We start from the raw sequence: 57,671 nt of genomic DNA, 5'->3' as shown, positions 1-57,671 counted from the left end.
AACACGACCCGGAAATCTGCATCCCTGACGGCATGCCCGCCCGGCTTGCCGAGCACTTTCATCTTCTCGTCCGTCAGGATGGTCAGCCCGTGCCGGGCCGCAATGCGCTTCATGCGGCGCATGCGCGATGCATCGAATTCCTTGCGGCTCATGGGCAACCCTCGGCAGTTTCGGCCAGGGACGCACTACCATCACCCCTCGGGCAGCACAACGGTCGGGATGTGTACGTCAGTCGTTCGTGCGTGGCGCCCGGTAGACCACGAGGCTGCTCACGAGATGGAGGAGCAGGCGGCCCCTGTCGTCCCGGATCCAGATTTGCGCGATCCGAGGCTGTCCATGGGCGAAATCGTCGGCGGTCATCTCGCCCAGTGCCTTTTCCGCCTCCCGCTGGGCCGTGGCCTCGTCCGCCATCTCGGACCCCACGTCATCCGTGAATGCCTCGTCGCCGACCATGGAGTCGAAATAAAAGTGTGGCATCTGGGCCAACCTTCGTTGTGGTGACGGCTAGCGCGGGCTCCGCGTCAAATCGAGGAAAGTGGGATCGAACTGCCCCACCTGCTGCAGCCGCTCCCAGTCATGAATGGTGACTGTTCGGCCGTCCCAGGAGATCAGCCCAAGCCGCCGCAGCTCCTGAATGGTGCGGTTGACGTGCACCGTCGACAGGCCAAGGGCATCGGCTAGCTGCTCCTGGGTGATGTTGAACGGAAACGACATGCCTGCCGCCAGCGCGACCGTGTCCGCCCGCAAATAGTGCTCGCAGAACAGATGCGCCATGTGGGACAGCGCCGACAAGCGCCCCATCGCCACCAGCCATTGACGATGGATGGCGCCATCGAGCAGCGTCGACAGCCACAGGAGCCGCGTCAGGTGAGGAAAGCGTTCAGTAACGGCGGTAAGGTTCACATGCGGAAATTCGACCACCGTCACATCCGTCACCGCCGAGACGCCATGGTCCAGCCTGGCGAGCAGGAAACCGTGAAGATCGACGAAGTCCCCGGCAATATGAAACGCGGTGATTTGCCGGTCGCCGCTTTCCACCCGGTTATAGCGTGCGGCCATGCCGCCGATCAGCAGTTGCGACCGGTCGGGGCTGTCCCCTTCGGAGGACATGTCGCTCCCGGCAGAGTACTGCACGGTGTTCCCGGCGGCCTCGGCCAGAGCCTGCTTTTCATCGGCGCTGAGTGTATCCCGGATGTCCAATCGGCGAAACAGATGGAACAGGCGGTGATCGTCCATGGCGGTTTTTCTGCCTTTGATTTTGCTGCCTAACGATCCCGGTTTGGTTTGGTTTCCGGGCCTTGACGCCCGCCAGACAGCCTCCCCTGGGGGATCATGTCCCCCTGCGGGCACGAGCGTTTCGAGGCCGGCGCACAAGTCGAATCTATCTACATGCAAGGCAGATTTGCGCCCTTAACAAATGTTAAGGCGTTGAAAGGACTAGCATTACCATTCGCAACAGCTCGATGAGCCGGGCGTTGCACCCTTCGTTCAAGTAGAAGGAGTGTTTGATGAGTGCCCACGTGAAGCCTGCTAAGGGCAGACAAGTTATAGACGCTTTGGCGGACGTTACCGCTACAGGTGCCGCTTGATAAACATGGCTAAAGTTTTCATCTACGGCACGCTCAAGCGCGGCTTCCCGCTGTTTGACAAAGGCATGGCGGGCACGAGCTACCTAGGTGACTACCAAACCGTGGCTCGCTACCCGCTCTACATCGCGCAGGACTTCTTCGGGCCAGTGATGCTCAATCAACCCGACACCGGCCTGCAGGTTCGTGGTGAACTATTCGACGTTCCCGAGGATCAGCTTCCAACTCTGGACGAACTTGAGAGCGTCGGCACGCCAGGAAGCTTCCGTACCACGCTGGAGGTCGAACCCGTGGGCGGCGGAGAGCGCCATTCGGCGATCTGCTACTTTAAGGACGAGTCTTGGCTCCACCCCCTTCATAGCGACCACCTGTCCGACTACCAGGACAGTCGTTTTATTCCTCCGTGGCAGCGATGATACGGTCACATTCAGCCAGCATTCATCTGATCTGGTCGAAGGTGACGGAAAGGGAGACTCTCATGCGCCAATTCAAGGTTCTGATTCTCGCCTGTTTTGCCGCTCTGTCGAGCGTGGCAGGCGTGAGCACTGTAGCAGCCCAGGTCGTGCAGGGCGAAGAGCACTGCGTCGTTAATATCAAGACCACCGACACGCTGAACCTGCGCTCAGCTGGCAAAGCCTCGGCGAAGGTCGTCACGACCCTGCCCTACGCCCGTTGCGGCGTGGTTGTTACAGGTGCCTGCCAAGGTTCGTGGTGCCCGGTCGACGCAGGCCACCATGCCGGCTGGGTCAACAGCCGGTTCATTTCCATGGTCTCGCCGGCTCGGTATTGCGTTGCCGGTGTTGCCAAGAACGACGTGCTGAACCTTCGCGCCTTCCCGGCGGGCACCTCGCGCATCCTGGCGACTCTGAAGCCAAACCAGTGCGAGATCTCGTTCCTCCCCTATGCGACCGGTGCTTGGCAGAAAGTGCGGGTGGAGGGCTATGAGGGCTGGGTCAATAAGCAGTTCGTCTCGGGCCAGTAGCTAGGGAGAACCAGCGTAGATCATGCTCGGCCCTGCATGCTGGTGTCCGAGCACGGCTTCAATCGCTGAAGCAATCGCCTGACTGCCAAGCTCCGACGGTTCGATGGCGTTGGCGAACAGAGCTTCGCTTTCGAACATCACCCGAAGGTCAATAAGCGGAAGCCGGCGCCTGGCCGCCTCGCGCGTGATGACGTCGTTGAGCACGCCAAGCGCCAGGTTCGCCAGCCGGCGCTGCTGCAGGTCGGGCAGGAGCACGTCGTAGATCGTGCAGATCGCTGTGGGCGGATCGAAGCTCTGCGCCCCGTCCAGCAACATTCGGTAATCCTCCGCAAAGCGCTTGCGTACCGCCAGGACCTTTTCCAGCGCCTCGGCGACGGAGCGTGCCGGCTCCAGCAGCAGGCTCGCTGCCCGCAAGGCGTCATTGCCACCGGCGCTGATCACCAGGAGAGTGGCGTCTGACGGCACCCCGCGCAGCTGTTCGCGCGCGCCCGCAATGACTGCCCCGTCCCGCGCGAGGAGAGTAACGCTGCCACCAGGCAGCAGATCCCGGAGCACTGAGGCGACATCGCCGCCTCGGTGGACATAGGCGCCATTATCCAGGATCGAGTCGCCAACCAGAACAACATGCGCTGCCATCTCGTGCCTCCTTTAGAGAGCTAGTGCGCAGCGCCCTTTGTTGTTCCCGCGCTAATGCAAGCTAACAGCTGGTGTGATCGGCGTTGATGCACGATTGGTTTTCATCGCCGGGACGTCTCAGCCGCCTCATCACCTGATGCTAAACGGGAAGTACTTGGCATTGATCAGGTTGTAGGTGCCATCCGCCGTGATGGTCTCAAGTGCCGTGTTGAGCGCACCGAGCAATTCCCGGTCTTCCTTCCGGACGGCAATACCGGCTCCGTCACCAAAGAAGGTAGGGTTCTTGATGTCTTCACCGCGAAACTCGCAGCACTGACCGGCCTTGGTATTGGTCAGCCAGTCATAGGCGGCAAGCTTGTCTTCGAGGATCACCTCGACCCGACCTTCGGCGAGCCCCTGGTACAGCTCTGGCGATGAATTGAAAACCGTTATATCGGAGCCTGAATAAAGCTCGTCGGCATAGGCAAGCTGAGATGTCGCAAGGGTCACACCAACCTTGCGGCCAGCCAGATCTTCGGGCGAGAAAGCGGCGAGGTTCGATCCCTTGTCAGTGATGAAGATCGATGGGCTATCGTAGTAGCGCGCGGTGAAGGCCGCCTTTTCGCGCCGCTCATCGCTCATCGACATGGAGGAGACAATGGCATCGTATTCCTTGGCAAGCAGGCCCGGGATCATGGCGTCCCACTCCTGCACCACGAGTTCGCACTCGGCCGACATCGCCGAGCAAAGGGCGTTCGCGATTTCAACGTCGAACCCCTGCAGAGCGCCATTGGAGTCGAGATAGTTGAAAGGCGGAAAATTCCCCTCCACGGCGATGCGGATCGGAGTTTCCTGCCCCATCACTGCAGCAGGAATGGTGGCTAATCCCGCCACGGCTGCAATCACTGCCAATCGCGCCAAGCCATTGCGCCAATTCGTCATTCCGCTGTTACCCTTCGCGTTTTACTGCCGTAAGCGGCACTTCTAAAGCGGGATGAAAGCACAAAATTCCGAACCAGAACTTACGCACATGCTAGATTTGTTGGGTTTGGCGACAACAGAATTGTAATGCTTTCAGCGGATCGTGGGTGGATTGAAACAGCGAGCTCCAAACCTTGCGTCGCCCCAAGTCTATCTGGACATCTTCTGGCACCCTGCTCTTTCTCATTGCTGTGGGTGGTTTGGCGACACTTGCACTCGTGCTCGGCTCAGCCATCTGGGCCAGCCGCGAAAGCGACATGGCCGCGCTCGACCGGCAACGCGAGCTGGTTGAAAGCCGCCTCTCCAGCCAGATCGACAGCGTGGCCACCGAACTCAGCCTCATGGCAGAAGGTTATGCCAGCTCGATCCTTAACCTCGCCGATCAGCAGAACCTGAGCAGTTTCGACGCGCAGAGCTTCACCGATATCATCACCTCCGTCTTCGGCTACGATCAGGCTTTCGTAGTCTGGCCGGGCGGAGAGCGGGCGCTGCGCCGCGACAGCGAGACGGCTGCACGCTACGACTGGATCAAGCCGCTGCTCATGCCTATGCTGGGGCGTGCTGTTTCAAGCACCTCCGGCTCCAATTCATCACAGGCCCTCGTAGAGCTGATGCGGCTCGAGGGTCGTCCATCGATTGCCGGCGTCGTGCCGGTCGCTCTACCCAGCCGGGACGGTTCCGAAACTGGGCCGCTATTTCTCATCGCCTATCGCTATATCGACGGTCCGGCACTTGATGCCTTCAGTCGCGAGCAGGGTCTGAATGGCGCGCGCTTTGCCCGCGCGTCCGATCCCGAAAGCAATGAAGTGTCATTCCAGATCGAGGCCACCGCCACACGTGAGCCGATCGGCTTCATCATCTGGACGCCCGACCTGCCCGGCTCGCGCGTGGTGGTTCGCCTGGTTCCTGCCCTGGCCACCTCGGCACTGATCATTGCAGCGCTGCTTGCGGTCCTCATGCTGTTGCTGCGAAAGTCGCTGTTCGACCTCAAGGAGAGCGAGCAGAAGGCACGCCACCAGTCGCTGCATGATTTTCTGACCGACCTGCCCAACCGCGCCCTGTTTGCGCAGCGGCTCGCCGCATGCCTCGCTGATCAGCGGCTGACCAGCAAACGGTCCATGGTTGCTCTGGTCGATCTCGATAAGTTCAAGGCGGTAAACGATACCCTGGGCCACGGCGCGGGCGATGAGCTCATCCAGGCGGTAGCTGGCCGCATCTCCAGACTGCTTTCGTCCGAGGACATGCTTGCCCGGCTTGGAGGCGACGAGTTCGCCCTGCTGCTGCCGAACCGGTCCAAGGACGACCGCTCGCATATCGAGCTCTGCAATCGCATCATCGCCGAACTCAGCCGGCCCTTCCCACTCCTCGATGGGAAGGCAAATGCCACGATCAGCTGCTCGATCGGCGTTACCACGATCAGTGGCATCGACCAAAGCGTCAGCGAAGTGCTCCATCTGGCGGATGTGGCCCTTTACGAGGCCAAGTCGGCTGGCCGAGGCCGTTGCGTCGAATACACGCTCAGCATGGACACCACTGCCAAGCTCCGAGACGAGCTAAAGGCCGACCTGCGTCTCTCGCTTGCAGGCGATGACACCAACAGCGCTGATGCAGGCAAGGGCTTGGAAGTTTTCTTCCAGACCATCCACAAGGCCGAAGGCGGCAACCCGGTTTCCGGCGCCGAAGCCCTTGTGCGCTGGCGGCACAGGAAGCACGGTCTACTGACGCCCGACCGCTTCATCTCGCTGGCCGAAGACGCCGGTGTGATCCACGACCTGGGCCACTTCGTGCTGCAGCGCGCCTGCACCGCGGCGATGGAGTGGGAGAACGATGGCTTTGTCTCGGTAAACGTCTCCCCCACCCAGCTAAGCCGCCGCGAGTTTGCCGACGAGGTGCTTCACGTTCTGGACCAGACTGGCCTGCCCGCTGCTCGCCTCGAGCTGGAAGTCACTGAAACCGCGCTCATGAACGGAGACGAAGCCGTGGTCGAGGCAACGCTGGCCCGCTTGCGCCAGCACGGGGTCAAGATCGCCCTCGACGATTTTGGCACGGGCTATTCCTCGCTCAGCCACCTCATCAAGTTCGGCATCGACCGCATCAAGATCGACCGGTCCTTTGTTCGCTTGCTCGGCACCAGAGCCGACGGGGCGGCGGTGGTTTCGGCGGTCGTGGCGCTAAGCCAGAGCCTGGGCCTCGCCACTACGGCGGAGGGCGTCGAGACAGAAGGGCAGCGCGACTTCCTCGTCGCGGCTGGTTGCAACGACCTCCAGGGCTACCTCTTCTCGCGTCCCGTTCCCGACCCGGACATGCGCCAACCTCCGCAACACCTTCGCGCTGCCCAAGCTTGATCTACACGTCCCCTATGGCATCAGCTGCCCGCCATTGACCTCGATTTCTTGGCCAATGATGTAGCCCGAGAGGGCTTCAGATGCGAGGAACAGGTAGGCGCCTACCACATCCTCTACGGTGCCGTGGCGGCCCTGCGGGATCGTCGCCAGCATCGCCTTCATCTGCTCTTCCGTCGAATACCGTTCGTGAAAGGGTGTGGTGATCACGCCCGGCGCCACGGCATTCACCCGGATGTTGAAGGCGATGAGCTCCTTGGCCATGCCGCGCGTTACATTGGCGACGAACGCCTTGGACGAACCATAGATGCCAGCCCCATTGCTGGCGCCGTTCCGCGCCGCAATCGACGTAGTGTTGATGATGAAGCCGCCGCCAGCAGCTTTGAGGTGCGGTATCGCTGCCGTGCTTGCAGCCAGCACCGAGCGCCCATTCAGGTCCATCACTGCATCGTAATGCGCGTCGGTCATCTCGGCATAGGGCACGCGTGCGACCATGCCACCGGCATTGTTGATCAGCCCGTCCAGCTGGCCAAATGCAGCAGCCGTCTCCTCGACAGCTCGCTTCATCTCGGCCGAGCTGTTGGCATCAGCCTTGACCAGCCTTGTCTGTGCACCTGCGGCCTCGATCTCTCGCGCAACTTGCCCCGCAGCATCCGCGCTCGAGTTGTAGTGCAGACCAATGTGCGCCCCCTGCCCCGCGAACGCGATGGCCAAAGCGGCCCCGATGCCGGTGGAGGCGCCGGTAATGAGAACTGCCTTGCCGGCGAGATCGGGGATGACGAGCTGGGACTTGGCCATGGACTACTACCTTGATTGAGCGAGGTTGCATAACGGCAGCGAAGCGCCGCGGATGCAAGCGAGACACCGTTAACCCCTGCAATATTGCCGAACCGGTCTCCTTCCGAGGCATTGGGCCCGCAAGAGGAGATATCGAATGGCTTTGCTGGACGAAGAAGAAATCAAGCGCCGCGCTCATGCGATCTGGGAAAAGGAAGGTCGTCCTGAGGGTCGTGACTTCCAGAACTACATGGACGCCGTCGCCGAGATGATGGCGGAAGCCGAAGGCGACGATCAGCGCCCAACCTCTGGACCAGGTGGCATCAGCACCAATCTTCATCCGGGCGGAATGGCACCAGCGGGCGGCGCTGCGACTGTTGGCAGCATCGGCACGGGTGGCGGCACAACGGCTGGTGCGCCCACGGGCAGTGCCGGTGGCGAGCAGTCCGAATAGTCTCTCATGACCGCCGCATTGTCTTCAGACGCTGACCTCGTCCGCCTGCTGCACGGCAAAGCCGTTCCGCTTGCAGACCTTAAAGATCCGGCCGCCTTCAGTCTGCCATTTGCCCGCTTCGGTGGGACCCGTGTAGTGCTGCTGGGCGAGGCCACCCACGGGAGTTCCGAGTTCTACCGTGCCCGTGCGGCAATAACCCGGCGGCTCATCGAAGATCACGGCTTCAACATCGTCGCCGTGGAGGCGGATTGGCCCGATGCCAGCCGAGTCGACCGCTACGTGCGCAACCGCCCCGGCGGCCAATACGACGAGCACGTCTTCGCCCGCTTCCCTACCTGGATGTGGCGCAATCGCGAATTCGCGGAATTCGTCGAATGGCTGCGCAGCCACAACAAGACTCAAGCCTCTGGGCATGAGGCGGAGTTCCGTGGACTCGACGTTTACTCGCTCCGCAGCTCGATTTCAGAAGTGCTCCGGTACCTTGACCAGGCAGATCCAGAAGCCGCTCGTCTGGCGCGCCGCCGCTATGGGTGCCTGTCGCCATTTCAGGGAGAACCTGCCTGGTACGGACGGGCGGTGCTCACCGGTGAGCACGACGCCTGCGAAGACGCCGTCACCGCACAGCTTCAGGAACTCTTGCAGCGGCAGTTCGCCAGCCGGCGTGCTGAGGATCTGTTTGACGCTACGCAAAATGCTAGGGTCGTACAGGCTGCTGAGCGCTACTACCGGCTGATGTTTCGCGGCTCCACCCAATCGTGGAACATGCGCGACACCCACATGTTCGACATGCTGCAGACGCTCCTGCAAGCCCGCGGCCCGGACAGCAAGGCTGTAGTCTGGGCGCACAACTCCCACATTGGTAACGCCGCAGCTACCGAAATGGGGTGGGATGGACAGCTCAACATCGGCCAGCTCTGCAAGGAGGAGTTCGGCGCCGCTGCTGTCTCTATCGGCTTTGGCACCCACGACGGCACCGTTGCCGCGGCAGATGACTGGGACGAACCTATGGAAGTCATGTCGATCGTGCCCTCGCGGCGCGGTTCCATCGAGAGCCTGTTCAACCAGGCGGGCCACGCTGCATCGTTGACAGACCTACGAAACGACCCCGACCTCTCTGCAGCTTTGGCAGAACCACGGCTGGAGCGCGCAATTGGCGTCGTCTATCGTTCGGACACCGAACTGCAGAGCCACTATTTCAAGGCCGTCCTGCATCAGCAGTTCGATGGGTTCGTGTGGTTCGACCACACGGAAGCGGTAACGCCGCTCCCTTCCGATCCGCCTAAGGGTACGCCGGAAACCTACCCGTTCGGCCTCTAATTGGCGTTAGAACCAAGTGGGTTAATCCCGGAAACAAAAGCGCTGCCGAAGCCTTTCAGCCTTCGGAAGCGGTCTCCGCCGCTTTCCTCCTTCCGATAGGCCCATGCACAGCGTCAGGCACAGGCTGCAACCACCCGGGAAACGATGTCTCACGGTGTCTTCCTTGCCCTGCTTGCCTATGGGCTATTCTCCTGCGCTGATGCCTTGATCAAGTCCACAGGCGGTGCGCTCAGCGTCTTTGAAGTCGGCTTCTTCATCTCTTTGTTCGGCGTCCTGCCGGCTGTGGTCACCAAGCAGCGCGAGGAACGGTGGAGCGACGCGCTCTGCTTCCAAAACCCGCTGCTCCTCAACCTGCGCGGCCTTTCAGGTGTTCTGGGTTCAGCTTGTGTCATCTACGCCTTCACCCATGTGCCGCTTGCTGACGTCTACTCGCTCGCTTTTCTGGCGCCGATCTTCGTTGTCCTCCTTTCGGCAGCCCTCCTGAAGGAGGCTATTCCGCGCCGCCGATGGCCGCTGCTGCTGCTGAGCTTCGTGGGTGTCCTGATCGTTGTGCGGCCTGGCTTTCGCGACCTGCAATTGGGCCATCTTGCGGCCCTTGCCTGTGCCTTCTTCACGGCCTCCAACACCATCCTCCTGCGGTCGCTCGCGCCGCGGGAGCATCGCCTCAGCATCTTTACCGTCGTCACCAGCTATTCATTGTTGATCAACGGCATAGGCATGGTCGTCTCGGGCTTCGAGTTGCCAACGCTTGCCGAATTAGGCGTGCTCATGGCTATCGGCGTTCTTGGTGGGCTGGGGCACCTGACTTTCATCAATGCAACGCGGATCGTACCAGCAAATCACGTCGCGCCGGCGCAATACACCCAGATGGTTTGGGCGATCTCGCTCGGAGCCATCTTCTACGGTGAATATGTCGACCTACCCTCGATCTTTGGTATCCTCATTCTGGCCCTAGCTGGCCTGCTCAACGTCTTGTCGGATGAGCGGATTTCCAAGCTCATGCTGGCGCGGCAGACTATGAGCCGGGCACGCCGCTCAAGACGCTTGAAGATGCGGCGGCTCCACGAGCTTAGCGAAACAGGCATTCGCATGCCGGAAGAGCGGGGCGGCGCGGGCGTAGTTGTTGCCGTTGCGCGTGAAGCACCGAAGGCCTGATTCATACCCACGTTCTATGTGACGCAGCAGCAGGAAAAGATAAGAGTACCACCCGAACCAAGCTCCGACTATGAGTGGCACGGTTCAGGTGGAGCATGTCATGACTGAAGACGAAGATCGTATCGAGTTTGAACTGCACAACCGTGCGGCTTCGACCGATCCCTTCGCCGCAGCGGTGCGCGCCACGCGCATGCCGATGCTGATCACTGATCCCAGCCAGCCGGACAACCCAATTGTCTTCCTCAACGACGCCTTCACTAGGCTGACCGGCTATTCACGTGGCGAAGTGCTGGGGAAAAACTGCCGCTTCCTCCAGGGGCCGGCGACCAATGGCGATGACGTCACCCGCATCCGCAATGCCATTGCGCGGCGCGAAGCCATCGAGATCGACCTTCTCAACTACCGCAAGGACGGCACGACCTTCTGGAATCGCCTGCTGATTTCCCCGGTCTTCGATGAAACGGGGACCCTGACCTACTTCTTCGCCTCACAATTCGACGTCAGCCCGGACCGTAATCGCGTCACGGAACTCCAGAGTTCTCATGGCGAGCTCGAGAGCGAAATCGAGCAACGCATGCTTGATGTCTCTGCCGCAGAAAACCGGCTGCGCTTCATCCTACAGGCCGCCGGCATGGGCGTCTGGACGCTGGACCTGGGGACCGAGCGGCTTGTTCTGTCCGCCAAGAGCAAGGACATCTTCGGCCACGCGCCAGGCGAGGCGATCAGCTACCAGGACATGCTGGCGGCGCTGGACGAGGCTCATCGCCTCCGCTGGACGGAAGAAGTGCAGCAGGCGGTCGAAAGCGGCAACGAAATCATCGTTGAATGCCTGATCCGCACGCCGCAGCACGAGCGGCGTTGGGTCGAGTTGCGCGGGCAAGTGACTCCCGGACTACTTGACACCGCGCCAATTATGACCGGCGTCGCCATCGACATCACCGAGCGCAAGGAAGCCGAGGAGCACCGCAAGCTCCTGGCCCGTGAACTCAGCCACCGCGTCAAGAACAGCCTCGCCACCGCGCAAGCGGTGTTCCTCCAGTCCATCCGCTCAGCCGACTCGCTTGAGGATGCGCAGCGGCGCGCCGTCGGCCGGGTACAGGCGCTTGCCGGTGCCCAGGATCTCCTGACCCAGGAGGGCTGGAGCAGCGCCACGCTGCGGGACGTCGTCGACAAGAGCCTGCTACCCTTCGGTTCGGAAACTATCCGCGTCGCCGGTCCACGCGTGATGCTCGGCGCCAAGGCCGTCTCGACTCTCTCGTTGGCTCTGCATGAACTCGCCACCAACTCCACCAAATATGGTGCCCTGTCCGTCGCTGGGGGCTCGGTCACGGTCACCTGGACGCTGGAAAGCGGCGACCCCGGGACGTTGCGGTTCTACTGGAGCGAAATGGACGGTCCGGCCGTCGCTCCACCCAAGCGTCGCGGCTTTGGCACTCGGATTGTAGAGACAACCGTCCAGGCGGAACTGAAAGGCGAGGCGAAGCTCGACTTCCGTCCGGATGGGGTGAAATACGAGATCATCGCGCCGCTGACCGCCCTCACCGACAACTACGACGCCTATTCGGGCGACGCGTCGGGGCAACAATAGCAGACGGTCCAGCCGTCTTGACACCGCACGCCTGATCGCGCAAAGAGCGCCCGGCTGCTGACGCCTGCCGCTCGCCGGATGATCCGATGGTGAAGTTCAGCTCCAAGACCTGATCGCTCCTCTTGCGAGGCGGTTCATGGCAAGGCGAGCCCCATGAGATGTTCCGCCCCAATGAGGCTGCACTCATGTCTTTCCCACCCAACGCCTTCATCAGGGACCCCATCCCCCGGGTTCTCCTGCGGACCGCTCTTCCCATCATCCTCCTCACCAGCGTCAATGGTCTCCTCACCGTTGTCGACGCCATGCTGCTCGGCGCCTTCGTCGGTCCAGAAGCCCTGGCCGCCGTAACCCTGGTGTTCCCGGTGTCGATGGCGCTGATTGCCCTTGCCACCATGGTGTCGTCAGGCATGGCCAGCATTCTCGCGCGGCAGCTTGGCGGCGGTCAGATCGACAAGGCGCAGGCAAGCTTTGCCGGCGCGCATGGCCTTGCCGCCCTGCTCTGCCTGCTGCTGGCGATCATCTTTGCCCTGGGTGGCCGCCCGCTTGTCGCGGCGCTCACCACCGACGCCGATCTCGCCGGCATGAGTTTCCAATTCTTGGCCATCTCGATTCTGGCAGCGCCGCTTGCCCTCGTCGGCTCCATCCACTCCGATGCACTTCGCGTCGAAGGCAGGATCGGCTTCATGGCCCTTGCCGGCCTTGCCGTGACGCTGGGCAACATCGCCTTCAACCTCCTGCTGATCGCTGGCCTGGGCCTGGGAGTTGCCGGATCGGCCTTGGGCACCGCCCTGGCGCAAGCTTTGGCCCTTGCCCTGATGATCGCATTTCGCCTCAAGGGACAGGCCATCCTGTCTCTTCGCCTCCGCCTCCAGAACATCGCTACGAGTTGGCGGGAGATGCTGGCGCTTGGTGCGCCGCGAAGCCTCAGCTTTCTCGGTATTGCCCTGGGCGCCGCAGCGACAATCGCCGCCGTTCGCCTCCATGTTGGCGGCAGGCAGGACGTGGTGATCGCCGCCTATGGCGCCATCACCCGCATGATGACCTTCACCTACCTGCCGTTACTGGGCCTCAGCCTCGGCATGCAGGCGGTGGTTGGCAACAACCATGGTGCCGGCCTGACCGACCGGTCACGTCTGGCCTTCCGCCTGGCGGCCGGCACAGCCTTGGTTTATTGCGCTGTAGTGCAGGTGCTGCTGTTCCTGCTGCGCGGCAATCTCGGCTATCTCTTTGTCGCCGATCCGCGCGTGGTTGCCGAAGTGGCCCGCATCCTGCCCTTCTACGCTGCCCTCTATCTAACACTGGGCCCTATGATGATGGTCGCCAGTTATCTCCAAAGCATCGGCGACGCCAGGCGCTCGGCCTTCCTGTCGCTGGCCCGTACATATCTGTTTGCCGTGCCACTAACCTTCACGCTGCCGCTTGCCGTGGGTGAATACGGCATCTGGATCGCCTTGCCATTGGCCGACCTCCTGCTCCTTCTGACCACCCTCATCACCCTTCGAAACATCGCGCCGTCCCCTGCGACTGCTTAGGCCTCCATACCCGAGAACACACCATGACCACTCCCCTCGTTGTACCACCCGAACGTCAGGGCAGCGTCGAGCTTGCCGATCGTCGCAACCTCGCGGTTTCCGAGTGGGGCCCGGCAGACGGGGACCCGATCCTCTTCTGCACCGGTGCCGGCATGAGCGGCAGCCTTGGCTTCGGTGCCGAAGCCCTTCGCGCCCAAACCCTCCGCCTCATCGGCATCGACCGTCCCGGCCTTGGCCGTTCTAGCCTTGCTCCCGAAAAAAGCTTCAGCAGCTGGACCGCGGATGTCCGCGGACTGATTGAAGCGCTCGACCTCACCCAACCTGCGGCCGTCGGCTTCTCCCAGGGCGCACCCTTTGCCCTCGCCCTGGCCCATGCCGGCCTTGTCCATTCGGTCGCGATCGTTTCCGGACAGGATGAACTCAGTCATCCCAGCCTGAGGGGCATGCTCGATAGCGGCGTAGACGGCCTGCGGCAGCAGATTGTCGCGGACCCGGCGGGCGTCGAGCGCCACGTCAGCGAGACTGCCACAGCGGATTGGCTCTGGAGCATGATCAGCCAGATGAGCGCCCCTGCAGACGTTGCCATCTACACCAGCGAGCCGTTTGCCACGCTCTACCAGCAATCGCTCGCCGAAGGCTTCATGCAGGGCGCCAGCGGCTACGCGCGCGACCTCACCCTGGCGATGAGCCCCTGGCCCTTCGCCCTGGAAGAGATCGCCGTCCCGGTTCACCTCTGGTATGGCGCACTGGACACAAGCCCGGTGCACTCGCCCGATCACGGCGCGGGTATGGCCAGCCGCCTGCCACACTCGACCCGCCAAGTGCTGCCGGACCATGGCAGCGCCATTCTGTGGCTCCAAGCCGAGCGTATCTTGTCTGCGCTGGCCGAAAGGTAACGGCACCCGCACCTTTTGCGTGTTCGGGCGTTGACGCTTCTGATCCAACACAGGAGCGGCCAATGCCCGACTATCAACTTACCCTCAGCAACGGCACCAGCATCGGCTTCAGCGATGAACGGGAACTCGACGAGATGATCGAGCAAGTGATCGAGCAGGGCTTTCTGCGCATCAGCGGCGAGCGGACCCTGGTGGAGCAAGGCACCCCCATCGAAGGCGATTTCGTCGCCTTTGAAAGCCACATCCTGAGCATCTCCACCTGAGCGTGCGATTACCCGATAAGTGATTGAGCCAAGCGCGCCGCTCAGCCGTTGAGCCGGCATGAGCGACTATCCAGACCCTCAGGCGGCCGCGGAACTCTACGAACTCTATGCCGAGCTCCACCTCGCCTGCGGCCGCGCCGCCGCCGCCTTGCGGCTGAACGGCAACTGGGACGCACCCCACGAAGAACTGCTCGAGCGCTTCCGCAAGGAAGAGGCGCGAGCAAAGGCCATCTGGGAGCAGATCAAGGTCGTTCAGGAAAGATCACGATAATAGGTCCGCCTTGATTGGCGGACCTGTCAGACCTGATCACACGTGACCTAGAAGGTCAGAGCAAAGGTCGCTTTCACCGTGTGGCTATGCTGGGTGCCCGCGATCGTCCCGTTGTAGCGAGCCCCGATGGTGGTGCCATTTAGCAGGTCCCAGTCCAGCCCGGCCTCGAGCAGCAGGCTATCGCGTGTCGCGGGAACACCGGCAATGGTGAACGGTCCCGTGCCACTGGCGAAGCGCATGTCGCGCAGTGGCGCCCCGCCATCGAACGCGTGCTGCCACGCCACGCCCGCCGACGCGGTCAAGGTGGCCTCGTCGCTGACATGAAGTTCGCGCTCGCCTCGCAAGCCCACCGTTATATTGGTTGACCCATAGCTGCTTGCCGCGCCGGTGAGTGCCGCAACACCGCCTGCCTCGGTGAAGCCATCGGCGCCAACAGCGAGGTGCGAGAGACCGACGAATGGTTCAATTGTGGTGCCGCCCACATCCAGCCGATATCCGACTTCACCGAACACCTGCACCGAGCGGGTGGCGTAGGCCGCCGTCAAGCTATCGGTGAAGCCGCCGATGGTGACCTGCCGGCTCGTGTTGATTGTTCCCGCGGCAAGGGACGCACCACCACGCAGCGCCAGCGCCTCGATCTCGGTGGCGCCATAAACACCTAGGTGAAAGGCGCCAAGATCGGCACTGCCGGGTCCCACGAGCGTGTCGAAATGAGTCCCCGTAAATCCGCCGGCGATGCCCAGCTTGGCCCCGCCTGCATGATCCGCCTCGAAGCCGAACAAGGCGCCGCCTGTGCCGGAAACGACGCGGCTGGCATTGCCATCGCCTTCGATCTGGCGGAAGCTTCCTAGGCCCGCGCTCCAGATCCCCGTGGTCCACTCATCAGCTGGCACGGTATCGTCGGCCGCACTTTGCGTATCGAGGTCGCTCAGCACACCTTGGGAGGGTGACCGCATGCGCTGCAGCAGCGTATCGCGGACCAGATGGCCATCCTGAACCAGGATTGTGCCCTGGCTGGCGTGGACTTCGCCTGAAAGACTGTCGAACCCGGCGCGGGCGCCCTCTTCGGTCTGGGCGATCAAGGCGTCGTAGATGGCGTTGCCTAACCCCAGCTTTTCGGCAACAGGGGCAACTGCACGTTGGTTGAACGTCAAACCTTCCAAATCGATGAAGGAGCGCTCGTTGCGCGCCAGATGCAGCCAAACGTCGTTGGCGTCATAGGTCAGGTCAGGGCGGAGAAAAGCCAGGTCGGTCGTGACGCTGGCAAACGTCCCGTCTATTCCCTCGGCAGCCGTGACGATGCGGTAGCGCGTCGAAGGCGCGTAGTCTCCGCCGGCAGCCCGCACATCGACCGTGCCCGCCAGGAAGGCACTGGTGCCGGCGGCCAGCAGGTCGCTCTCGCCTTGCGCGTTGACGTCCACGCTCAACACCGATGTTGCATCCATGTCGATGCGGCCGGTCGTGGATAGCGTACCGATCTCACCCGGCATGCTGCCAGGCGCTATGGTTCCGCTGCTGGCAATGCTGTGCAGTGTGCCCCGACCACCCAAGGTTGCGCCTTCCAGGACGAAGCCGTCCGCATTGCTCCAGTCGCCGTTGATGATCAGCGACCCCACCTCGGCATAGGCCTGCCCGGCGAAATACTGGCTGTCGCCATCAAAAATCTGCGTGCCGCTGCCTCGCTTGGCGACGACACCCGAACCGAGCACCTCGCCATCGAAGGCCGCGTTCCCGTTGTCGTAGCCGAGCGTTGCGAGATGACTCATCGTGTCCAGCGTACCCTCGCCAAACAGGCCGGCGAGATTGGAAGCATGCTGCAGCTCGAGCTGCGCACCCTCATCGATCTGCATGTCGGAAAGCTGCGACAAGGCGCCGGCGGAAACCGCGATCAGCGTGCCTTCCGAAACACGGGTGAGGCCGGTATGTGAGTTGTTGCCATAGAGCTCCAGCACGCCTCCTCCCAGCTTGTTGTATCCCAGCCCGGCGGAGCGTTCGCTGATATTGCCCATCAGCCGTCCCACGTCCTCCGAGGCAACAGTCAGGTCGGCGTTGTTGGATGCAATGCCGGTCAGTTCGACATTGTTGTCGATCGATACGCCCGACCCGATCCGCAGATTGCCCGCCGAGTAGAGCTGGACATCGCCGCTCCCCAAGGCGAGATCCGAGTTGGCGACGATCGTACCGTTGTTGAGTATGGTGCCGCCGCTATAGGTGTTGTCACCGTTCAGAACGAGTGCGTCTGATCCTTCCTTCTGCAGCGTTCCGACCCCGCTGATCACCCTGTTCATCGTTAACCGGTTGAGGTCGGCATTGATGATGACGCGGCTTGGGTCCGCGAGAACAACCGCGTTGTCGATCGTGCGGGTGCCCGAGCCAAACAGAACGGTGCCCCCTCGCATTTCGAGCGCGCCACTTCCCAGGGCATTGTCGTGGCCGAGGATCAGTCCACCTTCGGCAAGAGTCGTGGTTCCGCTATAGCCGCTGTTGTCGCCGCTTAGCCGAAGGTATCCCCAGCCGGTTTTCCGCAAGTTGAAAGCACCCGATATTGGGCCTGACTGCTGAGCCGCACTAGTGTTCTGAAAGTTGCGATGGAGAACCGTATCCTCAGTCAAGACAAGAGGATCAGAGCCATTGGCTCCAGCGTCATAATCTACCACCGTCTGCGCCTTTGCCGGCAGTGCCACAACCAGAGCGACAAGCGTGATGAGGGATGTCCCCAAGAGCCAGCGCGCGCGTGACCGAGCGGCTGCTGCGCGGCGTGGGAACTTAGCGGAATAGACCATGGTTATGCGGTTCCTCTGATCAGAAGTCGAAGCAGCAGGGCGCACACACCCCGTGTGACACCCCGCTGCAATCGCCTAGGGAGCGGTCGGACTATTCCGAGGAACCTCGTCCCTGTCCCCGTGCCTTCAGACGGGGCCGCGCGTTTTTCAAAGGTTTGTGCGGGATCGGCGAAGTCGCGGATCCAGCATCTGCATCAGGCGATAGGCCGTATGCCGCATCTGCAGGGGGAGCAGGCTCCGCAACACCGGCAACCAGCAGGCCAGTTGCATGACTGCAGGCATGCCCAGGCTCTTCGCCCCACCAGCGGCAACGCGGGCCCGCTCCAGCGCCGCATCCAGTGTGTGCCTGGCATGAGATCGGGGCGAGAAACGATAGAACAGCAAGGGCTCGGCTATGTTGCCGAACTGCGCCTGCTGATTGGCGGCACGGAACCACAGATCATGGTCCTCGCTGCGCCTCAAGGCGGGGTCGTATCCGCCCAGGCGCTGCAAGGTCGCGCTCCGCATCATGATCGACGGGTGAATCATCGGATTAGCCCACAGCGAAGCGATGATGCCCTCATGATGTACGGGCCTTCGCCACAACCGGCCGATCCGGCTGTTCTCGTCGATCTCGCAGGCGAAGGTACCGACAATGTCGAGCTCGGGTTGCGCCCACAGCAGATCCAGTTGCTTTTCGAACCGTCGAGGATGCGCAACGTCATCGCTGTCCATGCGGGCGATCACATCGCCGCTGCACAGTGCGAGACCAGCATTCAGCGCTGCCGCCAGGCCGACATTTTCGGCGAGAACGACAGGGACAATGGGCAGCACATGCCGGAACCGGTCGATGACGGAGTGGAGCTCCGGCTCCAACACACCGTCCTCAACCAGCACGACTTCATCCGCCGGTCGTGTTTGCGCTGCAAGGCTTTGCAGGCACACCTTGAGAAAGGCGGGCTTTTCAGCACCGTAGACGGCCATGAGCACCGAAAGCTTGGTGCTGCGAAGGTCATGGTCGATCGTCCTGTCGAAGCTGCGCGGCAAGGGAGTTCGCGCGGCGCGGGTGAGTTGGAAGATTTTGGCGGTAGGCTGGAGTACGCGCTCCATGGGCACACCTGTGAGGAAAGGGGGTGTCCTGGCGCTGCAACTAAACGCCCGAACGTCCTATAGTCTTTCCACCCCGTTTCCGTGTCCCCGTCTGAACAGCGGGGATCACCCAGGTATTCTTGTTCTTCCTTGTTCTCCCGGTACTCGGAACATTGCTTTCGTTCTTCTGATCAAGAGGCCGCAGCCGGAGTTGCGCCGCTGATCAAGGCGCTCCGCAGGATAACGGCCATCAGGTCCTGCTGCCGGGTCACGCCGACCTTGCGGAAGATGTTCCGCATGTGGAAGGCCAGGGTCGTCCCCGTCACGCCCATGTCGCCGGCAATCTCGTCGGTCCGCAATCCCTTGGCGATGGCGGTGGCCACGCGCGCTTCAGTCGGCGTCAGGGCAAAGAGCCTTGCCGTCTGCGCCTCGGACACGTGCGGAGGCGCGCCACTATCGATCAGGAACATGGCCGCACTGGCCCCGCTGGTCGCCCCGCGCTCAAGGGCGATGAACTGAACCAGCAAGAGATGCCGGTGCTCCTGCCCGATCATGATGGGATCGGAGTTGCGCCCTTCGTTCACCGCCGCATCAAGCGCCTGGCGCAGCTGGTTGGAATGCGCAACGGAGCGGGCCGCCAGCCGCCCGTTGCTGTAGGTGATGCAATCGCCGAACAGCGCCGACGCCTGGCGGTTCTGGCGCAGCAGCACTTTGTTGGCATCGAACAGCGCCACGCCCAGTGCAAGGTGATCAAAGGTGGTCGCCATGGCGTCCAGCCCCTTCTGTAGCACGCCCTGCACCTCGGCTTGCCGCCGGTGTTCCGCCGCAGCGGTCAGGTTGCTGCGGATACGGCTCACCTGCTGCATTCGCGAGCGGATGGTGGCGAGCAGCAGGTCGAAATCCACCGGCTTTGGCAGGTAGTCATCGGCGCCGGCCGTACGGCCCTCGATGACCGCTAGGCGATCCGACAGGGCGGTCAGGAACACGAAGGGCACATCGGCGAGGTCCGGCCGCATCGTCCTGAGCGATCGCAGCAGTTCGAAGCCACCCATTCTGGGCATGGTGATGTCACAAAGAATGAGGTCGGGCTGCGCCTCGGCGAGGATCTCGAGCGCCGACTGGCCGTCGTCTGCTTCCAGAACGGCGTATCCGGCGTCTTCCAGTTCTTCAACGATGTTGGCCCGCAGGTTCCGCTCATCCTCGACGCAAAGGATGAGGTGCTGGGGTTGCGTAATGTCAGACCGCGTCACGAACCATCTCCGGAACAATCTTGTGTGGCAATCGAAGCGTGAAGGTCGAGCCCTGTCCCTCGAGCGAGCTGAGCGTGATGTCTCCGCCATGCAGCAGCGCAATCTGGCGAGCCGTGTAGAGGCCGACGCCCGTTCCCGGAATGCTGGTCGAGGTGCTGGCGCGGAAGAAGCGGTCGAAGACCCGCTCCTGCTGCGGCTGGGGAATGCCGACGCCGTGGTCCGTCACCGTGATGGTCACGGCGAGCCCGTCATCCACCGCGACGATCTCCACCGGCGCCGGTTCGGGCGAGTACTTCACGGCATTTCCGACGAGGTTGGACAGGGCCTGGTCGATCAGCAAGGCATCGCACACCAGGGCCGTGCCCAGGCGAATGTCCAGCTGAAATCGACGTTCGGGCGTCAGCTCGGTGTAACGGGCGCAGACGCTTCGAATGAGCTCCTCCAGGTCAACCGGACGCATCGCCAGGTCGAATATTCCAGCGTCCACACGCTCTGCCGTCAGGGTGGCATCAATCAGCCGCGTCAGGCTGGAGACCGACACGCGGATGGTCTTGGCTCGCTCGACCAGCTCGGCCTCATCCATCTTTGAGCCCCGCCGCACCATGCGGTGCATGGTCGAGTCGATCACCGCCAGCGGCGTACGGAACTGATGGGACACCATGGTGACGAAGTCCCGATAGACCTCGCGCAACTGCCGTTCCCGTTGCGCATCATAGCGCTCAGTCACATCGCGCACGATCAGGATACCCCCAGTGACCTCATCGTTGAGGCGGATCGGATGCAGCACGCGCTCGAGGTAAGTCCCATCGCCCCGCAGTTCCGGCGCCAGGTAGGATGGACTGCCCTTGAGCACGTCATCGAGGTTCTGGCCCGAAACGGTCGGATCGAGTTCCGCAATGGACCTGCCAAGGCTTTGCTCGGCCCGCACGCCGAACAGCTTGCTCATGCCCTCGTTCCAGTGGGTGCAGGTCAGCCTGGCATCGAAGGCGGCGATGCCCTCGCCGCTCGACACCAACAGGAGATTGAGAAAATTCTTCTCGCGCCGCAACTGCGCTTCCGCTGCCGCAGATTTCCCCAGGCTGCTCATCAGGCGAAGGATCAGGAAGGCGCCTGTCGCCATGATCCCGATGACCGAGAAAATGACCTGCACGATATTGGCGTTGTAGCTGTTGCGCCGCTGGCCGTCGACGACCCGGTTCTGGATCATCAGTTCATTGGCGATGGAGCCCAGCGGCTGGAGATACTGGTGCATGGTGCGTGCAAGGCGAAGGCTGAAGCGCTCGACCTGATCCCCGGAACTGCTGATAAGCGGCTCAAGCTCCAAAAGATCGGCCATGGCCCGGGCGGCCACATTGCCACGTCCCGCCTCCGCAATGCGCTGCGCCAGCGGCCCTTCCTGCAAAAGGTTCAGACGGCTGATGAGCACATCGTAGCGCAGGGCGATCTCGTCGGCCGTGGCAAAGCTACCAGGAGTTGTGGCAAGCAGCAGCCGCTGGATCTCGTACTGCGCCTGGCTCAGGGCCCAGATAATGCCTTCCCCGGAACTCGCGTAGTTGTCGCGCTCCAGTTGCACCAGCCGGTACATGGCAAAGCCCAGCAATACGACGAACGCCAGGACGGCCAAGGCGACGGCAAGTGTTTCCCGGCCTCGGCCAGCCGGCACCTTCATGGCACGAAGAGCCGGTTGAGCTGCCACACCCAGCGATGCTCGAAGCGTTCCTCCCGCAGATGCGGGAGCGAGTCTCGCGGATAAACGATCCAGAGAGGTCCCTTGTCGCGCCGGCTCAGCATTTGCCCGTCCATGCTCCAGGCGAGAATGACGTCGTAATCGGCGAAGTCAGTCAGCGGGATATCCGCTTCGTAGTCGTTAAGCGCCTGCGCGCGCACATAGTCGGACTTCACCGGTCCTGCCGCAGCCATGACTGACCGCGCCAGCACGCCTTCGAATTGCCGTGTGCCTTCCGTCCAGGCTGTCGACGTTGCCAGCTTCGTCACCCCCAACGCCTGCAGTTGCGGCAGCGTGAACCGAAGTGTCTGCTCGATATTGCCGGTGACTTCGAGGATGACGCCCTCGCTTTCCCCAGCACGTAGATTGTAAATGGACAAAGCAGCGGTCGCGATGGACGCCGCCAGAAAAACACGCCGCTTCATCGCCCTTCCACCACCTGCCGCTCACCTGCCGCCAGCACAAGGCATCCGAGCAGCGCCCACAACAACAAACAATTCTAGCCGTACCGCCCTTGCGCCGCCCCGTTGATTCAGACGGGGTACCTGGCCTTCACTCTTTGATAGATCAGCCCGGCGCGCCACGCCAATTATGTGTTTGCGCCGTGCGTTGATAACATCTCCCTCCAGGCTTCCCCTGGCTGCAAATATCGGAAACATTCCTCCCCGTCGCAGCGCAATACAGAAGACACGATGCCAAACAACGTCCGGACCGCAATTCTTGCCTTGGCCGCCTTCGGCGTCTGTGCCCATCCCAGTCTGGGTGCCACGCTCCGCATCGGACATGTCAAATATGCCTACTATGCCTACTCCGCCTTCGGCGAAGTGGATCCGCTTGCCCTGAGCGACTGCCTGGAAGGTCTTGTCACCGAAGATGCGCGGGGCAATGCAATCGCGGGCCAGGCAGAGTCTTGGGATGTTTCCCCGGACGGCCTTGTCTACACCTTCAAACTGCGACGCGACACCGTCTGGTCAGACGGCACCCCAGTTGTAGCGGCAGATTTCTTGGCCGGCTTTCGCTGGCTCTTTGATCCGGCCAATGCCGTCGAATATGCCTACATTCATTTCCCCATCCGCAACGCCTCAGCGATCGCTGGTGGAACCATGCCTCTCGACGACCTGGGCGTCCGGGTGAAGGACGACCACACCCTGGAAATAGAGCTGGAGCGACCCACGCCCTACTTCCTGGAAACGCTCACCCACGCCACCACTTATCCGTTGCCAAGCAAGAGGCTGGCCGCACTTGGAAAAGACGCGCTAGAGCCAGAAAGCATCCTCTGCAATGGCCCTTTCGTCATCGTCGAACAGGACGGACACCGCGCCCGCGCAGTCAAATCCGAGACCTACTATGCCCGGCACACTGTTGCACTCGACGAAGTGACCTATCAGCACACCGATCACACGGCGAAGCTCGTTGAACACTGGAACAAGGGCGAGCTCGACGTTGCCTTCAATCTTCCTATGGCCGGGACCAATTTAATCGACGGCGAGATCCTGGCGCAAATCGAGGCCGTCCCAGCTCTTGGGGTATCCTTTTATGCCCTCAACTTGACGAAACCGCCCTTCGACAATGTTGTCGTGCGCCGAGCCCTGTCCATGGCCATCGATCGCCGGGTCATGGGCGCCCAGGGCCTCAACTCCCCCACGATAGAAGCCTACGGCCTCATCCCGAATGGCATCTCCAACTACGAGGGCCAAGCGCCATACCGGCCGGAATGGGCCGATTGGCCCTATGAAGAGCGTTTGGCAAGAGCTCGCTCGGATATGGCGGAGCTTGGCTATTCTTCGGCCAAACCGCTTCTGTTGGAACTGCGCTACGCAGAGAGCGGCAGCGGCACACATCAGCCTATCGCCCGGCAAGTTGCAGCAATGTGGGCGCAAATTGGCGTGCGTGTGGAACTGCACGGCTCGGAAAGCGATGAGCATTTCGCCGCACTGCGAGTGGGTGATTTCGATGTCGGCAGGTTCAGCTGGATCTTCGACTATTCAGATCCGCAAAGCGTTCTTGCTCTCCTCACCGAAGGCGCCGATTATAATTCAGGCCAGTACACCTCGTCCCGGTATAATCAACTGCTCGCCGGCGCTAGCGGCGAGTTGAACCTCCGCAAGAGAGCAGACATGCTGCGCAGCGCCGAGAAACTGCTGCTGGACGATGTCGCAGTGATCCCCGTGAGCTGGCTCATCAACCACAACCTGGTCTCCGAGCGGGTCACAGGCATAGAAAACAACGCTGAGAATATCCACCTCACGCGCTGGCTCTCGCTCGCGCCGTAGCTGACCCTCAGCGCAAGCTCCGCAACATCAAAATTCTCCGTCGTAGCGCGGATAGCCTCCGATAAGTCCAGGCAGCCATGCGCCGCAGCTTCGGGCGAGCCAAGGCTCGGCGCATGAGGCTCAGCAGCTCCGCCTCATAGGACGTCAGCGGCAGAACGGCTGCCGCGCTCCCTCCCCCGTTCGCCACCAGGCTCATCACCGTGTTGGCGTCGAGCCGGCTCATCATCGGCAGGCTGCGCACCAGCCGCCGCCTTGCGAAATAGCGGCTATAGGTCTTGGACATGCTTCCCGGCGTATTGCGATAGAGGAAGCCAGGCGCGGGGAGCAGAAGAAACCGCTTGCCGCTCCAGGCGAGCCGGTTGAACAGCGCCCAATCCTCCCACATGGACCAATCTGTGTCGTCCCAGCCCCCCGACCGGCGCAGCCCCTCGGTGCGTACCATTGCATTCGCCGCCATGTAGTTGTTTTGGAAGAGCGAAACGGAGCGGGCTTCAGGGATGCCGAGCGGCTTCCAGAATACACCCTGGCGCTGCAGCTTGGGGGTGTCCGGCAGCGATGCGGCGTCGCTGAAGTAGAGACCGAAGCCGGTACACACCAGCAATTGCGGGTCCCGCATCATCGCAGCCCAGCAATCCTGCAGGGTGCTGGGTAGCAGGAGGTCGTCGCTATCGATAAGGAAAGTGAAGGCCGAGCGGGATTCCGCGAGACCGCGATTGCGGGCAGCAGCCAAGCCGCCATTTGACTGCTGCGCGACCCGCAACCGCAGCGCACTTCCTGTGGCTGCTATCAGATCTGCGAGGTCTCGCGCCGCTGAAGCGCCAGAACCGTCATCGACAAAGATCACTTCCGACGGCCGGAGCGTGGATCCTTCGATCGAGGCCAACAGCTCTTCGATATACCTGATGGGCGTATTGTAGAAGGGAACCACAACCGACACATCCGGCCCCTCCAGCACTGGCCCTAAGCCCACTTCGGCCGAAGGCAGTGCCGACCAGGCCTTGTTGATGTCATCCTGGCGTGCCCGCGCCCGACATTTCAGGTCATGCGCTATCCGGCCATGGTCGTCCGCTTGCATGCGGAGAACCTGCCCCATCCGTTCCGCAAGATCTGCGGCATTCGGCGCGCAGCAAAACTGCTCCACATAGTCTGCCTCCCCGATCACTTCAGGCAAACCGCCTGAGCCATAGGCGACGAAGCGCGTTCCAAGCAGTACCTGTTCCAGTGCAAGGTAAGGGTAATTCTCGCCTCGGCTCGGGATGACAAACAAGGTATCGGGAACATACTCCACAAGCCGCGTGAGAAACTGCTCGTGGTTCAGGTGTAGCGGAACGTAGGAGGCGATTCTAGCAAGCTGGGCTGCGTCAGCCTCGGGTGGAACACCAGGTGCAATCGAGCAGATTTCCTTAATCCCATGCAACTGGTCGTGTTCTGCAAGCGCCCTGATGGCCTTCAGGAAGTCTGGCCACCCCTTGAGCGTGTTGTATTTGCCGAGAAAAGCAATGCGCCGGATAGGACCATAATGGGCGACTGTCTCCGGTCCATCAAACACGAAGGGCAGCGGCGCGGTCCTGAGGTTCCGTACGGCGTAACCGAACTCCTCCTCGAGCAGCCGGCCGAGATAGCGCGAGGGGCTGACCGCCTCGTCAACATTGGCATAGATGAAGGCGTCACGCGCCGCCAGCGCCGCCTCCAGCAGCGAGTAGTTGGCAGCAGCGTCATCCTGGATGCCATGCTTGACATAATCGACCCCGCCATGGAGCAGGACACGCAAGGTGAGGTCGCTTGGCAGCCCGGCCGTTGCCTTGCTTTGCACCAGACGGAAACCGAGCGATTGGTAGTCCTGAAACTCCACCAATCGCAGGTTTGGCAGCAGCATCAGCAGGACGCGTACCGCCTCGACAAGGCCAAGGCCCTCGATAAAGCTTTCCTTGCAGATTGAGCCAAGCAGATCTTCCGGCCAGAACGTTCTGCTGTCGCTCGGACGCCGGCCCACTTCGAAGTTGCAGTAGAGTACCGGGAGCATCGGATCGAGGCTCTTACGCATCTTGGTATAGGTGCCGATTCCACCGGTCGGTACGATGGTGGCGTCCTCGCTGGTGACAAGGAGCTGGGTGGAGCCACTCAGGCTGTCTCTTATGCCGAGCTTCCCAAGATGCAGTCTGTAGCTTTCCTCGCTGAGCGTTGCCGACAAGAAGCGCCGGTCTGCCGTTCCGTCTTGGTCCGTCAGGACAAAACCGCAGAGGGCGAGCAGCGCCTTGAACTCCTTTGCGCTCCAGCACCATTGCGGCGCCCCCCGCCGCGGCGCCGAAAAGAGTACAGTCTCACCCGTGCTCAGGCAGCGTCTCTTGATTGCGAGCAGCAAGGGACGGGGATCGGCTAGGTCGGCCAGGAACTCTGCATCAACAAACAAGCTGCTTGTATCCGTCCAAAGCTCATCCAGCGTTTCGCCCGCCGAGCCGCACCACAAGCCCATCGGCAGCAGCAGGTCCGCTTGCGTGCGCCGGCATATCCGAGCAAGTGTTGTTCCAGAGTCCGTCTCGGACCCGGCTCCATCGGCGAGCAACAGCCAGGATGGCGAGGCAGAGAGTAGGAAGGCTGGGATCTCGTAGACCTGCCTGGCAAGGCTCGGCCTCACAAGGTGCGACTTTTCCATTCCGAAGCCGCCAAAGGCACTCAGGAGCGACAGCGCGGCCATCACGAAACCAAGCTCACGTCGTGCCTACATGATCGCAGATCGGCCACGACGCGGCCGTGACTCATCTCGATGGTTCGATTGCAGAACTTGCGGATCAACTCGCCGCTGTGGCTCGCCAGGATCACAATGCTGGTCCGGTCAAACATCTGCTCGATGCGCCGCTGCGCCTTTTCCTGGAATGCGGCGTCGCCAGCCCCGATGCCTTCGTCGATCAGCAGGATGTCGCTATGCATGGCCGTGGAGATGCCAAAGGCCAACCTGGTCGCCATACCCGCAGAATAGGTCTTCATCGGCAGGCTGAGGAAATCGCCCAGGTCGGTAAAATCGGCGATGTCAGCGACGCTGTTCTCGATCTGCCGGCGGGACATGCCCAACAGGTGACCGCGCAGGAAAATGTTGTCGAGGCCGGTGGCATCGTGATCCATTCCTGCCATCGCGTCGAGCAGTGTGCCGACGCTGCCCTCGATGCTGATCTGGCCCGCCACCGGCTTGTAGATGCCGCAAAGCGCTCGTAGCAGCGTGGTCTTGCCCGAGCCATTGTGGCCGATCAGCCCGACCCTGTCGCCACTCCTGATCTCGAGGCTGAGGTCATCGATCGCCCGCACCGCGACGATATCGCGGGCGCTGGCCATGATCCGCCCTCCCGTGGCCCCGGCCATAAGCGCATTCTTCAGCGACCGTGAACTGCTGCCATAGATGGCAAATTCCACCGTCATCCGTTCTATGGATATCGAGGCCACCTGCTTAGACCCAATAGGGAATACGGGGCTGGGCCCGCCGATAAAGCCAAAGGGTGGCGGCGCTTCCAAACGCGGCAAGCGCCAGCGTCACCAGCCAGCTCTCCACTGCCGGACTGCGCCCGAGCAGCGGTGCACGGACGATCTCCAGCAAGTGATAAAACGGGTTTGCGAGGACGAATGCTGGCCGGTTTGGCATGCTCTCCACCGACCAGAAGATCGGGGTCAGGAAGAAGATCACCTGAATGATGCTGGCGATCACTTGAGGGATGTCTCGGAAGCGGGTCGAGACAATCCCGGCAGCAAAGGCCATCCAGGTGAGATTGGCCAGCAGCAACGGCGCCGCCAGGGCGAACCAAAGCATCTGCCCGCTCAGCCCGATGCCGGAATAAAGGGCAACGGCCAGATAGATCACCATGTTGAACAGCCAGATGACTAGATTGCGGGCAATCACCTGATACTGATGCACGCTGATTGGCATGGGCACGTTGCGAATATAGGACTCGCGCGCCAGGAAGGCCGTAGCGCCTTCGCTGATGCAACTCGTGATCAGCGTCCAGAAAATTACACCCAGGGCGATATACGGCAGCGCATGGGACATATCCTGGTCGAAGATCGTGCTGCTGATCAGTCCCAACGCGCCCACGAACAACCCCATGCTCGCCGTCAGCCAGAAGGGTCCGAGTACCGAGCGGCGGAAACGCTGCTTGATCTCGTGCACGGCAAACCGGCTCCACATGTCGGCGCGCTTGAGTCCCAGCCACAGATCGGCAATGGCAGCCCGCGGAACATGGTCGGCGCGGATCACCTGGAAGGACGTCTGCACGCGCATCATGTCCCAACCTTCCCGACGCGCCGTGCAGAGCCGACCAGTCGCCGTGCGCCGCCAAGCACAGGACCCAATCCGGGCACATCGTAGAGCCCCAGATACCAGCGCCACAGGCGGAAGCCGCGGGAGGTCAGGAACGCCTGGAGTTCAGCGTCCACCGGAGCTGGCTCCACCGCCGAAGCGAAATCCGCCATGCGGTCGAGCCTTGCCGCGTAGTGCAGCACCCGCGCCCGCAGCTCCTGGATCTCACGGTGTTGCCAGGCCAACTGCAGATGGAGGTCGCCTGACCCATTCGGCCAATCCGTGGCTGCTGCCGGTGTGCAACTTGCCTCGAAAGTCACGTTGGGGAATCGCTGGAGCGACGCCTCGAACACAGCTTGGTTCTTGAAGTAAGAGTTTGCTCGCAGCACCACCTGCCGCCCCAGCATCGCGCCGAGCACAGCCATATGCAGCCTGTCTGTCTCCAGGCGCTCGAACTGCAGCATGATCGAAGCCACCGCGCGCAAGGGTCCCCGGCAGAGCTCCTCGCTGCTCCACTGCAGCCCGTTCCACATCGATGGGAGGTCGGGTGCGGCTGGCTCGACGGCACTAGCAAGGCTTTCTGCATCGCCCCGCAGGATCTTCAGCGTCCGGTGCTGCGCCTCCATAGCGGGCAGGTCCAGCGTCGCCAGGTCGACATCGAAGGCAAGGTCATGCGCCGCGAAGACACGGCCGCTCATGGCCCGGGTCTCTTTCAGCCGCTGTTCAGTAGCGCTTTCCCGCGCAAAGAACACGATCTGCTGACCGAAGCGTGCAAAAAAGCTCCCGAATCCCAGCACGGTCGATGGAAGCACCAGCGCCTGGCCGCCGCGTTCCAGGAATGGCTGGAGCATGTTGGCATAGTGCTCCCAGGCTCCTTCCACCCAGCCACCACCGCCGCCCACGATGACACGGTCGACACCCTCCAGTGCTGATGGCGACAGTCCGGACACGATCGGAATGGCAAGTCCAAGGTCTGCAAACAGCTGCATCGTACCCAGGGCGATCAGGCCGTCGCCGAGGTTTCCCGCGCAGGGGAGGTAATGCGCGCCCTCGCCCGCAAAGCTGCGCAGGCTCGCGATGAGATCCTGGTTCTCAAGGTTTTCGTTGCGGAGCACTTCATGGTGGGCATTGTTGGAAATCATCATCGGGGCTGCTCGGCGAAAAGCTCCAACACGCCTTGCGCGAAGTGTTCGGGCCTGTGGTGGTCGCGCAGCCGCGCGTCTGCCCGCGCGATGATTGCCGGCACATCGGCACTGCCATGAAGCGCCATCACAGCGTCCACATAGGCCCTTGCCATTTGCTGGTCGTCAGTCAGGTCATCGAGCAGGATACCAGCACCGCCTCCCAGCACCTCACCAATACCCCCGATGTTGGGCGCTACCACCGGCAGTCCCGCGGCCATGGCTTCAAGGATCGCATTGGGTAAGCCGTCGAAATGCGCAGTGTAGAGGAAGGCAGCGTAGTTCGCGGGCAGCACGCCGAAGCTCTCATAGGCGCCCATGAGCCTGATGGTGCTCAAGCCTCGGATCGCCTCACGCAGCGCCGCTTCGGCAGGCCCTGTGCCATAGACATCGATCCGCCACGCAGGGTCGATGACGGCCAAGCGGCGCGCGATCAGCGGCAGCAATTCCGGCCGTTTTTGCGCATGCAGCCGCGAGGCCCAGAGTAGCCGTTTCTGCCTCGAAAGTGGACGCTTGCGCTGCGCCTGGTCAACGCTGGCATAGATCGCCTTCGTCCTGGCAGGTAGCGGGAGCTTGCCAGTTGCCGCGGCCAGGAAGCCTTCGTGGTCCGACAACAGAAAACGGAGGTGCCGGGCGTTCTCGCTCAGCCAGGTGAAGTTGCTGCCTGTGGCGAAGCGCACGCCGCCGCGCGTGTGAACATGCTCGCAGAAGTAGTAGAACGCCAACTGGCATTGTGGAATTTCGGACCAGTATTCCGTCACGAAGGCGTTGGCAAAGCTCGAGGGCTTCAAATGGAGGCGCGCCTCCTTTGCCACGGATTGGATCAGTCGCAGCGCCAGCAGGGGTACTGCAGCGGGGCAGGCCCACCGCGTCGCAATGGCATGGAGGTCAACGAAGTCCGACCCGCTCGGCAGCAGGTTCAGCCATCCATGGCGCTCTGCCTGCTCCCCGCTCAGCACCAGGAGACGGAACTCAGGCTTTGCTTCGGCAAGCACCTTCAAGGCGCTCAGGATGTACTTCTCGGCCCCGCCCGCATTAAGGTCCGGCACGAGCAGCACATCGGTGTAGTTCTCAGCGTTTAACGCGACACAGGCCTCGTAATAGGCGCTGCCCGGCGCGAGGCTGCCATTGCGGTTGCTGCCGGCGACGTGCTCGTCGAGGAGACCGAAGTCGACGGCGGGGTCGATCCTGTTGGCCGCACGCGTCAATTCCAGCAGCACGTGAGAACTGCGCATGGCTTCCCGCACCTGCTCCCACGGCTCAAACTGACCAGATAGCACCGGTGCGGCGTGGTAGGTTTCGGCACAGAGCTCGCGGTAGGTCTTTGGCTCGAAATAGACCGAATGCGGAATCAACTTGCCGCCGGTGCTCTTCATGATGCTGCCGGGGCGCTGGCGATAAAATAAGACGGCACCGTCTGCCGCTCGGAAGCGGAAGCCCTTCGCCAGAGCCGTCACGTTGAAGTGCCAATCTTCGAAGGCACGGCGTCCGCCGCGCGCGTCCACATAGGGCACTACTTCAAAGACCGTTCGAGCAGCGAATATGCGGGACAAAAAGCAATTCTCGCCCCAAAGCATGAGCGGCGAGATGTGCTCGCTGCCGTCGTACTTCCACATATGCGCGGTTGCGCCAAAAGCCAGCAGGTACTGCGGCAGGACTATACACCCCTCCCCCCCTTTCCGCGCCGCGCCCAGACACGCGTCGAAGAAGTTGAACGAGACCAGGTCATCGCCGTCAGCGGTGGCTACATAGCGGCCCCTCGTCTGCGCCAGTCCAGCGTTCCGCGCCAGGCCGACCGATCCTAGATCCACCTCCGTGAGCTGCACCGGCATCAAACCCCGCAGCATCTCAGCGGCCCGTTGAGCCGCCGCCCATGTCTCCGCGTCAGGTCTATCCAGCACCATTTGCGTCTCGAAGGACACCCCGCTGCGCCTGGAGAAGCTGACCGCCTCTAGGAGGGACTGTGCCGTACGGGAGAGGTAGGCCCCTTCCCGATGAAGGTTCAGCACAATGGATATGTCGGGCGTGATCATGATGGCGATGTGCCGGGCTTTCCTTGACCCGAAGCCCGATCTCAAGACAAGCTCGCACAGCATTCGTGTCGCGGTCAGCAAGCACCATGAAGCGCAAGAGCCTGTCCCCGTCTGTTTGGACGGGGAGCGGTGATATCAGACCTGCTTTTATCCGATTGCGCTTCGTCTTCGGCAGCCGACAACCGGTCCCGAGTGAGGCTGCTCACTCTTCCGGATAGCTTCGCCGAAACTCCGTCGTCAGCATCTCGACAAAGGTCCCGATCCGTCGCGGCACCAGGGATCGGGAGGGTTGCACGCTATGGATGGGCATGCTCGGCATGCGCCAGTCGGGAAACAGCCCCACCAGGCGGCCGGCCGCTAGGTCATCGGCGACAAGGTCCAGCGGCAGGTAGACGACACCGGCGCCATCGACGGCCAGCATGCGCTGCGCCTCATCGTAGTCGATCTCGATGCCGCCACCCACCGTCACGGTGATCTCCTCGCCCTCCGGGCCGACAAAGGGCCAGCGATTGCGCGGTACGAGGTTGAGATTGAGCACGCACCGGGCCTGTGCCAGCTGGTACGGGTGCACGAGCGGCCCATGCCTGCGCAGGAACTCGGGTGCGGCACAGCAGGCGAAGCGGTAGGTGCCGATGCGGCGAGCCACCAGTCCCGAGCTTGGCAACGCCCCTACCCGAATGGCGAGATCGAACCCTTCGGAGACGAGGTCAACGCGCCGGTTACTGAGGCTGGTTTCGAAAATCACGCCAGGATGTTGGGCACTGAAGGCGGCAAGGAGCGTGGGCAGGCGGGTAACGCCGATCATTGTCGGGGCCGTCAGGCGAATGCGCCCCGAGAGGGTCCCTGTTTCGGACAGTTCCCCGAGCGCTTCCGCAGCCTCAAGCACAGCCTCGACCTTGGTCAAGAACAGTCGCCCCTGCTCCGTCAGGTGCTGGCTACGTGTGGTGCGCTCGATCAGCTTTAGCTGATAGCGCTGCTCCAGCCCCTGGATGCGGCGTCCGACCATAGCCGGGGACACGTTCAACTGTCGCGCAGCGCGAGCAAAGCTGCCTAGTCTCGCGGCTAGGGCAAAGGTTCGAAGATCGTCTAGGTCTGCCATTCGATACCTATACGCAATAGAGAACAGACAATTCAATCAATTCTCGTCCCTTCCCGGCGGGTGCATAGACCAGTCACTCGCACAACAGGAGACAGACATGACCACCACTGCAATCATCGGCCTGGGCAACATGGGCAAGGGCATCGCAAAGCGCTTCGCCGGCAAGACCAAGCTCGTGCTCGCGAGCCGGGACCAGGATGCGACGCGCGCCTTCGCCGCTACCCTGCCCGCTGGCCCCGAGGTGCTCGACATCCCGGCCGCCGTGGCTCAGGCCGATGTCATCGTGCTCGCCCTGCCGTTTGCCGCCGCCAAGGATTTCGTCCTGGAACATCAGCTTGCCGGCAAGATCCTCGTGGACATCAGCAATCCCATCACGCCGGATTTTTCTGGCCTGACCATTGGCCACACGACCTCGGCCGCCGAGGAACTGCAATCGGCGGCACCGGCGGCGCGCGTGGTCAAGGCCTTCAACACCATCTTCGCCAGTCTGTTTGACCTTCCTGCCGCGGCAACGGTGGCTACTCCAGTGTTCCTCGCTGGCAATGACGAAGCCGCCGTCGCGGCGGTCGAACAGCTGGTAGCCGCTGCCGGCTTTGCCGTTGAGAAGACAGGTACGCTGGATGCCGCCCGCCTGCTGGAGCCACTCGGCATGCTCAACATCCGCTTCGGCTACGGCTTGGGCAAGGGGACTTCCATCGCACCGGCCTGGCAGACTCTCTAGCTGCTATCGAGCTTGGCTATAGGCCTGCTTCCACAGCGTCGGATCGCCCTCCTTGAGCACGTCAAGGAGGGCCATCTTTTCGCGGCGATACACCTTCCAGAAGGAAGGATCATGCGCACGGATGGATTTCGTATTGTCGATGAGATCCGCGATCTTGATCGTCTTGGCCGCAGGCGGCGCCGCAGCGGAATGGAGAAGGTCCTTGTGCTTGCGCACCCGCCGGTTGCCATCTCCGGGTCTCGATACGTCAGTCAGCCAGCCAACGAGCTCGGCAACCTCAAGGCCGAACTCCTGCTCGATCTCCTTGATCGTGACCGGCGTGTCCTCCACCACGTCGTGGAGATAGGCTGCCGCGACCATTTCCGGCGTATGCGGCACGCTGCGCACCAGCGCCGCCACTGCAACGGGATGCACGATATAGGGTTCGCCCGTATACTTGCGGCGCTGGTCGATGGACCCATGCGCCGCCGCTGCAAAAGCATGCGCGCGGTCTTCCAAAGGCTCCATCGAGACGTTCCTGTCGCTAGCCTGTATTCCGCCAACGATGCGCCGGCGCCCGCCGTTCCCCTAGACGAACGGGAATACACCTCGGATCTTGGGCTCACGCAGCCAAAGTGCCACCCAGGCGAAGACGCCGAGATAAATGCTGAAGAGCGTGTGGCTGAACAGCGGATTATCCACTCGCAGGTTCGCTGCCAGCGCGGCACCCAGCAGCGCCGTCAGCAGCACCGCTCCCAAAAGCGCTGTTTTGGGCACGATGAAGAGAATGGCGCAGACCACCTCGATAACGCCGATCAGCATCATGTATTTGGTCGGCCAGCCCACCACCGTCAGCGGATCGACCGCCAGCTGCGATCCCATGAGCTTGGGCGCTGCCGACGCACCCAACAGAAACAGTGTCACCAGGGCCGACATGACCCAGCCTGCAATAATCATTTGTCCCGTCCTTCGTTACTCTACGCCACCGCAACGAACGGCTGTTGGTTCTTTCGACAATCGTGAACTTACAACCTGCGATCAGCTGAAACTGTCGCTAGATGGCGGCGTCCGTCCCCAAGCCCGCAAAATTGTCCAGCTAAAACGGTTCGCTAAAAGGCCACTATAATACCTCACATCGGGCAGCAACGAACGACTCTACCCCTCGTTGTGCTGGTCTGCCGGGGGGCAGATCGAGGAGAACTTCAATGAAGACCCTGACCACCCTTTTCGCAGCTACCGCGCTCATGGCTTCTGTTTCAACTGCAGCGCTGGCCCAGGTCAGCGCGGGCGGCGCTCTTGACGCATCAGGCGGCGTGTCCGTCGATGCTGGGAGCACCAACGTCGATGCTGGCGCATCAACCAACGCGAATGCCAATGCGTCGAGCAACTCCAGCACAAATGCTAGCGGCTCGAACGGCAACCTCAACGCAGCCGCTTCGACGGCGACCGGGGCGGACGCTACGCTGAACTACGGCATGATCATCTCCGACCTTAACACTTCGACCACTACTGCGGCTGATATCGAAGCTCTGAGGACGGACGTACAGATCGACGTGATCACTCTTTCCGATCTGCGCGGGAATGCCGGTGAGAACGCCAGTGCTCTCGACCAGGCGCTGAGCGCACAGGGCTCGGGCATGGCCGATCTCCGGGCTGCGATCGAAAGCAATTCGGAGCTCCAGGGCGAAATTGACGCGGCCCTTAGTGCCGAAGGCGACTTCACCATGGATGACATCGTATCGATCTCCACCTCCGCCGAAGGTCACTTGACCCTTGTGGTAGATGACGAAGAATAGCCGCCTTGGAGCTGGACACGCTTCGGCCCCTCCACGTGAGGGGCCGTTTCTGTTTCTAAAGGACTAGACGGCGCGCCGACCGCTCTCGAATACAACCGCCGGAGCGGGCAAGGAACCCACGGTTCGTCAGGAGCTCCGTGGGATCTCACGTCGGGAGAAGGCATCGAAAGGGTTGCGATGGAAGAGCTGGAGCAGCGTATCCTCTGGGACCCCCCGCTCCCTGAGTAGCGGGATCAACTCGGTGCTCACTACGGTATAGGGCTTGGGGACCCCACCCTTGTGCTGTGCCGGGTCATACCAGCCGCGATCGTGACTGATCAGAAGTTGCTTGCCGAGATCAGCGTCAAGCGCACGCAAGACCAGGTCGGCGCTTTCCTTTACAGGAACCGAACCGATATTGTCGTACTCGATCCAGGCGCCGCGCCCAGCTACCGCGCGATGGAGGCCGAAATCCGGCTCCGCCTGCGTGTGGATCGATACGAAGCGTCGAGGTGAGCCCCCTTCGGCTTCGATGATATCGAGCTGATCCATCACTACAGAGCCGCGAATGGTGTGGCTGCCGATCAATGCGTCCGTCTCGACGGCGGCGCGTACTGCCGCGCGGAGGATACGTCCCTCGAGAGTGGTTATTCCATCGTCGCCAGCGCTGAGCTTGATCCACCCAGCTTGAAATCCCGTGTCTTCAATGCTTTCGACAAGCTCATCGCGCATCCATTGGTAAAGCTGATCTTCGGTCGCGTCGCGCACCCAATCCGGGATCCAAGGTTCGCGATAGTTGCCGGTCGGTACAACGATCGGGAAATTAGTGGCTTGGCTGACAGCTAAATCGAGGTCCGCTCGGCGACCGACCCCGCCGGTCGAGCACTCGACCAATGCCGTCACTCCAAGCGCCTTGATAGCCTCGATCTGTGGGACCATGAGCGCCAGGACATCATCGACATCAGCTTCGGCATAGCCTGGCTGGTCAGGAGTGCGCAGATCAACGAAGACATGCTCATGCGGCAGGATCATCCCCAGCTGGTCCGATCCCATCCTGCCCAGCGTGGTATAAAGATGGCGCATAGTGTGCCGCTCCTCCGCTCGGTGGAACCAAACGCTCCTGGGGGATGGCGGAGGAAGATTACCTAGCACCTAACATTCTCCGTTGCACTGTGTAAAAAGCCCGCGAGTCCACAGGTACAGCCGAATGAAACTTACAATCCTTCCGCCTTCTGACTTCGACATTGCACAATGCCATCGTCACCTAAAACAGGTCGTAAGAACTCGCGCGAAGGACTCCATACTGAAGCGCACGCGTCGGGGCTCCTTCAGCGTTTCAGGACCTGTACCAGACCTCATCATGCTTAGGATCGCTCTGTCTGGATATGATTACGGGATCAGCAGGTAGAGCCGCCATCTGTCTGGCTCCACCCCCTACTATCATGTGCGCTGGATCGGTTTGTGATTTGTAGACCACTCCGAAGAGCGCTCAGGGTCCCTTACGTGGTTTCGAGAACAACGCAGCGCGCAACACGCCAATGAGCAGTTGACTGTCTTCCTACGCTTTCTCAGTTCCTCGTCGGTGAGACTGTTTACTGAGAGCCGCGCTCCTACTTGCTGGTTGCCGCGCTTTGCAGGTGCCTCAAGAACATCGCGGACGAACTGGCTTAAATGCTGCCCGTTGAAGTCTGAAACCACCATGTTCCCGAACCTCGAGATGATTTGGTAGTTCACGATCAAAGGACGGCTTTCAAAGACTGATCGGGAAACGCTCAGCCGTTTCAATTCTACGTTGTCCTGCATACCGAGGGCCACACTGAAGGCACCTAGTATTGGGCAGACGACCAGATGCTGCTCACACCGTATCGGCTTAGGATCTGCGGCCCAGGCCGTGATTGCTGAGCTGAAAAACCAACGCTTGGCCTCTGCAAGTGCCTGCTCAAAAGACGGAACCCCTTCACGTCGCGCCGTGGTCGGTGCGAATGTCACCTGCCAATCTGAGTAGAAAAGTGCGGGTAGCGACAACAAGATGACTAAGCCCCGCGAGCGCGGCGCCTTCATAGATGAGGCCATGCATTCCGCCCGCCCCTGACCTGCCCAGTCCGAGTTGGGTCGAACTTCATTGGCTGCTAGCCTCTCCCCACGTGCAGTGTCGTACCCGCCAGTCAAACTAGCCGAGGAACGTTATGCCAACTCTGAGCAACGGTAGCGAACTGAAGGTCCTTCCAAGTGATGGAACCATGCCTCACAGCGCCTTCTACTTCACCCTGACGTCTCCAGACGGGAGCGTCTCTGACCCTTTCGGTGCCCTGCCTGATTACTTCTTCGGCTGGGTCGAGCTCGCTTCCGTGCACACGTTTGATGGCTTCTTCGCCATCACGGGATTGACCCACGACGGGAAATACGAGCTCAACACCGCGATCGATACGTACATCTTTGACAATGCCGGTAATCACATCCGAACATTGTCCGATGAGGCAGCCTATCTTTCAGCTCAGATCATATCTGTAGAGGCAGAGAGCCCGGATGATGTCGTGGTCACATGGAATGGAGCCACCCCCTACGGGAGTGGCGAAAACACCCAATTTGGTGAGCATCAGATCATCGTTAGCCAAGGCAACTCCCAACCTGATGCATTCAAGAATGACCTGCCGGAGGTGTCTGACCTCAAGATCCACATGACTGCAGGGCAATCAGGGTACGACATTGGATTTACTGCAAGCGATGCAGACTACGATCTTTCGAGTTTCGAAATAGTTGGTGGGCCTGCCCATGGCACACTGAACCTCGACACCGAAATTTCAGGCAATCCCTACCCGTTTTATCAGGGCAATTATATCGGCAGTCCTCACTACCATGCCGGCTTTTGGAACAACAACCAGTTCAACTACCAGCCGGACGCTGCTTTCGTAGGCTCCGATAGCTTTACTGTGCGCGCCACGGAGGGTCTCGGCTACATTGAGCTAGCCACCATTACCATCAATGTCGCTCCGCCTTCTGGTAGGTCAACATATACGGCGTTGACCGGCGACGCTGATACCGTGCGGTATCATGACTACAACGATGGTATCATGGTTGCTGCCAAGGCTGGTGATGACAATCTGTTCGGCAGCGGTTTCAACGATTCACTCAATGGCGGCGCCGGAGACGACCTCCTTCATGGCGAACTCGGGCGAGACAAGTTGACCGGCGGCAAAGGCGTCGATCGTATGCAGGGCGGCGCGGGGAACGATACCTTCATTTTCGCCGCCGGCGACATCGCAGATCCTTCAGACCACAACGGTCGAATGGATCACATCATCGACTTCCATGCTGCAGGAAACTCGGGCTCAGGCGAGCAGGACTTCCTGAGTTTCTTTGGCTTTAGCCAAGAGGCCACCCTGACCTTCGATCATAATGCAGACCCAAGCGGACTACTCCAAGTTTATAAGGTTGATGATCCGCTGGAGCAAAGCAACTCTGGGCTCATACTTGTCCAGATGGCCGATGGGACGAGCCAGATCGAACAAGGCGATTATCGCTTCTTCTAAAGAGTTGTATCTCCACTCGCAGCGTCTCGCTTGTCACCAGTCCGATAAGCCGTGATAAATTCGTGAACAACTGCGAGCGGAACTCCCGGCATACTATTCTAGTCTTCTCGCATGGCTCTGTTTAGCTGATCAGCAAACGGCTGTACCAGATAGGACAGGACCGTCCGTTCGTCGGTCTTGATGAAGACCTCCACCGGCATTCCCGGCACCAGAAGCTCCGGAGTTGGTAAACGCGATAGCTCGCCTTCCGGAATAAGTATTCGCGCAGAGTAAAACTGCAGCCCGGTGGTGGGATCCTGAGTCACGTTGGGCGCCACTGCCGCGACTTCTGCAGTCAGCTCGGGAGTCTCCCCCAGGTCTAAGCCAGACAACCTTAACGTCGCATCCTGTCCAACGCTCACCCGATCTACATCCATGGGGCTCAGCTGCACCGTTACCATCAACGCGTCGTCCTGAGGAACGATTTGCATGAGTGTTTCGCCAGCGCTGATCACACCCCCGATCGTGTGAACTGTGGATTCATGTACAACCCCTGCCTGAGGTGCCTTGATTTCTGTACGGGTCAGCCTGTCACGCGTGGCGCGGATCTGCTCGCCTGTGTCCGCGATTGTTCGCCGCGCCGCCTGTAGCTGCTCGAGCGCCTCAGCTAAGAAATCGTCATCGAGTTGAGCGATCTGCAGCCGGCGCTCCGAGATCGTGGCCTTGGCGCCAGCAACAACGGAAATCAGTTGGCCACGCTCGCCCTCCAGCTGCGCACGTTGCTTGTTAAGCGTCGTCACGCGGCTGCTTTCCACCAGCCCATCTGCCCGAAGGGCTTCTAAGTCCACAATCTCATCATTCAGAATGGCAAGCTGTTGATCAACGGCGGCCTGCTGCATTGTCAGCCCGGCAATTTGCGTATCCAATTGGGCGATCTGTTCACTGAGTTGAGCGGCCCTGCCCCGTTGCGCGGTTTGGCGCGCAGCGAACACTTGTGTCTCAATGCTCAGCAATGAGATCACTTCCTCCTCCGTCGAGAGGTCGGCCAGAGCAGAGGGTAATCGGAAAGTGGCATTCCCTTCGATTTCTGCGAGGAGTCGAGCCTCGCGAACCAGAGCCTCGCGCCACTGACTCTCAAGGACCGTAAGATTGGCGGCTATTCCAGTGGCATCCAGTTGAACCAATGTCTGGCCAGCTTCAACACGTTCCTCGTTGCGAACCATGATGGCGGAGACGATCCCGCCCTCCTGGTGCTGAACCCGCTTTGGGAACGACTCCACAACAACTGAGCCAGATGCAACAACGGCACCTGCGATCTCAACAGTGGACGCCCAGTAAGCGAATCCGCCGAAAAGGCCAAAGATCGCGAACACCCCTACCCAGCTGTGCCGGCTAAGGCTTCTGCGGTCGTCGAAGGTCAGCACGTCACTCATCAAGCCACCGGCACCTTGATGTTGCGCACGTTGTCGCCAGTCGCGGGCTGAGTGATCTGCTGCAGGACCTCGTTCTTGGGACCGAATGTGACCTGCCGTCCGCCCTTCAGGAACAAAAGCTTGTCCACGGCTGCGATGGCACTCGGCCGATGTGCGACGACGACGGCAATGCCGCCGCGGCCACGCACCTGATGGATAGCGTCAGAGAGCGACGCATCGCCCTCCGCATCCAGATTTGAATTGGGCTCATCCAGCACGACAAGAAACGGTTGGCCGAACAACGCGCGAGCCAGACCGACACGCTGCCGCTGCCCCGCGGAGAGCAGGTCGCCTTGTTCACCCACTTGCGTATCGTATCCATTGGGCAGCGCATTTATCAGGTCATTGATGTTAGCCGCTCGGGCAGCTTCGATGATCTGCTCACTGGTAGCATCCTGACGGAAGCGAGCAATGTTCTGTGCGACCGTACCCTGGAACAGCTCCACGCGCTGCGGAAGGTATCCAATGATACTTCCAATCTGCGAAACATCGTAGTGGCTCAAGAGCGCGCCATCCAGTCGAACCTCTCCGGCCTGAGCAGGCCAGACACCCACAAGAGCCCGCACCAATGAAGACTTACCCGACCCCGAAGGACCAAGCACACCGACAGCTTCACCCGCTTCGAGGCTGAAGGTCACCCCAGAGAGCGGCATCGCCTTGGCGCCTTGAGGAGCGGTAGCCAACTGACGGATGACCAAAGAAGATTTCGGCAGTGGCAATCTTGTGTCACGGTCTTGCGAGGGCAATGCAGCCAGTATTTTTCGGATGCGGCCGTAGGACTGCCTGGCGCCGACGAAACTCCGCCATTGCCCGACGATCTGCTCCACTGGCGCCAACGCTCGCGACGTGACCACCGACGCGGCGATCATCAAGCCGCCTGTCATCTCTCCCTGGATAACCAAATAGGCCCCGAGAGCCAGAACCGCCGACTGCAGCAGAAATCGGAAACCTTTCGTCAGCGAAGCAAAGAAGGCAGCGCGATCTGCGGCAACGCGCTGAACGTCCAACAACTTGCCGGTTGAGGTCTGCCAAAGTGCCTGCATGTCCGCCAGCATCCCCATGGCAACGACGGCCTCGGCATTGCTCCGGATGTCGTCTCCTTGCCGCTGGCGAATGGCCGACGCCATGTTCGCCTCCCGAGAGGGACGACGAGCCGCAGCCTCATTGACGATCATCAGAAGCGTGATGACAATAGCACCGCCGGTGGCAAACCACCCCAGGAGCGGGTGGAACAGGAATACGAGTGCAAGATAAACCGGAAGCCAAGGCAAATCCATCAAGGCCATGGGGCCGCTGCCGCTGACGAATTGACGAAGCGCATCACCGTCACGGACAGGATCAGCGTTGGCTGGTCCTCCGGCGATTAGCCGCAGGTGGACCGCAGCGGCTAGCAGTCGCTTGCCGATCGAACGCTCAATGAGATTGCCAAAGCGAGTTGCCATGCGAGCCCGCAGTGCCTCGATGAAGGCATAGAAGCCGTAGAGCGCACAGACTAAAATCGTGAGCACTGTCAGTGTCGGCAGCGACTGGCTGGCTAACACTCGATCGTAGACCTGCAACATGAAAAGCGGGCCAGTAAGCATGAGCAAATTCGAGATCAGGCTAACGACGCACAAGGCTATGAGCGGCGGCGCAGGCACAATTTGATCAGGAGCGGGCCCGTGGGCCCGCTGAGCAGAATTCGCAGGTAGAGAGGCCTTATTCATCAGGTTAGACGAACCTGAAGTCATCGGCGCTTAGCTGGGACATTGTGACTCCGTTGAGTGCAACTTCGGCGCCACCATCTAGGTGGAGATAAGTGTTGCCGTTCCACTCCGTAGCACCGGCCATGACGGCCGCGAACGTTGTCATAGTCTGCCCTTGAAGCTCAATGACATCCCCGCTGCTACCGCCGGCATGTACTGTGAAGTCGGCTATCGTGTCCTCTCCAGAACCGGACGCAAAGACAAACGTATCGTCTCCGAACCCACCAACGAGCCAGTCGAAGCCAACACCGCCGTCAAGTCGATCAGCATCATCGCCGCCGTATAATTCATCGGCTCCGTGTCCGCCGATTAAGATGTCGCAGCCACCGTAGCCCTCGATGAGGTCGTTGTCGTTTCCGCCATCCAGGTGGTCGACTCCATTGTCGCCCCAGAGCGTATCATGGCCAGCTTCGCCGTAGTAGAAACCACCTTCGCCCCAAGTATTTAGGTGATCGTCGCCGCCGCCGCCGTAGACGGTAATGCAGTCATCGATAACCGTCATGTTATCTGCGAAGTTGGTGCCGATGACGACTTCGATGGAGTACGCGTACTCGTTGTATGCTTCGCCGGTATAGGTGCTCGGGTGTTCGTTCCTGTGGAACGAGATACCTTCGGCGGCATCGGCAAAGCTGACCGTATCGATACCTTCGCCGCCGTAATAGGTGTCAGTTCCGCCGCCTCCCCTGAACACATTGTTTCCGTCGTTGCCCACAAGGATATTTGCCAAGCTATTGCCCGTAGCAGTCAGGTCGGCGGTGCCGAGCAGCGTGAGATTTTCCACGTTGGAACCGAGCACATAACTGATCGTCGACTGAACGGTATCAGCACCTTGACCGGCAAGTTCAGTAACTTGGTCACCTGTCGTGTCCACGACATAGGTGTCGTCCCCGGTCCCACCAATCAGGGTATCGTTGCCAGCATTGCCGTCTAAGGTGTCATTGCCCGCACCGCCCGTCAGGAGGTTGGCGGCGAAGTTACCAACCAGAACATTGTTTAGCGTGTTGCCGGTTCCGTTGATCGCCATACCACCGGTTAGAGTCAGGTTCTCGAGATTGCTACCCAGGGAGTAGGTGATGGAGGATTGAACAGTGTCCGTGCCCTGGCTGGCTGACTCCGTCACCGCGTCACCGGCGGAGTCCACTGTGTAAGTGTCGTCGCCAGCTCCACCGATCAGGGTGTCATTCCCCGCCCCGCCGTCTAGTGTATCGTTACCTGCGCCGCCGTTGAGCACGTTTGCTGCGGTGTTGCCCGTCAGCACGTTGTCAAGACCATTGCCGGTGCCGTTTACCGCGGCAGATCCGGTCAGCGTTAAGTTTTCAACGTTGGAGCCAAGCGTGTACGACGCCGCAGTACGCACCAAATCCGTGCCGCAGCCAGCGGCCTCCACAACAGAGTCTCCGCTATTGTCCACGACGTAGATGTCATTGCCGCCGCCGCCAATCATGGTGTCGGCGCCAGCGCCACCGTTCAGTAGGTTGTCACTGCCATTACCGGTCAAGGTGTTGGCTGCGGCATTGCCCGTACCGTTTATGGCTTTGGAACCAGTTAGCGTCAGGTTTTCGAGATTGGCGCCAAGGGCGTAGGTAACTGCAGACTTGACCAGGTCATTTCCTTCATTGGCCAGTTCATTGACGATGTCCCCAGCGCTATCAACGATGTAGGTGTCGTCGCCGGTTCCGCCTACGAGCGTGTCACTACCTTCCCCACCATCGAGCATGTCATTGCCGGCCCCGCCGGTTAGGACGTTGGCTACGCCGTTACCAGTGAGCACGTTGTTGAGGCTGTTGCCGGTGCCGTTGGTCGCCGATGACCCAGTAAGTGTGAGGTTTTCAACATTCCCGCCGAGAGTGTAAGTTATTGCAGAACGCACCAGATCGGTGCCCTGACTTGCGGCCTCGGTGACCACATCCCCGACGGCATCAACGATGTACGTGTCGTTACCCGTTCCACCCACCAGCGTGTCGTTGCCCAAGCCCCCGTCAAGCATGTCATTGCCAGCCCCACCCGTCAGCACATTGGCCGCAGTGTTGCCTGTCAGCACGTTGTCCAAACCGTTGCCAGTGCCGTTGATGGCAGCCGCACCGGTGAGCACCAGATTCTCAACGTTTGCCGCTAGCGTGTGAGTGAGGCCAGCGCGAACATTGTCTATGCCTTCATTGGCTGCTTCGATGACGGAGTCCGCAGCATCGTCGACGACGTAAGTGTCGTCACCGGTGCCGCCTACCATCCAGTCGACACCTGTCCCGCCGTCCAGGTGATCGTTGCCCCCATAGGCTATGACATCGTCATTTCCGGTGCCCCCGAACAGCCTATCGTTGCCGCTGCCTGCATGAAGTTCGTCATTGCCGATGTCGCCATGCAGCTCGCCGTTAAGGCCAACGAAGGTTAGATAGTCGTCACCCCCACCCCCATGAATCCGGCCATTGTCGACTGTGACGATAAGGTCGTCCGCGAATGCACTTCCACGAAGCCCTTCTATGGAGCTGTAGGTGTCTCCAGCCGCCTCTCCAGCGTTAGAACTCGGCTGGCCAGTGTGTGCGTAAACACCAGCGGTGGCATTCTCGTACGAGGCAAAATCAAGTCCCTCGCCGCCGTTGATTGCGTCTGCGCCCAGGCCACCGATCAGAACGTCATCGCCGCCACCGCCACTAAGTGCATCGTTACCGCTGCCCCCCGAAAGCACGTTCGCGGCAGCATTGCCGGTGATGGTATTGTTTAACGTATTGCCAGTGCCGTTGATCGCGCTGGTGCCAGTGAGCGTGAGATGCTCGAGATTGCTGCCCAACGTGTAACCAATGGCGGTGTGCACGTGGTCCGTACCCTCGCCAGATGCTTCAACAACAATGTCGCCGGCGCTTTCGACATAATAAGTGTCGTTGCCGGTACCGCCCACCATCCGATCAGCGCCATAGCCCCCGATAAGCGTGTCGTTGCCACCGCCGCCTGTGAGAGTGTTCGCACTAGCATTTCCGGAGAGAACATTGTTCAGGCTGTTGCCAGTGCCGTTAATTGCCTGCTGACCGGTGAGCACCAGATTCTCTACGTGAGCCGCGAGCGTCAGTGTGATCGACGAAAGAACAGTGTCCGTGCCCTCACCGGCGTATTCGACGGTTGAGTCAGTGGCCCGCTCAACGACATAGGTATCGTTGCCGGCACCGCCAACCATCCAATCGACGCCGCTGCCACCATCCAAGAAGTCGTCACCGTTATAGCCGATCAGCACATCGTCTTCTGAGCCGCCATAAAGGTCGTCATTGCCATTGCCAGCGTGGAGGCTATCGCTGCCCGCCTCACCGTGCATTTGGACATGGCTGCCGACGAAGGTGAGCACGTCGTCGCCCGAGCCGCCGTACATCCGCCCATCAGCGGTGACCAAGATTAGCTCGTCAGCAAAGGCACTACCCCGCAGCCCCTCGATAGAGTGGTGCGTGTCGCCAGCAGCCTCACCGGCGTTGCTGCTCGGGTTGCCAGTATGGACGTGAACGAAGCTGGCGGCGTTCTCGTAGGACGCGATGTCCAGGCCATCACCTCCGTAGAGAGCATCGGCACCGAGCCCGCCAATCAAGATGTCGTCGGCGGCTCCACCTGATAGGGTGTCTGCTCCGGCAGCGCCGATCAGGACGTCGGAGGTGTTGGTTCCGACTAGCGAGTCATTCCCGGCTGCCCCTGCGGTATGCAGCAGCTCCTGCTCACCATTGGCGGCGATGACGATTGTTGAGCTACCACGTACTGTTCCATCAGAGTTGTAGGTGGTTACAGTTTTCCTGATGCGCCCATCGCTGGAGAGCTCAGAAACCTGCGTCTCGTCAATGGAACCGTTGTTGCCGATGTCTTTGCTAAGCGATGAAGTCTGCCCATCAGCGCTCACCGTTATCGTACCAGCGGCCATGACCGTACCGTCATGGCGCTTTTCAACGATTTGGACGGTCATAGAGCCGTCGAGATGCCTGACCCAGGAGCGACTGTGTTCGAAGAGACCGTCGCCGTCATAGTCGGCAGAAACACTTCCACTGTAGCCGTCTGCATCAAGTACAGCCGTGCTGGCGGCAGCAACAGTGGCGTTGGAAGCTGCACTTTCGGATGACCAGGCGGTGTAGCCTAACTCCTCTCCCTTTGCTTGTGCCGTCGCATTTGACGTGAACGTTGTGGTGACGGATCCATCGATGTTTACCTTGGACAGACTGCTCTTATCAAAGCTGCCGTCACCATTCACATCGGTCTCTGTCTTAACCTGCCCTTCCGCAGACGTCGTAACCCGGACTTTCTCATACAGTGCACCTGCTCTGAAGGTGCTAAGCACCTCTTCGCGAGAGCCGTCCGCCTTAGAAACGATGTCGAAGTTGCTGCTCTCGTCCACATCTCCATCAGCGTCGAAATCGCTTGAGCGGGTCTGATGCAGACCATCCCAACTTGTGCTGACGGTCTCTGTGGATGCTAGAGTTCCGTTTGCCTTGTAGTCACTCACGCTGGTTGTTGACGAGCCGTCCTCATGAACAGTCACAACACGAACCTGATTTAGCGCGCCATCACCGTCGCTATCATGGCTGATCTTGGTGATGCGACCATCTGCACTACGTTCAGTGACGGCGCTGCTGAGCAGTACACCGGCGGAGTTGAAGGTCTTCTCATTGCGAACCGTCGACCCATCAGCCAACGTCTCGACCTCTGCACGGGTCGTTTCTTCGAAACCATCACAGCCGTCGAGGTCCTTTTCAATCGTCTCAATCCGTCCATCAGCACTGACGGTCGTTATTGTCCGAGAAAGTACCACGCCAGCTGCGTTAGTTGTTACCGCGGTGACTGTCAGCTCCCCTGCCGACGATCGCGTCGTCGTCTGCGTCAGCACCTCGTCAAAGGTTCCTGTCCCGCGGGAATCCCGCTGGGTCGTCGTCGTAAGTTCGTCGCTGCTTACAGTAACAACCGTTTTGCTTGAGAGCTTGCCGTTGTCAAACAAGCAGATCGTCTCAGTGGTGGAACCGTCAGGATTGAACGTAGTGTCTGAGGTGCCGGAGCGATCGTCGCGGCCATCGCCGTTCAGGTCCCAAGCATAGTTAGTCGTCCAACCGTCGGCACTCGTAGTGGTTGTGGAGGTTTCAGTGGTTGTCGCTGTGTAGATTGGGTCGGCTGAACTAGCGACACCACCCGATAGGTCAGAGCGCACCACGAGTGTACTGCGGCTACCATCCGCGCGGAGCTCAGTCGTTGCTACAGTTTGTCTCTCAGCTAAACCATCTCCGTTCGCGTCAAGACGCGTCGTCCGAACAAGGCCGTTGGAACTGAGAGTGTCGTATCGTCCTCCGCCGGCGCCGTACTGGCGACCTCCAGCGGACTGCACGGGGCCGTCCATGAATGACGAGGAGGTTGTGCCGTTGTTTGCTTGTGCCTGGACGATCGTCTGATCTGTCACACCATCGCCGTTTAGGTCGATTGTTGTTGTTGCAGAATTCCCATCAGCAGAGGTGATGCGCACATGCTTGTCGTGTAGCGCCCCTGCTGCGTCAAAATTGGAGACGGTCTCCGTGATAGTGCCATCTGCATTCACGGTTTTGGTTTGCGAATTGGTGCGAGTGAAGTCCCCAGTTCCCGCGCCATCGATCTGCGTCGTTACATTCATGCCGTTAGAGCTCGTGGTGATGACACGACGCCCTATCACTGCTCCAGATGCGTCGGTGTCCGTCTCGGTCACGGTGCTCGACCCATCGGCAGAGGCCACAGTTTGCCTGGTTTGGCCACGGTCCGTGGTGCCGTTGCCGTCGAGATCGGTAACGGTCGTCACCAGAAGACCCGAACTGTCAGTGGTCTCAGTAGAGCGGGAGGTTAATGTCCCGCTTTCGTTGAAGGTCTCGGAGACAACAGTCTTTCCTCCAGCAGACTGCGTCGTGCTAGTGATCTTATGGTCAACAATGCCATCGCCCTCGAAATCGTAGGACGTGGTTTTCACCAATCCGTTGCCGCTGGTAGTGGTTACCGTTGAGCTGCGCAGGCTACCATCAGTGTTGTAAACCTCGCCAGTATCGACCACGGAGCCGTCACTGCCCAGCTCAGTTTTGGCGGTGGAGACCGTCTCCGGGTCACATGCGTCGCCCAAGTAGGTTGAGATGGACTTGGCTAGGCCGTCGTCACTTACCTCAGTAACGACCTTCCCTGTTTGGATCGAGCCGTCACCATTGTATGTTGTGGCTGTGGTAGTCTTTGAGCCGTCAGCATTGAGCGTGGTCGCCTTCTCCACCATGGTGTCGAAATTGCCGTCTCCGTCCTCATCTTCTCTGGTGACGGTTGAAAACCCGTTGGCGCTGCTAGTAATGACCAGCTGCCCCGTCTTCTGAGCTGCTGTGGTCGCGTCACCGGCGTAGCTTGTGACCGTGCTGATCGTAGATCCGTCGGTGTTCATCTGCATGTCGGCAACAGTAGAAGCGTCGACAACACCGTTGGCGTCTACGTCCCACGTGGTCTTAGAATGCCCGCCGTTTGCGTCAGCTGTCGAGGTGTGCGCCGAAAGCAGCACTGAGCCATCAGGACTGAAAGTCTCGACGGTTCGGGTCCGCTCGCCGCTAGCAGAGGTTACGGTCTTGATAACCTCGGAAGGCTGCAGGTTTGTGCCGACGTAGCGTGACTCAATTTCAGTCAGCTTGTCGGCACTTGTCGTGGTTATGATTTTGCCGGTTTGCACAGCAGTAGCGCCGGCGAAGATCGTCGATGTCAGTTCGACAGATCCATCGGGGTTTGTTTCGCGGCTGGCAGAGATAGTGCGATATGGTGAGGCTTCACCAGCGAGATACTCTTGCGTGGTTACGGTAAGGCCGTCCGCGCTGGAGTTGGTGACAATTCTCTTGATCTCGCTGTTGTCACCTGTGCGGACAACATCGGTGCGCGTTGCGGTCCCGTCAGAATTGGCGACGACGCTACCGGTAAGAAGGACATCGACTATGCCATCGCCGTTGGTATCACCGACCCCGTTGCTCGTGAGCCCGCCTCCACTTGTTGTCCGAACGGTTTCGGTAAGTAGCACGGTACCGTCAGGAGAATAGGAGAACACCGTCTCGACTGGTTCGCCGTCAATAGTCTCAATGGTCTGGATCTTGTCGACGACGCCGTCACCGTCTGTGTCAATCTCGGTGGATCGCGTCAGGCCGTCCGCGCTCCAGGTGGAGACGCTCTGTTTGGTGAGTGTTCCGTCGGCAGCAGTGGTTGTGACGGTACGAGTCGCCGGCCCTGTTGAATCCACAGTCGTCGCGCTGACGGTGGACACCTCATAGACTCCGTCTCCATCAGAGTCGCGCTTAATGGTCTCGGTGTTTCCATCAGCGCTGAGGCTCGTTTGCATCTGGCTGCGAAGCGAACCATCGCCATTCCGCACCACGCTCGTTGTGACGGAGCTTCCATCTGCCTGGCGCTGAATGACATCATCGATGGTAGTGTCGACGTCACCGTCGCCATCGCGGTCTATGATGACGAGCTTCCCGCTCCCGTCGGCCCTATAGGTTGTGATGGTCTGACCAACCTTGGTAGGTCCAGATGCCCCCGATCCGCTGGAGTTGGTTGCAACTTCAATTCTGTCGCCATTGCCTGCCACACCAGTGGTTGTGATGAGGCTGGCATCGACATCGCCGTCACCGTCTAGGTCGGTCAGTATACCTTGAGACAGTCCATTGGCGCTGGTTGTGGTGATGGACTCAGCTCGAATACTACCGTTTGGATTCACTCCTCTGATGGTGAGCGTCAGACCCCCATCAGCGTGCTGAGTCCGGGTTTCAGAGCTTTCATTGGTTCCGGAGCCATCAGAATCTCGACTGATCGTAACTACTTTGCCGTCGGCACTTGTGTGAGTGGTTTCAGAACGGCGGAGCAAGGTGCCTGAACCGTCGTGATAGGAGTTGGTTCTAGTAGTGGAACCGTCGCTTTCAATCACCTTAGTTTCGGTCATCACGCTGTCGGTGATCCCGTCCCCATCGGTATCTACAGATATGGTCTTAGTCAGCCCATTGCTGCTAAGCACTGTCGTCACAACCTCGCCTACGCCGCCGTTTGCGTTCAGACCGGTAACGACGGTAGTTGTGGACCCATCGGGATTAGACGTGCTCGTCTGCTGAGCAAGAAAGCCCTCAGCGTTGTACGCAAGCACTGCGTCGGCAGCCGTTCCAGTGGTGCCATCGCTGCGCGCGAACGTGGTTGTTCCTTGGATGGCAGAGCCGTCGTTGAACCGCACCTCTTGGTTGTTGGAGATGAGGCCAATAGAGGTGATCCCTAGCTCCCCCAGCGTCTTGAGTGTCGAGGAACCATCAGCATTAGTCACCATGACTTTGAAGAGAGCGAAATCTCTGTCGCCTGCATCAAGCTTGCCGTTGCGATTGGTATCAAACGCATTGCGGAGCGCTTCCATGTCGGACGTGGCCGAAGCATCCCACTGCGCAAAGTCTATTTCATGGGCGAGGTTGATGACGCCATCATTGTTCGCGTCGCGGACCAGAACGCCGTCCCCAGTCCCTGCCCAGGCCGTTCGATGCTGCCTGCCGTCTCCGTCCACATCTACGAACTTGTTGGATCGGCCGATCTCGGTGAGCTCTATGCCATTTCCATTTAGGTCGAGCAGAATAGGCGCGATATTGAGCGTGTCACCCGCGTAGATCTCATCTGGGTCATCGATCCCTGGATTGGCTTCGACTAGAGCATCGACGGTGGTGCCGTTTGCCTGAGCGATCTCAGAAAGGCTGTCGCCGGACTCGATTGTGTAGGTGCCGCCACCAAGATGTGACGAAGATGAGCCCCCTCCAGAACTTCCAGTCTGAGATGGAGAGGACGAGCCACTCCCCCCCGGGACCGCGATCGTGTCGCCGGCATAGATCTCATCTGAATCTGAGATTCCGGGATTCGCCTGCATCAGGGCGCTAACTGTGGTATTGTTGCTCGCGGCAATCTCAGACAGCGTATCGCCTGGCCGAATTGTATACCCGCCCGAGCTGCCCGCAGAGCCCGATCCACCCGAACGGCCATCCGGAATTTCCAGATGCTGATCGACGTAAATCATGTCCCTGTTCTTGATCCCGGGATTCGCCTCTAGGAGCGCACTAACCGTGGTACCTGCGTCAACGGCGATCTGGGACAGCGTGTTTCCGCTCTGAACAAAATAAGAAGCATTGTGAACGCGCAGCCCACCGGCAACGTAGGTATGGAAACCTTCGACTTCGAAGTTGTAGGTCTTCCAACCTTTCTTGTAGACCGGCGCCAGTGCTAATGTGCCAATTGTAGCGGGATAGAAGCCTTCTGCTTGCTCTGCGAGGGAAGCCGTCTCCTCAGAGTAGCTGAGCAGTAGCCCATCAACCGCAACTTCGCGTCCGTTGCCGTCCACAGCGTTGAGGCCGGTTCCAACCATTTTGGCAGCTTCAACGAAACCGCCGGCCGCGCTCAGATACCAATGTCCCGGGGTGACCAGCGTACCATCGTCAAGTTTGTAGAAGCTGTCCGTGATGTTCTGGAACAAGCGCACAACCGTTCGTCCCACCAGAGGCCCCTTGCCCCCATCGGTAGGATCGAAAGCAAGAACGACATCCCCTATACGGACATCCTTAATCGGCTTTGTGCCGCCTCCGGCGACAAGGATTTGTGTTTCGCCATGGAAGCAATGATCTGGGTCGAGCTGAAAGCTGGGACCAACTAGCGACTCTACGAGGCCGAAGGCACCGTCGTTTACCTGACCGGGAAGCGAAAGGATACCTTGTTGAGCTCGCGGTATTGCCACAGCCCCTTGATCGTAAAGTGCAAGGCCCCCCCGCTCACCGAGTTCACTACCTCGCACCGAGCCAGCGACCGATCCCACGGCTGCAGAAATTGGCCCGATCCCGCCTCCTATGAAGCCACCAACCGCTCCGCCCAGCAAGCCACCAGCGAACTCACCCGCGATACCAAACCTATCTCTTGCTGAAGTCTGGGGATCAAGGAATTCGTGCAGGTCCACCAGGTCCAGCACCCTGTCTGGCAAGCCATAGACAGCTCGCACGGCCACCTGAGCTCCAGGCGAGCCCTGGACCAAGTCGGCTAAATAGTCTCCTAGGCCACCAAGCGCGTCAGCCGTAGGATCTACGGCGGGATGATCAAGTTCCGAGTCGTTACCGTTTTCTTCCGCCATTTCTTCCCCCAGCATTGCTCCCCGGTCTCATCAACCGTATCTGTTAAACATCCTCCTCTTCCCAAACTCTGGCAAGGCGCAAAATGTGGAAATGTTGTTTTATTATTTGTGTAGTATTTGTGACTGTTCGAGAGGCACAATCAAGAGAGGACCAGCTTCTAGTTTATTGTGAAAAATTTGAAGAAAAGATAGACGAGATAAACCGGAACCAGTCAAACATCCCAGCAGGAATGAACTTGATCAGCTCTGATGTTGACTGCGAGCAGCAGGTATTTAGCTTTACATGGCACCTGGAACCCGGACGAATGCCCAGCCAGCGCGAAGAGGCGGAATTCCGATCGTCCATAGTGGCTTCGACATGCAAGGAGGGACAAGGCTGGCGGGAAGCGCTTCAAGAAGGTTGGCGTATAGTGGCGAATGTCGAATTGTTTGGACAAGAACCTGTCGTTTCTAGTCTCATAACAGAATGCCCATGAGTTCAGTAGATTTCGAGAACCTGTTTAACGCAGTTTATCTCATATGCATCTACGTGCCTTTTGTTATTTTCTTAGCGGTAAGGTTTGCCTACGTTCGCGAGCAAATGAGTAGGCTTCCATTCTACGCCATGGGTGCGGCTGTTTTTATATCAGCGCTCGTTTTTTACATCCCTTTCTGGGCTCTAAAACTTCTTCTGTTGCAGATACTCTGGTGAGATCGAATGTCGAATTTGCGAGAGAGACCACCGTACCGATCCCAGTTAGGCAGTTTTAAGCGTGAGTAGTTGGTTTCACGACTGCAGAACTCAACGACGTCGAATCTATCCTGCAGCGTAGAGGTGCGACGATCGAGCTGCCCGATGTGACGCTAGCATTTTCGAAGGTCTAGCCACTCAAACCGAACCAACTTACTGAGCAGAACCAGTAGACAAAGTTCGCCTGCCGATATGCCTCGACATAGGAACAGCGACATCACCCCATCGCTCAAGGTGAAATGCCGCTATTAGCTAGTCATCTCCTCATCAGGTGTACCACCGCCGCGGTAGTTCGGGGGCGGTCGTGGAGGAGCAAACCTCGATGTCCCACTAACTGCGCGTTGTGCCGCATCAAGCATCGCCTCCTTCTTGCCCAATGGCTGCTCTCGTGCCGGGGGCGGCTGCTCTACCCAACCGAAGCGGCTCTTGAGTGCAAATATTGTGGCGATCAGCGACTGTCGATCATGACCTTGCGCTATGCGCAGCAGGTTCTGCGCTAGCTGCGCTTCGAGCTTGGCGTGGCCGACTTCCAGCTCCTCGACAAAGTGCTTGCGCAGTGTCTTGGGATCAATGCTCAATACCTTGGCAATACGTTCTTCGGGAATGGCCCAGCCCGCCATCATCTCGACCACACGGCGGTCCTTGTCTGTGGGCTGAAAAGATGGGCGGCCGCGAGAGGTCATGGGGCAGCTTCACCTGAGGCTAAGGAAACGCCGCGCTGCTTCGCGACATCCTCATATGTTGCGCCGCCCTCCTCCAGCATCGCAACTTTTCCGGTGAACCCCTGCCAGCGGAGCACCGCGACATCAACGTACTCGGGTGACAGTTCAACTGCATAGCAGTGCCGCTTCTCGATCTCGGCCGCAATGATGCTGGTGCCTGACCCACTGAATGGCTCGTAAACGCCATCACCTGCCCTGCTGTTGTTGCGGATTGCTCTGGCCATGCACTCCACCGGCTTCTGCGTGGAGTGGCTAGTGTCCTGGTCTTCGTCCTTGCCATCGATCGCCCAGATCGTGGTCTGGTCTCGTGAGCCCTGCCAGTGCCCCTGTGCGCCTTGTCTTACTGCATACCAGCACGGTTCATGCTGCCAGTGATAGTGTCCGCGGCTCAGTACTAGACGAGGCTTTACCCAGATGATTTGGGAGCGGATTCTAAAGCCGAAAGCCAGCAGGCTCTCGGCCACGGTAGTGGCGTAGATGCCGGCGTGCCAGACATAGGCCACTTCTCCGGGGAACAGCGCCCAAGCTTCGCGCCAGTCGGCCCGATGATCGTTCTGGACCTTCCCCAGGCGCTCGGTGGTGGATACCCCTGCCCGGTTGCGCCACTCTGGATCGTAGGCCACTCCATAGGGTGGGTCTGTCACCATCAGGTGCGGCTTGGCGTCTGCCAGCAGTGCAGCAACACAAGCTGGATCGGTACTGTCGCCGCAGATGATGCGGTGCTCACCGAGGATCCACACGTCGCCCAGGCGGCTCACCGGCTGCTTGGGAACGGGCGGGATGAACTCATCGTCACCTTCAGCCACGCTGCGCATCAGCTTGCCCAGCTCTGCCGCGGAGAAGCCCGTGAGCGGCAGGTCGAAGCCCAGTGCTCCAAGATCAGCAAGCTCGGTCCGGAGCAGGTCCTCGTCCCATCCTGCATCAAGGGCCAGCCGATTATCGGCCAGGACGTAGGCGCGGCGCTGCGCTTCAGTCCAGCCAATGGCGACCATGACTGGAACCGCTTCGATGCCAAGCTTCTGTGCGGCAAGGACTCGCCCATGGCCAGCGATGATGCCGCCGCTCTCGTCAACGAGCACAGGATTAGTCCAGCCCCACTCCCGGATCGAGGCCGCTATCTTGTCAACCTGGGCTGCAGAATGTGTCCGAGCGTTACGGGCATACGGAACGAGTTCGGCGACGGTCCGCCGCTCGACGTGGTCAGCTGGCCAGCTTTGTGCGACTGTTGTTTGCATAATGTGTAGAGTCTAACATCGGTGCTAATCCTCTGTAAGCTCGACATTCTTGCTCGGAACTGCGCAGGAGTGCGTAAGGAGATGGTAGCTCAGTTGCAAGGGCCGGACTTGGGCAGTGTCTGGGCGGCAGCTTACGACCCCTTATCAGACATAAGGACGATCTTTAACTATCCCCAAGAGCAGACAGCTAGTGGGCTCATTAGCCTCAGCGCTTGATAAGCGAGATGTCCACGTTTCGCTGGCGTTGTTCAGCGAGAAATTGCGAGCGCGGATTAGCCCTTCGCTCCGCTTTCCTAAGAAAGCCCACCGAGTAGCTCGGCAGGGCTAAGGTGCTTTGGAGTTTGTAGTCGTAACAGGTAGGCGTCTGTTCCTTCCGTCGTGCGTTGATCACAAAGACGAGCAAGGCTCTAGAACACTAAAATGCCAACGAAATACCTCACATCGGGCAGCAACGAACGGGTCAATCTCACGTTGTGCTGGTCTGCCGGGGGGCAGATAGAGGACAACCTCGATGAAGACCCTTACCACCCTTTTCGCAGCTACCGCTCTTATGGCTTCCGTTTCCACCGCAGCCCTGGCTCAGGTCAGCGCCGGCGGTGCGCTTGACGCCGCAGGCAGCGTGTCGGCTGAGGCCGGGAGCACCAGCGTAGATGCAGGTGCATCAACTAACGCCAACGCCAACGCCTCGGGGAATTCGAGCGGGAGCACAGGTGCCAACGCGAGCGGCTCCACCAATGCAAACGGCAGTGTAACGGCCGGCGGATCGAACAACGGCTCGAACGGCAGTTTGAATGCCGCTGCCTCGGGCTCCGCTGCCGCGAACGGTTCGTTGAACTACGGCTCGATCATCTCAGATCTGAACACTTCGACCACTACGGCTGCCGACATAGAGGGCTTAGGCTCGGATGTGCAGATCGATGTTGTCACCCTTTCGGAACTTCGCGGCAATGCGGGTGAGAACGCAAACGCTCTTGACCAGGCAGTGACCGCCCAGGGCTCGGGTATGGCCGATCTCCGTATTGCTATCGAAAGCAACTCTGGGCTGCGCGGTGAGATTGACGCCGCCCTCAATGCTGAAGGTGACTTCACCTTGGAGGACGTCGTGTCGATCTCCACGTCAGCTGAAGGTCATTTGATCCTCGTCGTCGACGACGCAGAATAAGCGACTTACTTCTGCCATGCTTCGGCCCCTCCGAGTGGGGGGCCGTTTGCCTTACAACTACTTGCGTAACGGAACCTTCCCACGCTCAGAAGCTCATCACTACCGCCGATCTTCAACCTTCGGAGTCACCACCGCGAAGCCGCTGGTGGCGATCGCCGCCTCAACCGTTACGGCATCAACGTCGCCAAACATGCCGTCTCCACTATCCACGGTAGCATAGTAATCCCACGCGCCTCTAAACTGCTCTGGAATAACGGACTGAACTGACGCGGGCAGCACGAGCAGCTTGTTGAGGAACTGTCCATCCTCTCGCGTGATGAAGACGTTCACACGCATTAGGGCACCGCAGGCCAGAGCAGCGCAATAATCATTAGCAGGGCGATGCTTCCGAGTATCAGCCCCCACCACTCGTACGTCTTCAGCTTCAGCATTGACCCTCCCAAGCCTTAGCCTATAAAGCCACGGCACCGGGATAAGCGCAACAAGACGCCCCGGGGTGACCGATGGGCTAATTTTGGCTCGCCTACGCCGCTCTAATCGGTGAGCGTGTAGCTGCTCAGTTTGCAGATATTGACTTCATAGACATCGAGTTCTGCACCTTCAGCTGTCTCGAAGCGCAGGTCATAGAGGCACTGATCAGAGCCGTCACCGATAAACACCGTTGCTTCGCTGCCGGCTTCCAGAACGCCAGTCTCACCCAGTAAATCATCACCCCACTCATCCGTGTTGCTTGGCGCGACATAGAGGTACTCCAGAGTGTGCGAACTGTTGTTGAGGAGCGAGAACTCAACATTCTGCGCCGCAGCCGGGAGAGTGGTGAAAAGCAGTAAAGAGGCGGCTGTTGCGCCTTTGATTAGGTTGAACATGCGTAAGCCCTTGTCAGCTAGCCCAATGCGAGCTGAACAGCTTCTTCTAATCAGAGTTATCGGCTCAGAGAACAGCAAAGCCGGTCATTGGTGAATCGAGCTTCGGTGTGAATTATCGAGGGTCATGGGCGCTACATAGGCAAAAGCTCATTGGCGACCAATGCGAAGCAAGCGTCGGGTCATTTGTTCGGACGCCGGTCAGGGCGCTTTGGTGCCGGTCATCCGTCGTAGCGAACACCAGCGTAACGGCCGCTGCGCCATACCAACCGGCAAGGCTGTAACCGATGGTCTGGGAGCAACATATAAAACGCGTCCGGCAATTCTTCGACCTCGTCTATCACCAGTTTCGCCCCCGCAATAGAGACGTCCACCACAGTTGCTTCTAGGCGGCACACGCCGTCGTTCAGGACGGCCAACGCCCGCTGGTGAACTGCAGTGCGGAGGTGTCGGCGGCGGTCGGCCAGGTTCGTAGTCATGCTCGGTTAAGGAGGTGAAGCACGGTTCGTTCCGAGCTGAAGTTTAGCTAAATTTTAAGCAGTCAGGAGGTGGTGGATTGGTAGCCGCCACCGGTTGTAAATGTGGTCAGTGTGTGAGTCAGTTTGCAAGCATCGATGATCCGAGCGATCTCGACTGTCACACTTTTCACCACATCTCACAGGCCGTCGTCGAAAGTTTAGTTCTGACATTGTTTCGAGCAGGGTTCAGAAAGGTATCCTGTGGAAATGGTTTCCCGAGGAGGAAAGTCCTCGCACCGACCAGCTCAGAGCATGGATGTGACCGCATCACCTTGCGGACCAAAGGCCTTGGTCGGCTCCGCTCCGCAATGGTTGGTCTGCGAACGACCTTATCCGGTCATAGTTGACATCGGTTGGTGGGCGGGGAGGCGGCGCCCGGTGCAACACATTTTTTGGAGTCCATCCGAGACTATGGGTCTGGCTGGAGGTGCTCGTGCAAAAATGACGTGGCCTCTCGCAGCGCCTGCTGGCCTTGAGGAGTATCGAGGTTGAACTGATACTCATGGTTCAACCTCTGTCCCCGTGAAAAGAACAGAGCCGAGGTGGGGACTTTGAGCTCACTAAGTCGATCAGCGAGCGTTCGAGCTTGAGGCTCCAGGGGATCAGCGTCTCCACTTGTGATAAAAGTGGGTGGAAAGGCTGAGTCAACGTTGGGGGTGATGG

The 57,671-nt window shown here is 60.1% G+C and carries 44 protein-coding genes (1 of these 44 running past the window's edge); 16 read left to right on the top strand and 28 right to left on the bottom strand.

Annotated elements, in window-relative coordinates; all coding sequences use genetic code 11:
- From VIL88_RS11125 to VIL88_RS11115, 3 genes are all read right to left on the bottom strand, one after another.
- A protein-coding gene (locus tag VIL88_RS11125) for a hypothetical protein (RefSeq protein WP_331988769.1) crosses the window boundary here: on the bottom strand, nt 1-152 show its 5' portion. It extends 82 nt beyond the left edge of the window; 152 of the gene's 234 nt are visible here — the first part of the coding sequence; its start codon is at nt 150-152; the stop codon falls past the left edge of the window.
- A gap of 76 nt (nt 153-228) precedes the next feature.
- The gene (locus VIL88_RS11120; RefSeq protein WP_331988767.1) at nt 229-477 is read right to left on the bottom strand and encodes a DUF6894 family protein; all 249 of its coding nucleotides are present in this window, start codon (nt 475-477) and stop codon (nt 229-231) included.
- Nucleotides 478-504: 27 nt separating this feature from the next.
- Nucleotides 505-1,236: a Crp/Fnr family transcriptional regulator gene (locus VIL88_RS11115; protein ID WP_331988765.1), complete on the bottom strand. Its 732-nt coding sequence runs from the start codon at nt 1,234-1,236 to the stop codon at nt 505-507.
- 358 nt (nt 1,237-1,594) lie between these two features.
- Between VIL88_RS11115 and VIL88_RS11110 the strand changes: the two genes are divergently transcribed.
- On the top strand, nt 1,595-2,002 hold the full coding sequence (locus VIL88_RS11110; protein WP_331988763.1) for a gamma-glutamylcyclotransferase family protein: 408 nt from the start codon (nt 1,595-1,597) through the stop codon (nt 2,000-2,002).
- 62 nt (nt 2,003-2,064) lie between these two features.
- Nucleotides 2,065-2,568, top strand: coding sequence for an SH3 domain-containing protein (locus tag VIL88_RS11105; protein WP_331988761.1), 504 nt, complete (start codon nt 2,065-2,067; stop codon nt 2,566-2,568).
- On the opposite strand, the gene VIL88_RS11100 is transcribed toward VIL88_RS11105, so the two are convergent.
- Together VIL88_RS11100 and VIL88_RS11095 are read right to left on the bottom strand one after the other, a co-directional pair.
- The gene (locus VIL88_RS11100; protein WP_331988759.1) at nt 2,569-3,204 is read right to left on the bottom strand and encodes an SGNH/GDSL hydrolase family protein; all 636 of its coding nucleotides are present in this window, start codon (nt 3,202-3,204) and stop codon (nt 2,569-2,571) included.
- Between the two features lie 129 nt (nt 3,205-3,333).
- The gene (locus tag VIL88_RS11095) at nt 3,334-4,125 is read right to left on the bottom strand and encodes a transporter substrate-binding domain-containing protein (RefSeq protein ID WP_331988757.1); all 792 of its coding nucleotides are present in this window, start codon (nt 4,123-4,125) and stop codon (nt 3,334-3,336) included.
- A gap of 230 nt (nt 4,126-4,355) precedes the next feature.
- Here VIL88_RS11095 and VIL88_RS11090 point away from each other — a divergent pair, with 230 nt between their 5' ends.
- Complete coding sequence (locus tag VIL88_RS11090) at nt 4,356-6,509, top strand: putative bifunctional diguanylate cyclase/phosphodiesterase (RefSeq protein ID WP_331989318.1); 2,154 nt, start codon at nt 4,356-4,358, stop codon at nt 6,507-6,509.
- Between the two features lie 12 nt (nt 6,510-6,521).
- Here VIL88_RS11090 and VIL88_RS11085 read toward each other — a convergent pair whose 3' ends face one another.
- Nucleotides 6,522-7,304 (bottom strand): SDR family NAD(P)-dependent oxidoreductase, encoded by a 783-nt coding sequence (locus VIL88_RS11085; protein ID WP_331988755.1) that lies wholly within the window; start codon nt 7,302-7,304, stop codon nt 6,522-6,524.
- 136 nt (nt 7,305-7,440) lie between these two features.
- Here VIL88_RS11085 and VIL88_RS11080 point away from each other — a divergent pair, with 136 nt between their 5' ends.
- From VIL88_RS11080 to VIL88_RS11045, 8 genes are all read left to right on the top strand, one after another.
- Nucleotides 7,441-7,737 carry a DUF2934 domain-containing protein gene (locus tag VIL88_RS11080; protein ID WP_331988753.1) on the top strand — a complete coding sequence of 99 codons (297 nt, stop codon included), beginning with the start codon at nt 7,441-7,443 and terminating at the stop codon, nt 7,735-7,737.
- A gap of 6 nt (nt 7,738-7,743) precedes the next feature.
- Nucleotides 7,744-9,054, top strand: a complete 1,311-nt coding sequence (locus VIL88_RS11075) for an erythromycin esterase family protein (protein ID WP_331988751.1) — start codon at nt 7,744-7,746, stop codon at nt 9,052-9,054.
- A 144-nt stretch (nt 9,055-9,198) separates the two neighbouring features.
- A complete protein-coding gene (locus VIL88_RS11070) occupies nt 9,199-10,209 on the top strand; it encodes a DMT family transporter (RefSeq protein WP_331988749.1) in 1,011 nt (336 codons plus the stop codon).
- A 100-nt stretch (nt 10,210-10,309) separates the two neighbouring features.
- Nucleotides 10,310-11,797 carry a PAS domain-containing protein gene (locus tag VIL88_RS11065; RefSeq protein WP_331988747.1) on the top strand — a complete coding sequence of 496 codons (1,488 nt, stop codon included), beginning with the start codon at nt 10,310-10,312 and terminating at the stop codon, nt 11,795-11,797.
- A 185-nt stretch (nt 11,798-11,982) separates the two neighbouring features.
- The gene (locus tag VIL88_RS11060; protein ID WP_331988745.1) at nt 11,983-13,329 is read left to right on the top strand and encodes an MATE family efflux transporter; all 1,347 of its coding nucleotides are present in this window, start codon (nt 11,983-11,985) and stop codon (nt 13,327-13,329) included.
- 23 nt (nt 13,330-13,352) lie between these two features.
- On the top strand, nt 13,353-14,225 hold the full coding sequence (locus VIL88_RS11055) for an alpha/beta hydrolase (RefSeq protein ID WP_331988743.1): 873 nt from the start codon (nt 13,353-13,355) through the stop codon (nt 14,223-14,225).
- A 62-nt stretch (nt 14,226-14,287) separates the two neighbouring features.
- Entirely contained in the window at nt 14,288-14,488 is a 201-nt protein-coding gene (locus VIL88_RS11050) for a hypothetical protein (RefSeq protein WP_331988741.1), read from the top strand.
- A 58-nt stretch (nt 14,489-14,546) separates the two neighbouring features.
- Complete coding sequence (locus tag VIL88_RS11045; protein WP_331988739.1) at nt 14,547-14,759, top strand: hypothetical protein; 213 nt, start codon at nt 14,547-14,549, stop codon at nt 14,757-14,759.
- Nucleotides 14,760-14,806: 47 nt separating this feature from the next.
- Here the strand turns inward: VIL88_RS11045 and VIL88_RS11040 are convergent, their stop codons facing one another.
- From VIL88_RS11040 to VIL88_RS11020, 5 genes are all read right to left on the bottom strand, one after another.
- Nucleotides 14,807-17,287, bottom strand: coding sequence for an autotransporter outer membrane beta-barrel domain-containing protein (locus VIL88_RS11040; RefSeq protein WP_331988737.1), 2,481 nt, complete (start codon nt 17,285-17,287; stop codon nt 14,807-14,809).
- A 402-nt stretch (nt 17,288-17,689) separates the two neighbouring features.
- Complete coding sequence (locus VIL88_RS11035; protein ID WP_331988735.1) at nt 17,690-18,631, bottom strand: glycosyltransferase; 942 nt, start codon at nt 18,629-18,631, stop codon at nt 17,690-17,692.
- Between the two features lie 170 nt (nt 18,632-18,801).
- Nucleotides 18,802-19,860: a response regulator gene (locus tag VIL88_RS11030; RefSeq protein ID WP_331988733.1), complete on the bottom strand. Its 1,059-nt coding sequence runs from the start codon at nt 19,858-19,860 to the stop codon at nt 18,802-18,804.
- The gene (locus VIL88_RS11025; RefSeq protein ID WP_331988731.1) at nt 19,847-21,529 is read right to left on the bottom strand and encodes a PAS domain-containing sensor histidine kinase; all 1,683 of its coding nucleotides are present in this window, start codon (nt 21,527-21,529) and stop codon (nt 19,847-19,849) included. The genes VIL88_RS11030 and VIL88_RS11025 overlap by 14 nt, the downstream gene beginning before the upstream one ends.
- Nucleotides 21,526-22,011, bottom strand: coding sequence for a molybdopterin-dependent oxidoreductase (locus VIL88_RS11020; protein ID WP_331988729.1), 486 nt, complete (start codon nt 22,009-22,011; stop codon nt 21,526-21,528). The genes VIL88_RS11025 and VIL88_RS11020 overlap by 4 nt, the downstream gene beginning before the upstream one ends.
- Before the next feature lie 267 nt (nt 22,012-22,278).
- Here VIL88_RS11020 and VIL88_RS11015 point away from each other — a divergent pair, with 267 nt between their 5' ends.
- The gene (locus VIL88_RS11015) at nt 22,279-23,859 is read left to right on the top strand and encodes a peptide ABC transporter substrate-binding protein (RefSeq protein WP_331988727.1); all 1,581 of its coding nucleotides are present in this window, start codon (nt 22,279-22,281) and stop codon (nt 23,857-23,859) included.
- A gap of 7 nt (nt 23,860-23,866) precedes the next feature.
- On the opposite strand, the gene VIL88_RS11010 is transcribed toward VIL88_RS11015, so the two are convergent.
- The 6 genes from VIL88_RS11010 to VIL88_RS10985 all read right to left on the bottom strand — a co-directional run bounded on the left by VIL88_RS11010 (nt 23,867) and on the right by VIL88_RS10985 (nt 32,454).
- Nucleotides 23,867-26,269, bottom strand: coding sequence for a glycosyltransferase (locus VIL88_RS11010; protein WP_331988725.1), 2,403 nt, complete (start codon nt 26,267-26,269; stop codon nt 23,867-23,869).
- A 284-nt stretch (nt 26,270-26,553) separates the two neighbouring features.
- Nucleotides 26,554-27,186 carry an ABC transporter ATP-binding protein gene (locus tag VIL88_RS11005; protein ID WP_331988723.1) on the bottom strand — a complete coding sequence of 211 codons (633 nt, stop codon included), beginning with the start codon at nt 27,184-27,186 and terminating at the stop codon, nt 26,554-26,556.
- Between the two features lie 112 nt (nt 27,187-27,298).
- A complete protein-coding gene (locus VIL88_RS11000) occupies nt 27,299-28,126 on the bottom strand; it encodes an ABC transporter permease (RefSeq protein WP_331988721.1) in 828 nt (275 codons plus the stop codon).
- Nucleotides 28,123-29,286 (bottom strand): polysaccharide pyruvyl transferase family protein, encoded by a 1,164-nt coding sequence (locus VIL88_RS10995; RefSeq protein ID WP_331988719.1) that lies wholly within the window; start codon nt 29,284-29,286, stop codon nt 28,123-28,125. Before VIL88_RS10995 ends, VIL88_RS11000 begins: the two co-directional genes overlap by 4 nt.
- Complete coding sequence (locus VIL88_RS10990) at nt 29,283-31,355, bottom strand: glycosyltransferase (RefSeq protein WP_331988717.1); 2,073 nt, start codon at nt 31,353-31,355, stop codon at nt 29,283-29,285. The genes VIL88_RS10995 and VIL88_RS10990 overlap by 4 nt, the downstream gene beginning before the upstream one ends.
- Nucleotides 31,356-31,557: 202 nt before the next feature.
- Complete coding sequence (locus tag VIL88_RS10985; RefSeq protein ID WP_331988715.1) at nt 31,558-32,454, bottom strand: LysR family transcriptional regulator; 897 nt, start codon at nt 32,452-32,454, stop codon at nt 31,558-31,560.
- On the opposite strand from VIL88_RS10985, the gene VIL88_RS10980 reads away from it, so the two are divergent.
- The gene (locus VIL88_RS10980) at nt 32,345-33,175 is read left to right on the top strand and encodes an NADPH-dependent F420 reductase (RefSeq protein WP_331988713.1); all 831 of its coding nucleotides are present in this window, start codon (nt 32,345-32,347) and stop codon (nt 33,173-33,175) included. The genes VIL88_RS10985 and VIL88_RS10980 overlap by 110 nt on opposite strands.
- 3 nt (nt 33,176-33,178) lie before the next feature.
- Here the strand turns inward: VIL88_RS10980 and VIL88_RS10975 are convergent, their stop codons facing one another.
- Entirely contained in the window at nt 33,179-33,682 is a 504-nt protein-coding gene (locus VIL88_RS10975) for an HD domain-containing protein (RefSeq protein WP_331988711.1), read from the bottom strand.
- A gap of 60 nt (nt 33,683-33,742) precedes the next feature.
- The gene (locus VIL88_RS10970; RefSeq protein WP_331988709.1) at nt 33,743-34,111 is read right to left on the bottom strand and encodes a DoxX family protein; all 369 of its coding nucleotides are present in this window, start codon (nt 34,109-34,111) and stop codon (nt 33,743-33,745) included.
- A 248-nt stretch (nt 34,112-34,359) separates the two neighbouring features.
- Between VIL88_RS10970 and VIL88_RS10965 the strand changes: the two genes are divergently transcribed.
- On the top strand, nt 34,360-34,950 hold the full coding sequence (locus tag VIL88_RS10965; protein ID WP_331988707.1) for a hypothetical protein: 591 nt from the start codon (nt 34,360-34,362) through the stop codon (nt 34,948-34,950).
- A gap of 126 nt (nt 34,951-35,076) precedes the next feature.
- On the opposite strand, the gene VIL88_RS10960 is transcribed toward VIL88_RS10965, so the two are convergent.
- Nucleotides 35,077-36,012 carry an esterase gene (locus tag VIL88_RS10960; protein ID WP_331988705.1) on the bottom strand — a complete coding sequence of 312 codons (936 nt, stop codon included), beginning with the start codon at nt 36,010-36,012 and terminating at the stop codon, nt 35,077-35,079.
- A 1,103-nt stretch (nt 36,013-37,115) separates the two neighbouring features.
- Between VIL88_RS10960 and VIL88_RS10955 the strand changes: the two genes are divergently transcribed.
- Nucleotides 37,116-38,459 carry a calcium-binding protein gene (locus tag VIL88_RS10955; RefSeq protein ID WP_331988703.1) on the top strand — a complete coding sequence of 448 codons (1,344 nt, stop codon included), beginning with the start codon at nt 37,116-37,118 and terminating at the stop codon, nt 38,457-38,459.
- A 98-nt stretch (nt 38,460-38,557) separates the two neighbouring features.
- Here VIL88_RS10955 and VIL88_RS10950 read toward each other — a convergent pair whose 3' ends face one another.
- From VIL88_RS10950 to VIL88_RS10930, 5 genes are all read right to left on the bottom strand, one after another.
- Nucleotides 38,558-39,871, bottom strand: a complete 1,314-nt coding sequence (locus VIL88_RS10950; RefSeq protein ID WP_331988701.1) for an HlyD family type I secretion periplasmic adaptor subunit — start codon at nt 39,869-39,871, stop codon at nt 38,558-38,560.
- Nucleotides 39,871-41,550 carry a type I secretion system permease/ATPase gene (locus VIL88_RS10945; RefSeq protein ID WP_331988699.1) on the bottom strand — a complete coding sequence of 560 codons (1,680 nt, stop codon included), beginning with the start codon at nt 41,548-41,550 and terminating at the stop codon, nt 39,871-39,873. Before VIL88_RS10945 ends, VIL88_RS10950 begins: the two co-directional genes overlap by 1 nt.
- 70 nt (nt 41,551-41,620) lie before the next feature.
- Nucleotides 41,621-51,778, bottom strand: a complete 10,158-nt coding sequence (locus tag VIL88_RS10940) for a LysM peptidoglycan-binding domain-containing protein (RefSeq protein WP_331988697.1) — start codon at nt 51,776-51,778, stop codon at nt 41,621-41,623.
- Between the two features lie 978 nt (nt 51,779-52,756).
- On the bottom strand, nt 52,757-53,191 hold the full coding sequence (locus tag VIL88_RS10935; protein WP_331988695.1) for a hypothetical protein: 435 nt from the start codon (nt 53,189-53,191) through the stop codon (nt 52,757-52,759).
- A complete protein-coding gene (locus VIL88_RS10930; RefSeq protein ID WP_331988693.1) occupies nt 53,188-54,465 on the bottom strand; it encodes a site-specific DNA-methyltransferase in 1,278 nt (425 codons plus the stop codon). Before VIL88_RS10930 ends, VIL88_RS10935 begins: the two co-directional genes overlap by 4 nt.
- A 511-nt stretch (nt 54,466-54,976) precedes the next feature.
- Between VIL88_RS10930 and VIL88_RS10925 the strand changes: the two genes are divergently transcribed.
- Nucleotides 54,977-55,627 carry a hypothetical protein gene (locus VIL88_RS10925; protein ID WP_331988691.1) on the top strand — a complete coding sequence of 217 codons (651 nt, stop codon included), beginning with the start codon at nt 54,977-54,979 and terminating at the stop codon, nt 55,625-55,627.
- A gap of 99 nt (nt 55,628-55,726) precedes the next feature.
- Here VIL88_RS10925 and VIL88_RS10920 read toward each other — a convergent pair whose 3' ends face one another.
- The 3 genes from VIL88_RS10920 to VIL88_RS18125 all read right to left on the bottom strand — a co-directional run bounded on the left by VIL88_RS10920 (nt 55,727) and on the right by VIL88_RS18125 (nt 56,969).
- The gene (locus tag VIL88_RS10920; protein ID WP_331988689.1) at nt 55,727-55,963 is read right to left on the bottom strand and encodes a hypothetical protein; all 237 of its coding nucleotides are present in this window, start codon (nt 55,961-55,963) and stop codon (nt 55,727-55,729) included.
- Between the two features lie 197 nt (nt 55,964-56,160).
- Nucleotides 56,161-56,493, bottom strand: a complete 333-nt coding sequence (locus VIL88_RS10915) for a hypothetical protein (RefSeq protein ID WP_331988687.1) — start codon at nt 56,491-56,493, stop codon at nt 56,161-56,163.
- Nucleotides 56,494-56,711: 218 nt separating this feature from the next.
- Nucleotides 56,712-56,969: a PilZ domain-containing protein gene (locus VIL88_RS18125; RefSeq protein ID WP_414650130.1), complete on the bottom strand. Its 258-nt coding sequence runs from the start codon at nt 56,967-56,969 to the stop codon at nt 56,712-56,714.
- Nucleotides 56,970-57,671: the final 702 nt, after the last annotated feature.

The organism is Devosia sp., assembly GCF_036563435.1.
In the GTDB taxonomy this organism is placed as follows: domain Bacteria; phylum Pseudomonadota; class Alphaproteobacteria; order Rhizobiales; family Devosiaceae; genus Devosia.
Note: the sequence above shows the minus strand (reverse complement) of the source record. Positions and strands in the feature narration are given on the sequence as shown.

What these genes read in the sequence shown, in the direction of transcription:
- VIL88_RS11065 (WP_331988747.1), top strand. Translation starts at nt 10,310, where the DNA reads ATGACTGAAGACGAAGATCGTATCGAGTTTGAACTGCACAACCGTGCG.
- VIL88_RS11105 (WP_331988761.1), top strand. Translation starts at nt 2,065, where the DNA reads ATGCGCCAATTCAAGGTTCTGATTCTCGCCTGTTTTGCCGCTCTGTCG.
- VIL88_RS11100 (WP_331988759.1), bottom strand. Translation starts at nt 3,204, where the DNA reads ATGGCAGCGCATGTTGTTCTGGTTGGCGACTCGATCCTGGATAATGGC.
- VIL88_RS11050 (WP_331988741.1), top strand. Translation starts at nt 14,288, where the DNA reads ATGCCCGACTATCAACTTACCCTCAGCAACGGCACCAGCATCGGCTTC.
- VIL88_RS10980 (WP_331988713.1), top strand. Translation starts at nt 32,345, where the DNA reads ATGCGGCGTCCGACCATAGCCGGGGACACGTTCAACTGTCGCGCAGCG.
- VIL88_RS10925 (WP_331988691.1), top strand. Translation starts at nt 54,977, where the DNA reads ATGAAGACCCTTACCACCCTTTTCGCAGCTACCGCTCTTATGGCTTCC.
- VIL88_RS11080 (WP_331988753.1), top strand. Translation starts at nt 7,441, where the DNA reads ATGGCTTTGCTGGACGAAGAAGAAATCAAGCGCCGCGCTCATGCGATC.
- VIL88_RS11055 (WP_331988743.1), top strand. Translation starts at nt 13,353, where the DNA reads ATGACCACTCCCCTCGTTGTACCACCCGAACGTCAGGGCAGCGTCGAG.
- VIL88_RS10970 (WP_331988709.1), bottom strand. Translation starts at nt 34,111, where the DNA reads ATGATTATTGCAGGCTGGGTCATGTCGGCCCTGGTGACACTGTTTCTG.
- VIL88_RS11060 (WP_331988745.1), top strand. Translation starts at nt 11,983, where the DNA reads ATGTCTTTCCCACCCAACGCCTTCATCAGGGACCCCATCCCCCGGGTT.
- VIL88_RS11015 (WP_331988727.1), top strand. Translation starts at nt 22,279, where the DNA reads ATGCCAAACAACGTCCGGACCGCAATTCTTGCCTTGGCCGCCTTCGGC.
- VIL88_RS11000 (WP_331988721.1), bottom strand. Translation starts at nt 28,126, where the DNA reads ATGATGCGCGTGCAGACGTCCTTCCAGGTGATCCGCGCCGACCATGTT.
- VIL88_RS11115 (WP_331988765.1), bottom strand. Translation starts at nt 1,236, where the DNA reads ATGGACGATCACCGCCTGTTCCATCTGTTTCGCCGATTGGACATCCGG.
- VIL88_RS10975 (WP_331988711.1), bottom strand. Translation starts at nt 33,682, where the DNA reads ATGGAGCCTTTGGAAGACCGCGCGCATGCTTTTGCAGCGGCGGCGCAT.
- VIL88_RS10915 (WP_331988687.1), bottom strand. Translation starts at nt 56,493, where the DNA reads ATGTTCAACCTAATCAAAGGCGCAACAGCCGCCTCTTTACTGCTTTTC.
- VIL88_RS10995 (WP_331988719.1), bottom strand. Translation starts at nt 29,286, where the DNA reads ATGATGATTTCCAACAATGCCCACCATGAAGTGCTCCGCAACGAAAAC.
- VIL88_RS10955 (WP_331988703.1), top strand. Translation starts at nt 37,116, where the DNA reads ATGCCAACTCTGAGCAACGGTAGCGAACTGAAGGTCCTTCCAAGTGAT.
- VIL88_RS11020 (WP_331988729.1), bottom strand. Translation starts at nt 22,011, where the DNA reads ATGAAGCGGCGTGTTTTTCTGGCGGCGTCCATCGCGACCGCTGCTTTG.
- VIL88_RS11070 (WP_331988749.1), top strand. Translation starts at nt 9,199, where the DNA reads ATGTCTCACGGTGTCTTCCTTGCCCTGCTTGCCTATGGGCTATTCTCC.
- VIL88_RS10990 (WP_331988717.1), bottom strand. Translation starts at nt 31,355, where the DNA reads ATGATCACGCCCGACATATCCATTGTGCTGAACCTTCATCGGGAAGGG.
- VIL88_RS11075 (WP_331988751.1), top strand. Translation starts at nt 7,744, where the DNA reads ATGACCGCCGCATTGTCTTCAGACGCTGACCTCGTCCGCCTGCTGCAC.
- VIL88_RS11035 (WP_331988735.1), bottom strand. Translation starts at nt 18,631, where the DNA reads ATGGAGCGCGTACTCCAGCCTACCGCCAAAATCTTCCAACTCACCCGC.
- VIL88_RS11005 (WP_331988723.1), bottom strand. Translation starts at nt 27,186, where the DNA reads ATGGCCAGCGCCCGCGATATCGTCGCGGTGCGGGCGATCGATGACCTC.
- VIL88_RS10930 (WP_331988693.1), bottom strand. Translation starts at nt 54,465, where the DNA reads ATGCAAACAACAGTCGCACAAAGCTGGCCAGCTGACCACGTCGAGCGG.
- VIL88_RS11120 (WP_331988767.1), bottom strand. Translation starts at nt 477, where the DNA reads ATGCCACACTTTTATTTCGACTCCATGGTCGGCGACGAGGCATTCACG.
- VIL88_RS11085 (WP_331988755.1), bottom strand. Translation starts at nt 7,304, where the DNA reads ATGGCCAAGTCCCAGCTCGTCATCCCCGATCTCGCCGGCAAGGCAGTT.
- VIL88_RS10950 (WP_331988701.1), bottom strand. Translation starts at nt 39,871, where the DNA reads ATGAGTGACGTGCTGACCTTCGACGACCGCAGAAGCCTTAGCCGGCAC.
- VIL88_RS10985 (WP_331988715.1), bottom strand. Translation starts at nt 32,454, where the DNA reads ATGGCAGACCTAGACGATCTTCGAACCTTTGCCCTAGCCGCGAGACTA.
- VIL88_RS10960 (WP_331988705.1), bottom strand. Translation starts at nt 36,012, where the DNA reads ATGCGCCATCTTTATACCACGCTGGGCAGGATGGGATCGGACCAGCTG.
- VIL88_RS11110 (WP_331988763.1), top strand. Translation starts at nt 1,595, where the DNA reads ATGGCTAAAGTTTTCATCTACGGCACGCTCAAGCGCGGCTTCCCGCTG.
- VIL88_RS18125 (WP_414650130.1), bottom strand. Translation starts at nt 56,969, where the DNA reads ATGACTACGAACCTGGCCGACCGCCGCCGACACCTCCGCACTGCAGTT.
- VIL88_RS10935 (WP_331988695.1), bottom strand. Translation starts at nt 53,191, where the DNA reads ATGACCTCTCGCGGCCGCCCATCTTTTCAGCCCACAGACAAGGACCGC.
- VIL88_RS11045 (WP_331988739.1), top strand. Translation starts at nt 14,547, where the DNA reads ATGAGCGACTATCCAGACCCTCAGGCGGCCGCGGAACTCTACGAACTC.
- VIL88_RS11025 (WP_331988731.1), bottom strand. Translation starts at nt 21,529, where the DNA reads ATGAAGGTGCCGGCTGGCCGAGGCCGGGAAACACTTGCCGTCGCCTTG.
- VIL88_RS11095 (WP_331988757.1), bottom strand. Translation starts at nt 4,125, where the DNA reads ATGACGAATTGGCGCAATGGCTTGGCGCGATTGGCAGTGATTGCAGCC.
- VIL88_RS10920 (WP_331988689.1), bottom strand. Translation starts at nt 55,963, where the DNA reads ATGCGTGTGAACGTCTTCATCACGCGAGAGGATGGACAGTTCCTCAAC.
- VIL88_RS10940 (WP_331988697.1), bottom strand. Translation starts at nt 51,778, where the DNA reads ATGGCGGAAGAAAACGGTAACGACTCGGAACTTGATCATCCCGCCGTA.
- VIL88_RS10965 (WP_331988707.1), top strand. Translation starts at nt 34,360, where the DNA reads ATGAAGACCCTGACCACCCTTTTCGCAGCTACCGCGCTCATGGCTTCT.